Annotated in this window: 48 protein-coding genes, 1 other RNA gene and 2 other annotated features (1 of these 51 running past the window's edge); of the genes, 47 read left to right on the top strand and 2 right to left on the bottom strand. The window is 37.9% G+C overall.

Features of this window, described 5'->3' with window-relative positions:
- The 37 genes from LQE94_RS08665 to ftsZ form a co-directional block, all read left to right on the top strand.
- On the top strand, positions 1 to 1393 hold the 3' portion of the coding sequence (locus LQE94_RS08665; RefSeq protein WP_240577464.1) for a SpaA isopeptide-forming pilin-related protein. 866 nt of this gene lie to the left of the window's left edge; 1393 of the gene's 2259 nt are visible here — the last part of the coding sequence; its start codon lies off the left edge, out of view; its stop codon occupies positions 1391 to 1393.
- A gap of 29 nt (positions 1394 to 1422) precedes the next feature.
- Entirely contained in the window at positions 1423 to 3303 is a 1881-nt protein-coding gene (locus LQE94_RS08660) for an isopeptide-forming domain-containing fimbrial protein (RefSeq protein WP_276312719.1), read from the top strand.
- A gap of 3 nt (positions 3304 to 3306) precedes the next feature.
- The gene (locus LQE94_RS08655) at positions 3307 to 4173 is read left to right on the top strand and encodes a class C sortase (protein ID WP_240577463.1); all 867 of its coding nucleotides are present in this window, start codon (positions 3307 to 3309) and stop codon (positions 4171 to 4173) included.
- Positions 4170 to 4814 carry a hypothetical protein gene (locus LQE94_RS08650; RefSeq protein WP_240577462.1) on the top strand — a complete coding sequence of 215 codons (645 nt, stop codon included), beginning with the start codon at positions 4170 to 4172 and terminating at the stop codon, positions 4812 to 4814. Before LQE94_RS08655 ends, LQE94_RS08650 begins: the two co-directional genes overlap by 4 nt.
- Positions 4804 to 5472 (top strand): class B sortase, encoded by a 669-nt coding sequence (locus LQE94_RS08645; RefSeq protein ID WP_240577461.1) that lies wholly within the window; start codon positions 4804 to 4806, stop codon positions 5470 to 5472. The genes LQE94_RS08650 and LQE94_RS08645 overlap by 11 nt, the downstream gene beginning before the upstream one ends.
- A gap of 83 nt (positions 5473 to 5555) precedes the next feature.
- Complete coding sequence (locus LQE94_RS08640) at positions 5556 to 6713, top strand: M20 family metallopeptidase (protein ID WP_240577460.1); 1158 nt, start codon at positions 5556 to 5558, stop codon at positions 6711 to 6713.
- A 71-nt stretch (positions 6714 to 6784) separates the two neighbouring features.
- On the top strand, positions 6785 to 7552 hold the full coding sequence (locus LQE94_RS08635) for an ABC transporter ATP-binding protein (protein WP_240577459.1): 768 nt from the start codon (positions 6785 to 6787) through the stop codon (positions 7550 to 7552).
- Positions 7545 to 8348 (top strand): ABC transporter permease, encoded by an 804-nt coding sequence (locus tag LQE94_RS08630; RefSeq protein WP_186865653.1) that lies wholly within the window; start codon positions 7545 to 7547, stop codon positions 8346 to 8348. The genes LQE94_RS08635 and LQE94_RS08630 overlap by 8 nt, the downstream gene beginning before the upstream one ends.
- 131 nt (positions 8349 to 8479) lie before the next feature.
- Positions 8480 to 9157 (top strand): epoxyqueuosine reductase QueH, encoded by a 678-nt coding sequence (locus LQE94_RS08625; RefSeq protein WP_118737085.1) that lies wholly within the window; start codon positions 8480 to 8482, stop codon positions 9155 to 9157.
- Between the two features lie 206 nt (positions 9158 to 9363).
- A complete protein-coding gene (gene argH, locus LQE94_RS08620) occupies positions 9364 to 10743 on the top strand; it encodes an argininosuccinate lyase (protein ID WP_240577458.1) in 1380 nt (459 codons plus the stop codon).
- Positions 10744 to 10793: 50 nt separating this feature from the next.
- Positions 10794 to 11879 carry an aspartate-semialdehyde dehydrogenase gene (gene asd, locus LQE94_RS08615; protein WP_186865152.1) on the top strand — a complete coding sequence of 362 codons (1086 nt, stop codon included), beginning with the start codon at positions 10794 to 10796 and terminating at the stop codon, positions 11877 to 11879.
- A gap of 96 nt (positions 11880 to 11975) precedes the next feature.
- Positions 11976 to 13250 (top strand): 3-isopropylmalate dehydratase large subunit, encoded by a 1275-nt coding sequence (gene leuC / locus LQE94_RS08610; RefSeq protein WP_118737086.1) that lies wholly within the window; start codon positions 11976 to 11978, stop codon positions 13248 to 13250.
- The gene (locus LQE94_RS08605; protein ID WP_022076348.1) at positions 13250 to 13738 is read left to right on the top strand and encodes a 3-isopropylmalate dehydratase small subunit; all 489 of its coding nucleotides are present in this window, start codon (positions 13250 to 13252) and stop codon (positions 13736 to 13738) included. The genes leuC and LQE94_RS08605 overlap by 1 nt, the downstream gene beginning before the upstream one ends.
- 17 nt (positions 13739 to 13755) lie before the next feature.
- Complete coding sequence (thrC, locus tag LQE94_RS08600) at positions 13756 to 15249, top strand: threonine synthase (protein WP_240577457.1); 1494 nt, start codon at positions 13756 to 13758, stop codon at positions 15247 to 15249.
- Positions 15250 to 15252: 3 nt separating this feature from the next.
- Positions 15253 to 15597, top strand: coding sequence for a hypothetical protein (locus LQE94_RS08595; protein ID WP_118737088.1), 345 nt, complete (start codon positions 15253 to 15255; stop codon positions 15595 to 15597).
- A gap of 86 nt (positions 15598 to 15683) precedes the next feature.
- Positions 15684 to 15863, top strand: a non-coding RNA gene (ssrS, locus tag LQE94_RS08590) — 6S RNA.
- A gap of 139 nt (positions 15864 to 16002) precedes the next feature.
- Positions 16003 to 16292, top strand: a binding site (T-box leader).
- Between the two features lie 79 nt (positions 16293 to 16371).
- Positions 16372 to 18024 (top strand): 2-isopropylmalate synthase, encoded by a 1653-nt coding sequence (locus tag LQE94_RS08585; protein WP_022076351.1) that lies wholly within the window; start codon positions 16372 to 16374, stop codon positions 18022 to 18024.
- Positions 18025 to 18270: 246 nt separating this feature from the next.
- Positions 18271 to 19152: a YihY/virulence factor BrkB family protein gene (locus LQE94_RS08580; RefSeq protein ID WP_240577456.1), complete on the top strand. Its 882-nt coding sequence runs from the start codon at positions 18271 to 18273 to the stop codon at positions 19150 to 19152.
- Positions 19153 to 19206: 54 nt separating this feature from the next.
- Positions 19207 to 19440 (top strand) — a binding site (T-box leader).
- A 38-nt stretch (positions 19441 to 19478) separates the two neighbouring features.
- Positions 19479 to 20498, top strand: a complete 1020-nt coding sequence (gene pheS, locus LQE94_RS08575; RefSeq protein ID WP_022076353.1) for a phenylalanine--tRNA ligase subunit alpha — start codon at positions 19479 to 19481, stop codon at positions 20496 to 20498.
- Positions 20499 to 20593: 95 nt separating this feature from the next.
- The gene (gene pheT / locus LQE94_RS08570; protein ID WP_240577455.1) at positions 20594 to 23014 is read left to right on the top strand and encodes a phenylalanine--tRNA ligase subunit beta; all 2421 of its coding nucleotides are present in this window, start codon (positions 20594 to 20596) and stop codon (positions 23012 to 23014) included.
- Between the two features lie 20 nt (positions 23015 to 23034).
- Positions 23035 to 24060, top strand: a complete 1026-nt coding sequence (gene queA / locus LQE94_RS08565) for a tRNA preQ1(34) S-adenosylmethionine ribosyltransferase-isomerase QueA (RefSeq protein ID WP_240577454.1) — start codon at positions 23035 to 23037, stop codon at positions 24058 to 24060.
- A gap of 79 nt (positions 24061 to 24139) precedes the next feature.
- A complete protein-coding gene (locus tag LQE94_RS08560) occupies positions 24140 to 25201 on the top strand; it encodes a cobalt-precorrin 5A hydrolase (RefSeq protein ID WP_240577453.1) in 1062 nt (353 codons plus the stop codon).
- Positions 25202 to 25219: 18 nt separating this feature from the next.
- Positions 25220 to 26020: a precorrin-6A reductase gene (gene cobK / locus LQE94_RS08555; RefSeq protein ID WP_022076357.1), complete on the top strand. Its 801-nt coding sequence runs from the start codon at positions 25220 to 25222 to the stop codon at positions 26018 to 26020.
- 149 nt (positions 26021 to 26169) lie between these two features.
- Positions 26170 to 28050, top strand: coding sequence for an asparagine synthase (glutamine-hydrolyzing) (asnB, locus tag LQE94_RS08550; protein WP_240577452.1), 1881 nt, complete (start codon positions 26170 to 26172; stop codon positions 28048 to 28050).
- A gap of 24 nt (positions 28051 to 28074) precedes the next feature.
- A complete protein-coding gene (locus LQE94_RS08545) occupies positions 28075 to 29259 on the top strand; it encodes an FtsW/RodA/SpoVE family cell cycle protein (RefSeq protein WP_240577451.1) in 1185 nt (394 codons plus the stop codon).
- Between the two features lie 169 nt (positions 29260 to 29428).
- A complete protein-coding gene (locus tag LQE94_RS08540) occupies positions 29429 to 30268 on the top strand; it encodes a DegV family protein (protein ID WP_240577450.1) in 840 nt (279 codons plus the stop codon).
- Positions 30269 to 30288: 20 nt separating this feature from the next.
- On the top strand, positions 30289 to 30525 hold the full coding sequence (locus LQE94_RS08535) for a hypothetical protein (RefSeq protein ID WP_022076361.1): 237 nt from the start codon (positions 30289 to 30291) through the stop codon (positions 30523 to 30525).
- A gap of 235 nt (positions 30526 to 30760) precedes the next feature.
- Positions 30761 to 31198: a division/cell wall cluster transcriptional repressor MraZ gene (gene mraZ / locus LQE94_RS08530; RefSeq protein ID WP_022076362.1), complete on the top strand. Its 438-nt coding sequence runs from the start codon at positions 30761 to 30763 to the stop codon at positions 31196 to 31198.
- Between the two features lie 92 nt (positions 31199 to 31290).
- Positions 31291 to 32226 carry a 16S rRNA (cytosine(1402)-N(4))-methyltransferase RsmH gene (gene rsmH / locus LQE94_RS08525; protein WP_022076363.1) on the top strand — a complete coding sequence of 312 codons (936 nt, stop codon included), beginning with the start codon at positions 31291 to 31293 and terminating at the stop codon, positions 32224 to 32226.
- A gap of 74 nt (positions 32227 to 32300) precedes the next feature.
- Entirely contained in the window at positions 32301 to 32840 is a 540-nt protein-coding gene (locus LQE94_RS08520; protein ID WP_240577449.1) for a hypothetical protein, read from the top strand.
- 9 nt (positions 32841 to 32849) lie between these two features.
- Positions 32850 to 34895, top strand: coding sequence for a peptidoglycan D,D-transpeptidase FtsI family protein (locus LQE94_RS08515; protein WP_240577448.1), 2046 nt, complete (start codon positions 32850 to 32852; stop codon positions 34893 to 34895).
- Positions 34896 to 34984: 89 nt separating this feature from the next.
- The gene (locus LQE94_RS08510) at positions 34985 to 36709 is read left to right on the top strand and encodes a peptidoglycan D,D-transpeptidase FtsI family protein (protein ID WP_240577447.1); all 1725 of its coding nucleotides are present in this window, start codon (positions 34985 to 34987) and stop codon (positions 36707 to 36709) included.
- 122 nt (positions 36710 to 36831) lie between these two features.
- Positions 36832 to 37788 carry a phospho-N-acetylmuramoyl-pentapeptide-transferase gene (mraY, locus tag LQE94_RS08505; protein ID WP_022076367.1) on the top strand — a complete coding sequence of 319 codons (957 nt, stop codon included), beginning with the start codon at positions 36832 to 36834 and terminating at the stop codon, positions 37786 to 37788.
- Between the two features lie 2 nt (positions 37789 to 37790).
- On the top strand, positions 37791 to 39173 hold the full coding sequence (gene murD, locus LQE94_RS08500; RefSeq protein ID WP_240577446.1) for a UDP-N-acetylmuramoyl-L-alanine--D-glutamate ligase: 1383 nt from the start codon (positions 37791 to 37793) through the stop codon (positions 39171 to 39173).
- A 13-nt stretch (positions 39174 to 39186) separates the two neighbouring features.
- Positions 39187 to 40272 (top strand): FtsW/RodA/SpoVE family cell cycle protein, encoded by a 1086-nt coding sequence (locus LQE94_RS08495; protein WP_240577445.1) that lies wholly within the window; start codon positions 39187 to 39189, stop codon positions 40270 to 40272.
- 59 nt (positions 40273 to 40331) lie between these two features.
- Positions 40332 to 41243, top strand: coding sequence for a cell division protein FtsQ/DivIB (locus tag LQE94_RS08490; protein WP_186865142.1), 912 nt, complete (start codon positions 40332 to 40334; stop codon positions 41241 to 41243).
- A gap of 164 nt (positions 41244 to 41407) precedes the next feature.
- Complete coding sequence (ftsZ, locus tag LQE94_RS08485) at positions 41408 to 42580, top strand: cell division protein FtsZ (protein WP_022076371.1); 1173 nt, start codon at positions 41408 to 41410, stop codon at positions 42578 to 42580.
- 255 nt (positions 42581 to 42835) lie between these two features.
- Here ftsZ and pckA read toward each other — a convergent pair whose 3' ends face one another.
- Positions 42836 to 44440: a phosphoenolpyruvate carboxykinase (ATP) gene (gene pckA, locus LQE94_RS08480; protein ID WP_240577444.1), complete on the bottom strand. Its 1605-nt coding sequence runs from the start codon at positions 44438 to 44440 to the stop codon at positions 42836 to 42838.
- Positions 44441 to 44660: 220 nt separating this feature from the next.
- On the opposite strand from pckA, the gene LQE94_RS08475 reads away from it, so the two are divergent.
- The 7 genes from LQE94_RS08475 to LQE94_RS08445 all read left to right on the top strand — a co-directional run bounded on the left by LQE94_RS08475 (position 44661) and on the right by LQE94_RS08445 (position 51636).
- Positions 44661 to 45527 carry a sigma-E processing peptidase SpoIIGA gene (locus tag LQE94_RS08475; RefSeq protein ID WP_240577443.1) on the top strand — a complete coding sequence of 289 codons (867 nt, stop codon included), beginning with the start codon at positions 44661 to 44663 and terminating at the stop codon, positions 45525 to 45527.
- A complete protein-coding gene (gene sigE, locus LQE94_RS08470; RefSeq protein WP_240577442.1) occupies positions 45493 to 46233 on the top strand; it encodes an RNA polymerase sporulation sigma factor SigE in 741 nt (246 codons plus the stop codon). The genes LQE94_RS08475 and sigE overlap by 35 nt, the downstream gene beginning before the upstream one ends.
- A 108-nt stretch (positions 46234 to 46341) precedes the next feature.
- Positions 46342 to 47952 (top strand): MBL fold metallo-hydrolase RNA specificity domain-containing protein, encoded by a 1611-nt coding sequence (locus LQE94_RS08465; RefSeq protein ID WP_022076375.1) that lies wholly within the window; start codon positions 46342 to 46344, stop codon positions 47950 to 47952.
- 223 nt (positions 47953 to 48175) lie between these two features.
- The gene (locus tag LQE94_RS08460) at positions 48176 to 49714 is read left to right on the top strand and encodes a sodium/proline symporter (RefSeq protein ID WP_186865138.1); all 1539 of its coding nucleotides are present in this window, start codon (positions 48176 to 48178) and stop codon (positions 49712 to 49714) included.
- A 115-nt stretch (positions 49715 to 49829) separates the two neighbouring features.
- On the top strand, positions 49830 to 50612 hold the full coding sequence (gene sigG / locus LQE94_RS08455; RefSeq protein ID WP_022076377.1) for an RNA polymerase sporulation sigma factor SigG: 783 nt from the start codon (positions 49830 to 49832) through the stop codon (positions 50610 to 50612).
- Between the two features lie 90 nt (positions 50613 to 50702).
- A complete protein-coding gene (locus tag LQE94_RS08450) occupies positions 50703 to 51359 on the top strand; it encodes an HAD family hydrolase (RefSeq protein ID WP_186865650.1) in 657 nt (218 codons plus the stop codon).
- 13 nt (positions 51360 to 51372) lie between these two features.
- Complete coding sequence (locus LQE94_RS08445) at positions 51373 to 51636, top strand: hypothetical protein (protein WP_022076379.1); 264 nt, start codon at positions 51373 to 51375, stop codon at positions 51634 to 51636.
- A gap of 81 nt (positions 51637 to 51717) precedes the next feature.
- Here LQE94_RS08445 and LQE94_RS08440 read toward each other — a convergent pair whose 3' ends face one another.
- Positions 51718 to 52152: an FMN-binding protein gene (locus LQE94_RS08440; RefSeq protein WP_022076380.1), complete on the bottom strand. Its 435-nt coding sequence runs from the start codon at positions 52150 to 52152 to the stop codon at positions 51718 to 51720.
- Positions 52153 to 52323: 171 nt separating this feature from the next.
- Between LQE94_RS08440 and pth the strand changes: the two genes are divergently transcribed.
- From pth to LQE94_RS08425, 3 genes are all read left to right on the top strand, one after another.
- Complete coding sequence (pth, locus tag LQE94_RS08435) at positions 52324 to 52902, top strand: aminoacyl-tRNA hydrolase (RefSeq protein ID WP_022076381.1); 579 nt, start codon at positions 52324 to 52326, stop codon at positions 52900 to 52902.
- A gap of 2 nt (positions 52903 to 52904) precedes the next feature.
- On the top strand, positions 52905 to 56258 hold the full coding sequence (gene mfd / locus LQE94_RS08430; protein ID WP_240577441.1) for a transcription-repair coupling factor: 3354 nt from the start codon (positions 52905 to 52907) through the stop codon (positions 56256 to 56258).
- An 84-nt stretch (positions 56259 to 56342) separates the two neighbouring features.
- On the top strand, positions 56343 to 57419 hold the full coding sequence (locus LQE94_RS08425; protein WP_240577440.1) for a peptidyl-prolyl cis-trans isomerase: 1077 nt from the start codon (positions 56343 to 56345) through the stop codon (positions 57417 to 57419).
- Positions 57420 to 57671: the final 252 nt, after the last annotated feature.

Below are 57671 nucleotides of genomic sequence, written 5' to 3'. Positions count from 1 at the left end.
AGATAAAGATGGAAATTCAAATGTAGCACAACTGGATGCAAATACATATTGGGTGAAAGAAATTAAAGTGCCTATAGGGTATGCCTGGAATCATACAGTATACAATGTGACAATTCGTTCTGGAGAAACAGCAGTTGTTAAAGTATCGGACGCACCAACGATGAATCCAGTTGAAATTTTATTGAAAAAGGTGGATGCAGAGACTTGGCAAAATGTACCACAAGGCCATGGGACTTTCGAAGGAGCATTGTTTGATGTGAAGTTTTATGCTGGAAATTATGAATCGGACCCTCAACAACAGGGGATTAAACCTGTTCGTTCGTGGGTGATAAGGACGGATTCAGAAGGTGTTGGAAAATTAAGAAATGAATATCGAGAATCAGGAGATGAATTTTACACAATGGACAATGGTGAAATTGCATTTCCATTAGGAACGGTTGTAATACAGGAAATTGCTGCTCCGGAAGGATATCAGATAAATCCAGAAGTAATTGTACGGAAAATAACAAGTGAGAATAAAGGAGAAGAAATCGTAGACAGTTATCAGAATGCTCAGATTCCGGAACAGGTTCTAATATTGGATATCGTTAAGGTTCAAAAGGAAACAATGACACCAATAGCCGGGGCAAAATTTATTCATACAATGCCTGATGGAAGCAGAGAAGAAGTAATGACGGATGGACAAGGAAAGGCTGCACTAAAAGGATTGATTCGTGGTGAACATATGGTAGAAGAATCTTTTGTACCAGATGGTTATACAAGGAATCCGGGAAAAATCAGATTTCAAATTTCAGGAAATAATCAAATTGAATTGAAGGAAAATACTTCGACAGTACAAAGTGGAAAAATACAGTTTGAGAAGACAGTAAGGGGAGCTGCATTACGGGTAGAAGACGCTTGTGCTCCATATAAGCTTTTGATAGATAAGAAAAATGAAGATGGTAAAAAGTTAAAAGATGCTGAATTCACTTTGTATCAGGATAAAGAATGTAAAAAGAAAATTACATGTAGTAAAACCAATGAAAATGGAGAAGCAAAGTTTGAAGGACTTGCAGTAGGAGAAACATATTTTATAAAGGAGACAAAGGCTCCACAAGGATACAGAATTCCGGTGAATTTAGATGGAAGTGATAAAATATACGAAATATCAGTAGCAAGTAATCCGATGGAAAATATATTTACCTGTCAGATTGATCAGAAAATATATCAGTTGGAGGATAGTAAAAGCATTATATCAGGAACAAAAGCGGAGCGAATTGTAACAATTGAAGTTGTAAATTATAAAGGAAATAAATTGCCTAAAACAGGAAGTGATTGGAATCTTTTGATTTTGACTGCAGGTATCGCATGTGTGTTAGGAGCGATATGGTGGAAGACTCCTTATAAAAAATAAGATAAACAAGAAAGTGAGATAAAAAAATTATGAAGATGAGTAGAAATATTGTACTAGGAATGGCAGGAGTGATGTTATTAAGCGGGATGGCACCCGTGATACCTGGGACTGCATTACAAGAACTGGTACCAATTGTAAAGGCTGAGGATAAAAGTCCAATTTACACTCAGGGTGGGGTTGCAGTTCTAGGAAACAGAGAAGCAGTGATTACGATAAAAGGAAATGAAGGGCAGAATCTGGTTGGAAAAAAATTCCGTATATATCAGTTGTTTTTAGCAGAGAACGCCAGAGATGGAGAATCGGTTAACTATACATGGAATCCTAATTGCGAGGCAGCACTGAAGAATGTGACAGCAAAAGCATTGACAAAAAAGGGAAAGAAAACAACCCCGGAACAGGTGACAGAGTATATGGCGATCGATTATATACAGTCATTAAATGCAAATCAAGTAGAGGGAGCGAAGGCAGAACAAAAAGAAGAAGGAACCTACAGTGAATTTCGATATTTTGTTGAAGAGTTAAGAGATGAATTAGAGAAGCTTTCGGTAAATTCAGATTGCGTAGAAGTAAGAGGGGTGAGACCGGATAATGTTATTCAAATCAGAGGAATGGCATATGGGTATTATATTATTGATGAGGTGACAGAAGTGAGTAATACATCTTCAGCAAGTTCATTATGCATGGTTAATACAGCAAATCCGACAGCAAGCATATCAATTAAATCAGATTATCCGGTAATTGCTAAACAAATACAGGAAGATGAGGCAAACGAAAATATAAAAGATCCAAACCGATGGAATGACATTGGGGATTTTGAAATCGGTCAATTTATACCATATCGATATGAATCTAATATTTCTAATATGAATGGTTATCGTACATACTATTATGCATGGCATGACAGAATGGATGATGCATTATCATTTCTTAAAGACACTGTAAAAATCACAATCTCAGGAAATATTTCCGATACCCAGAAAAAAGAATATACATTAAAAGAATCTGAATATCTGCTCAACACGATGCCGAGTAATGGCGACACATTTCAAATTTCAATACCAGATATAAAAAGTATTGTAGATAGAGAATTTCCAAGATTTAATTCTGGACAGGAAAATATTTATGATCAAAAAGTTACTCTGAGTTATAAGGCGATATTAAATGACAGGGCAGTACAGAAAATAGGAAGACCGGGAATTGAAAATGATGTCCGTTTAGAATTTTCAAATAATCCGGATTCGAACGATGGAGGAAGCAGCAGAGGATTTACACCATGGGATACCGTTGTATGTTTTACATATAAATTGCAGGTGCAAAAAGTGAATAATTATCAGAAAACATTGGCAGGTGCAAAATTCCGTTTATATAGTGATGAAGCTTGTCAAAATGAAGTGTATGTAAGAAAGGAAAAAGATGGGTACGCAGTTGTAAATCGAGATGCAGTCGGAGGAACGGATCATGTCGGTGGAAATAAATTTGAACGTGCTGTCGAGATGGTTTCACCGGAAAATGGACAATTTGAAATTTACGGTCTGGATTCTGGAACGTATTACCTAAAAGAAACAAAGGCACCTGCAGGCTATCGATTGTTAAAGAATCCGGTTAAACTTGAGATAAAGGCAATATTTACAGATGATAGAGATCATTATGTGAAGGGAAGCGGAGCAAATGATACAGTATTAAAAAATCTAAATGTGACGGCTAAAGTAGATTCATTTTACAGTGGTATTATGCATAGTGAAGAGAAGGAATTGAAAACAAATGCCGAAGAAGGAACAATTAATCTGACAGTAATAAACCAGGTTGGAAGTAAGCTTCCGGTTACAGGAACACCAGTTGTTCTGATTATGGTCTTAAGTGGAAGTATTTTAATGACAGTTGCAGTATTGAGCAGCAAACGAAAACGATAAGATATGTTGAAGACAAACAGACAATCAGAAAAGAAAGGAAAAAAGTTTCGAAACTTACTGTTTTGGGCTGGTTTTTTAATCTGTATATTTCCGGTTATCAGTAATATAGTTGAGCGGCAGCGTCAGGCAGATGCTGTCGCAACATATCGACAGACAATGGAAAAAGAGGATGAAAAAGAAATAGAAGAGAAGTGGAGACAGGCAAATGAATATAATGAAATGTTGTTTCAGGCAAAGGGGGGAATTGTAGAGGAAACGGAAGAGAAGAAATATGAAGAGTTACTAAATATTCATGGGACAGATATTATGGGAAGTCTTGAAATTCCTAAAATCCAAGTAGAACTTCCAATATATCACGGAACTGCAGATGAAGTTTTATCTAATGGAATCGGACATCTGGAAGGTACAAGTCTTCCGATAGGAGGAGAAAATACGCATAGCGTATTGACGGGGCACAGAGGACTTCCAAGTTCGAAATTACTGGTTCGTCTTGATGAAATGAAGATCGGAGATTTATTTTTTATACATACATACAAAGAAATGATGGCTTATAAGGTAGAAGACATTATGGTTGTAAAACCAGAAGATACTGCATGGATGGAGATAAAAGGTGAAAAAGATCTGGTATCGCTTGTTACGTGTACGCCTTTTGGAATAAACAGTCATAGATTGATTGTTACAGGACACAGGGTGGATTACAAAGAAAAAGAATATATAAAAATTAAACCACAGCTTCCTTCTGTACGGGAAATCATAGTTACAGTATTTCCCATCCTATTTGTGGTCAGTATAGTAGTAATAGAAATTAAAAATAGAATACAGACATATCGAAGACAGAGGAGAAGAAAGAGGAGGGAGAAGAACAGATGAAACACAAAAGAAAAATATTATGGGCAGGAATTGTGATGCTGTTTGCAGTATTTCAGTCATTTCCGGTATTGGCGGCATTTGAGCAGGAGCAGACAGGGATGATACAGATGACATTGCCGGAAGATTGGAAAAATATGAAAAGAGAAGGGATTGTTTTTGGATGTACAAAAATCGGAGAGATTGAAAATGGAGAGTATAAAATACTTCCAATTTATGATTTGGCAGGAATTGATTTAAATAACATAAAAACATCTTTAGAGTTGGATCGTGTATCCAAACGTCTGGAAGAATTTGGAGTAGAGCCGGAACAAAGAATCCAAACAGATGCAACAGGAAAAGTTGTGTTTGAGCAATTAGAAGAAGGAATTTATTTTATACAGGCAGAAAAAAGCAATGAATATGATTTGATTACTCCGATGCTCGTAGCATTGCCAAGTTGGGATGAAACAGAAGGAAAAATATCTTATGAAATAAAGGTGTCGCCAAAGCATGTACCGATGGGAAAGGTCGGAAAGGATATGGCACCGCAGACAGGATTGGAAACAAGCGCATGGAAATGGGCTATAGTAGGAATGTGTTTTATCTTGGCGGGAACTATCGTAGCTGTTGAATGGAGAAAAGAAAGGAAAAATGAGGAATAAAATTACAATGAGTATAATCGGTATTTTATTTGTCGGCGGTCTTTTGTTTTTTAGCATTGCGGTGAAGGAATATCAGCCGTATATAGAAGAGATGATAAAAAAAGAAGAGATTGTTCAAAATGTAATTGATACAGAATTACCGGAAAGTCCTATGAGGAGAAGTGTAGATTTTGCAGCATTGAAAAAAATCAACAAAGATATTGTGGGATGGCTGTATATTCCTCAGATTGAAGTGGATGCGCCGGTTTTAAAAGGGGAAAATGATACAATATATTTGACGAGAAATTTCGAAGGAGAATATAGTCCGCTTGGTTCTATTTTTACATGGGCATATACAGACGATATGTTGACAGATAAACACATCTGTCTGTTTGGACATAATACCGCATCCGGGCAGATGTTTGGAAGATTAAACGAATTTCAGAATAGTGTTTTTGCAGAAGCCAATCGTGAATTATATTTGTATACTCCTTCCAAAACAAAAAAACTTCAAATAGAAAATGTATTTGTTTGTGAAAGTACGAATGATATTTTCCAAAAACAGTGGAATGGACCAGAAGGTCAAATCGTGACATTGGCAACTTGTATCGGATACGAGGTGACACCGGAAAGGTTGGTAGTAAATTGCATGGTGATAGATGAGCGAGCAGCATTTTGATAAAACCTCTTGCCTTTTATTATTTAAGATTCTATAGTTATCTTATAAACATAAAAATAGGGCGTTCAATGGGAGGAAGTAAAATGAAACAGATTCAGGCAGTTCAATTAACAAAAGAACTTGTTCAGATTGAAAGTACAGATCCGGGAACATATGAGAGAAAAATCAAGGATTATCTGAAAGAACTATTGAAATTACCGGGAGTAGAATTAAAAGAAGAGGAAGTGTTGCCGGGCAGATTTAATTTATGTGCAGAGCTTTTAGGAACAGATCAAACATTACCGGCTCTTATATTTATTTGCCATATGGATACTGTGGTTGTAGGAGATGGGTGGACATTGCCACCATTTCGTGCACTAGAACAGGATAATAAAATTTATGGCAGAGGTGCATGTGATATGAAATCCGGTCTTGCATGTTGTACGACGGCATTTATACATGCGGCTACAATAGCACAGCAGAAACATAAAAAACCTAAACGTACATTAAAATTAATCTGTACAGTAGATGAAGAAGATTTTATGAGAGGATCGGAACAATGTATCAAATCAGGATGGGTAAGCAAAGATGACTGGGTTGTTGATGCAGAGCCGACAAATGGAATGATTCAGGTGGCACATAAGGGGCGTACTTGGTACGAGGTGGATGTGCAGGGACATACAGCACATGCAAGTACACCATGGAAGGGAGCAGATGCCATTGCAGCTATGGCGGAGATTATACATACATTCCATAAAGAGATGGAACAGGTTCCGACACATCCAGATCTTGGAAAATCGACAGTGACATTTGGACAGATTCAAGGCGGATATCGACCATATGTTGTGCCGGATGCATGCAAATTGTGGATTGATCTGAGACTGGTTCCGCCGACAAATACGCAGAAAACTACAGAGCTTTTAGAAAAAGCAATTGAGAGAGCAAAAGAAATCGTACATGGAATATCAGTCACATATACCATTACGGGAGATCGTCCTTACATAGAAAAAGATGATAATTCGCCGATGCTTGAAGCATTAAAAAAATCTTGTCTGGTTGTTACAAAACAAGAGCCTGAGGTTGCACCATTTCCGGGATATACAGATACAGCTGTGATAGCAGGAAAATTAGGCAATCATAATTGTATGTCCTATGGTCCGGGAAATCTTGAATGTGCACATCAGCCGGATGAATGGGTGGATATTGATGATATCATCCGTTGTGAACGGGTATATAAACATCTCAGTGAAACAATTTTTTAAACAAAGGAGTTTCTTTCACTGATTTTAGGTTCTGTCATACACTATTAATATAGAAAAAATGGAGTGGCTGAATGGAACCGATTTTAGAAATGCAACACATCACATATTCATATCACACAACGGAAGGGGAGACAAAAGCTTTAGAGGATGTTTCTTTCAGTGTTTCAGAAGGAGAATTTATTGCGATTGTCGGTCCTTCCGGTTGTGGAAAATCAACACTTCTATCTATTATTTGTGGAATCCTAAAGCCTGAAAAAGGGCTTATCAAAATGAATGGAAAAAATCTCAAACAAAGTACAACAAATATCGGCTATATGTTACAGCACGATCATTTGTTTGAATGGCGTACAGTTTATCATAATGTCTTATTAGGGTTGGAAGTTCAGCATATGTTGTCTGCAAAGACAAGGAAGAAAGCACTGGAATTATTAGAACAATATGGTCTGCAGCAATTTAAAAATTCCAGACCTTCTCAATTGTCTGGTGGTATGCGTCAAAGGGTGGCACTTATAAGAACATTGGTTCTGGAACCAGAATTACTTTTGCTGGATGAACCATTTTCAGCACTCGATTACCAGACTCGTCTTACAGTGGGAAACGATATCGGTCAGATTCTTAAACATGAACATAAAACAGCGATTCTTGTTACACATGATTTGTCAGAAGCAGTCAGTCTGGCAGATCGGGTTTTGATCTTAACGCCACGTCCGGCTACAATTTCTAAAATCGTTGATATTTCCTTTGAATTGGAAAATGATACACCGATGCATCGAAGAAATGCATCAGAATTTAAGAATTATTTCAATTTAATATGGAAGGAATTAAATGGTTATGAATGAATTATCTGATGGACAGAAAACTTATTTAAAACAGCAGAATAAACATAGATGGATTGTACGAGTGTCAAGAATTGCAATTTTGCTGATATTTTTATTTTTGTGGGAAATTTCGGCAACAACTGGTCTGATAGATTCATTTATATTCAGCAGCCCTTCTAAAGTAATCTGTTGTTTTTGGAATATGATATTAAGTGGTTTTATTTTTGTGCATTTGTGGACGACATTTTATGAAACGTTAGTCAGTTTTTTGCTGGTAACATTAATCAGTATCTGCATAGCAGTATTACTATGGTACAGCAAAAAAATATCAGAAATATTAGATCCTTACTTTGTAGTTTTAAACAGTCTTCCAAAGTCAGCTTTAGCGCCACTGTTGATTGTGTGGCTGGGCGCAAACACGACAACGATTATTATAGCAGGAATGTCGGTTGCGATATTTGGAAGTGTTTTGAGTTTATATACAACGTTTGAGTCTGTAGACCAGGGAAAATTATGGCTTATCTATACACTGCATGGAAGTAAAAGGCAGGCTTTGACAAAGGTTGTACTTCCGTCATCAATTCCTGCAATTATCAGTAATATGAAGGTGAATATCGGACTGTGTCTGGTCGGTGTGATCATTGGAGAATTTCTTGCAGCGAGAAGTGGAATTGGATATTTGATTATTTATTCGAGCCAGGTATTTAAAATGGATTGGCTGTTAATGAGCATTTGTATTTTATGTGTTTTTTCTATGTTATTATACGCATTGATCAATGCGGTGGAAAATTGGTATCAGAATCGACTCAAGAGATAAAGAAAAATAATATGAAGAGTATATGAAAAAAGTATAAAAGCTGGATGATACAATTGCGAACTGTGTATAATTGAGATAGTATATAAGATAGAAAAGAATAATAGAAAACGAAAAGATGAGGAATAAAAAACGTGAGTGTATGGAATTGGAAAGTGAGCAATAAAGCAGGGCAGAAAGTAAATTATCAGAAAGAATTAGATAAATTAATTCTGGAATTAAAAAAAGAAGAAAAAGTGCCACGGCTTCTTCTTCACAGCTGCTGTGCACCATGCAGCAGTTATGTTTTAGAATATTTGTCGCAATATTTTGAGGTTACAGTATTTTATTATAATCCGAATATATATCCAGAAAGTGAATATACGAAGAGAGTGCTGGAACAGCAAAAACTGATATCAGAAATGCGTTTTAAACATCCGGTTACATTTATTGCGGGAAATTATGATTCAGAAAAATTCTATAATATGGCACGTGGGCTGGAGAATGTAAAAGAAGGTGGCGAAAGATGTTTCAAATGTTATGAATTAAGATTGAGGGAAGCTGCTAAAATTGCAAAGAATGGGGAATATGATTTTTTTACGACGACATTGAGTATCAGCCCTTTAAAAAATGCCCAGAAATTAAACGAGATAGGGATGCTTTTAGCTGAAGAATATGGAATAGAGTATCTGCTGTCGGATTTTAAAAAGAAAAATGGATATAAACGTTCGGTTGAATTGTCTGAGCAATATGGATTGTACAGACAGGATTATTGTGGCTGTGTATTTTCGATGAAAGAACGAAAAGAAGCGGAAAATAAAAACAAAAAATAAAGTGCAATTTCTTTATGTTGTCAGAATAAAAAACAGAGTGAAATCTATTTTTTGGTGCTCTCACAGAAAAAAAGATAGACATTAACACTTTAGTATGTTAAACTAATGTGCAAAAGTAACGCTCTGAAGATATAGAAAGTCTGAATATGACTGGAGTTTATTCTTACAGAACAAAGTAATACAATAAAGAAGAGAGGAAATTGGCTATGGCACAATTATGGGGTGGCCGTTTTACAAAAGAAACGGATCAGCTGGTATACAATTTTAATGCATCCATTTCCTTTGATAAGAAGTTTTATGAGCAAGATATCCGGGGAAGTATTGCACATGTGACAATGCTTGCAAAACAGGGAATCCTGACAGAAGATGAGAAGAAACAGATTATCGAAGGATTAAACGGAATCAAACAAGATGTCGAGAATGGGACATTAGAGATTACGGACAAATATGAAGATATTCATAGTTTTGTGGAAGCAAATTTAATTGACAGAATTGGAGATGCAGGGAAGAAGCTGCATACCGGGCGAAGTAGAAATGATCAGGTTGCACTCGACATGAAGTTATATACCCGAGATGAGATTCTGGAATTGGATAAGCTGTTAAAGGATATATTGGAAGTGCTCTTAAAAATTATGAAAGAGAATACGGAAACCTATATGCCTGGATTTACCCACCTTCAGAAAGCACAGCCAATCACACTGGCACATCATATGGGAGCATATTTTGAAATGTTTAAAAGAGATCGCTCCCGGATGAAAGATATTTACGCAAGAATGAATTATTGTCCATTAGGTTCAGGGGCACTGGCAGGAACTACGTATCCATTAGATCGTGAATATACTGCAACGTTGCTTGGTTTTGAAGGACCGACACTTAATAGTATGGATTCTGTCGCAGATCGTGATTATTTAATTGAACTTTTGTCTGCAATGTCGACTGTGATGATGCATTTGAGTAGATTTTCGGAAGAAGTGATTATTTGGAATTCAAATGAATATCAGTTTGTAGATATTGATGATGCATACAGTACAGGAAGCAGTATTATGCCTCAGAAAAAGAATCCGGATATTGCAGAGCTGGTTCGTGGTAAGACAGGAAGAGTATATGGAGCATTGATGTCTATGTTGACAACGATGAAAGGAATTCCACTGGCATATAATAAAGATATGCAGGAAGACAAAGAATTTGTTTTTGATGCGATTGACACAACCAAAGGATGTCTGGCATTATTTACCGGAATGCTTCGCACGATGAAATTCAATAAAACAAGAATGGAAAACAGTGCTAAGAATGGTTTTACAAACGCGACAGATGCAGCAGATTATCTTGTTAACCATGGAGTTCCATTCCGGGATGCACATGGTATTGTAGGTCAACTGGTGTTATATTGTATTGATAAGAATATTGCACTCGATGATATGTCATTGGAAGAGTTCAAAGCGATTTCACCGGTATTTGAAGAAGACATTTATGAAGCAATCAGTATGAAAACCTGTGTTGAGATGAGAAATACGATAGGAGCACCTGGAAAAGCTGCAATGGAAAAAGTGATTGCAAAGGAAGAAGCATATTTGATTGCAGAATAATCATAATACAGTTAAATCATAGAAGAGTTAGATAAAGGAGAAGATGTATAATGGAACAGAAGTTAAAAGTCGGTATCTTAGGAGCAACAGGAATGGTAGGACAGAGATTTATTTCTCTTCTTGAAAATCACCCATGGTTTGAGGTAGTAACAGTAGCAGCAAGCCCACGTTCAGCAGGAAAGACATATGAAGATGCTGTTGGAGACAGATGGAAAATGGATACTCCGATGCCGGAAGCAGTAAAAAAACTGGTTGTATTGAATGTAAATGAAGTAGAAAAAGTTGCATCTACAGTAGATTTTGTGTTTAGTGCAGTAGATATGACAAAAGAAGAAATCAAGGCAATTGAAGAGGCTTATGCTAAAACAGAAACTCCGGTTGTTTCAAACAATAGTGCACATCGCTGGACACCAGATGTACCAATGGTAGTGCCTGAGATCAATGCAGAGCATTTTGAGGTGATTGCAGATCAGAAAAAACGTCTTGGAACAACTCGTGGATTTATTGCAGTAAAACCAAACTGTTCTATTCAGAGTTACGCACCTTGTCTGGCAGCATGGAAAGAATTTGGACCAAAAGAAGTTGTTGCTACAACATACCAGGCAATTTCAGGAGCAGGAAAGACATTTAAGGATTGGCCGGAAATGGTTGGAAATATTATTCCATTTATCGGAGGAGAAGAAGAGAAGAGTGAGCAGGAGCCACTTCGTGTACTTGGAAGAGTAGAGAATGGACAGATCGTGAAAGCCGAGCTTCCAAAGATTACATGTCAGTGTATCCGAGTACCTGTTTTAAATGGACATACAGCAGCTGTATTTATCAATTTTGAAAAGAAACCTACAAAAGAACAGCTTATCGAAAAGCTTGTGAATTTCAAAGGATTTCCACAGGAAGCAAACCTTCCAAGTGCTCCAAAGCAGTTTATCCAGTACTTAGAAGAAGATAATCGTCCACAGGTTACACAGGATGTAAATTATGAAAATGGAATGGGCGTATCAATTGGTCGACTCAGAGAAGACAGCATGTTTGATTATAAATTCGTTGGACTGTCTCATAACACAGTAAGAGGTGCAGCAGGTGGTGCTGTCCTTTGTGCAGAAGCTTTGACAGCAAAGGGGTATATTCAGGCAAAATAATTACAAAAGAACCTTCGGGCAATATCTGTCCGAAGGTATTAACAAATATAAAGAAACAGATAAAAGAAAATATTGGGCATAAAGGAGGTTGTCACGATGGGAATGACAATGACACAGAAGATCCTGGCAGCACATGCAGGGTTGGACTCTGTAGAGGCAGGACAGCTGATCATGGCAAAATTAGATGTAGTGATGGCAAATGATATCACCGGACCTATGGCTCTGCCAATCGTAAAACAGATGTCAGATCATGTGTTTGATAAGGATAAGGTTGTATTTGTACCGGATCATTTTACACCAAACAAAGATATTAAATCAGCAGAAAATTCAAAAGCAATCCGAGAGTTTGCGAAAGAACAGGGATTGAAATGGTATTTTGAACAAGGAAAATCTGGTGTTGAACATGCAATCCTTCCTGAGGCTGGTGTAGTGGCTGCCGGAGAATGTATTATTGGTGCGGATTCTCATACATGTACATACGGAGCATTAGGAGCATTTTCTACAGGTGTGGGTACAACAGATATTGCTACAGGTATGGCAACAGGTGAATTGTGGTTCAAGGTACCAGGGGCAATCAAATTTGTATTAACAGGAAAACCAGGACCATATGTAAGTGGTAAAGATATTATTATTCATATTATCGGTAAAATCGGTGTTGATGGAGCTTTATATAAATCAATGGAATTCGTAGGTGATGGGATTGAGAATCTCTCTATGGATGACAGATTTACAATGGCGAACATGGCAATTGAAGCAGGTGCTAAAAATGGTATCTTTATTGTAGACGATAAGACAGAAGAGTATTTGAAAGAGCATACAAAGAAAGAGTATACAGTGTATACGGCAGATGAAGATGCACAATATGAGCAGGTCGTTGAAATCAACCTTGCAGAAGTGCGTCCGACTGTAGCGTTTCCTCATTTACCTGGAAATGCCAAGACAATTGATGAGATTGAAGCAATGGAGCCGATTAAGATTGATCAGGTAGTGATCGGATCTTGTACAAATGGACGTATGGAAGATATGAGAAAAGCAGCAGCAATTCTGAAAGGACACACTGTTCATCCGGATGTACGTGTAATGGTAATTCCTGCTACACAGAAGATTTATAAGCAATGTATTAAAGAAGGTCTTCTTGATATTTTTGTAGATGCAGGATGTGCTGTGAATACGCCAAGCTGCGGACCTTGTATGGGAGGTCATATGGGAGTTATGGCAGCAGGAGAGAAATGTGTTTCAACAACAAATCGTAATTTTGTAGGTAGAATGGGACATGTTGATTCATTGATTTATCTGGCATCACCGGAAGTTGCAGCAGCAAGTGCAATTGCAGGATGCATCGCTAATCCAGAGAAAGTAGGTGACAAATAATGAAAGCAAAAGGACATGTATTTAAGTATGGGGATAACGTGGATACAGATGTTATTATTCCAGCAAGATATTTGAATTCATTTGACGCACAGGAACTGGCAAGCCATGCAATGGTAGATATCGATCCGGATTTTGTAAAAAAAGTACAGCCGGGAGATTTGATCGTAGCAAATAAAAACTTTGGCTGCGGATCATCCAGAGAGCATGCTCCACTTTGTTTAAAAACAGCAGGTGTAAGCTGTGTTATTGCAGAGACATTTGCAAGAATTTTCTATCGTAATGCAATTAACATTGGTCTTCCAATCATCGAATGTCCGGAAGCAGCAAGAGGAATCGATGCCGGAGATGAAGTAGAAGTAGATTTTGACAGTGGAAAAATTTATAACCGTACAAAAGGAACAGAATTTCAGGGACAGGCTTTCCCAGAGTTTATGCAGAAATTAATCGCAGCGGGCGGACTTGTAAACTATACAAATAGTAGAAAATAATATGTGAGGATGAAAAGATGAACTTATTATATAAGAGTACACGAAACGCAGATAAGACAGTAACAGCTTCTCAGGCAATTTTAAAAGGTCTTGCAGAAGATGGCGGTTTATTTGTGCCAACAGAACTGCCAAAATTAGATGTGACAATGAATGAATTGAAAACGATGTCTTATCAGGAGACAGCGTATGCTGTTATGAAACAGTTCTTAACAGATTTTACAGAAGAAGAATTGAAACATTGTATTAATAGTGCATACGATTCCAAATTCGATACAGAAGTAATTGCTCCACTTGTAAAAGTAGGTGATACATATCACTTGGAATTGTTCCACGGAGCAACCATTGCATTTAAAGATATGGCATTATCTATCCTGCCACATTTGTTGACAACAGCTGCAAAGAAAAATAATGTCACAAAAGATATTGTGATTTTAACAGCTACTTCAGGTGATACTGGAAAAGCTGCTCTTGCCGGATTTGCAGATGTACCGGGAACTAAAATTATTGTTTTTTATCCAAAGAACGGTGTAAGTAAAGTACAGGAATTACAGATGGTGACACAGAAAGGGGATAATACTTCGGTTGTTGCAATTCATGGTAATTTTGACAATGCTCAGAGTGGCGTGAAAGCACTTTTTGAGGATAAAGAGTTAGAAAAAGAACTCTCAGATGCAGGATATCAGTTCTCATCAGCGAATTCAATCAATATCGGACGTCTGGTTCCGCAGGTTGTTTATTACGTATATGCTTATGCAAAACTACTTGAAAATGAAGAAATTGAAAATGGCGAAGAAATTAATGTTACAGTTCCAACAGGAAACTTTGGAAATATTCTTGCTGCTTATTATGCAAAACAGATGGGAGTTCCGATTGCAAAATTAATCTGTGCTTCTAATGAAAATAAAGTTTTGTTTGATTTCTTTAAAACAGGAAAATATGATAGAAACAGAGAGTTTGTTTTGACTTCATCACCATCGATGGATATTTTGATTTCAAGCAATCTGGAAAGATTGATTTATACAATTGCAGGACAGGATGCTAAGAAAAACAGTGAGTTGATGGAAGCTTTGAAAAAAGATGGTGTATATGAAATTACTCCTGAGATGAAAGAAAAATTATCTGATTTCGAAGGTGGATATTCTACAGAAGAAGAAACAAAAGAGACAATTGGTGGAACTTATAAGTCTACAGGATATGTGATGGATACACATACTGCTGTTGCAGCACATGTAAGCAGGGCATATCGTGATGCAAGCAAGGATCAGAAAAAGATGTTGGTTGCATCAACAGCAAGCCCTTATAAATTTGCAAGAAGTGTAATGACAGCAATTGATGAGAAATATGATGAATTAGAAGAATTTGCATTGATCGACGAACTTGAGAAGGTTTCAGGAGTAGCGATTCCGAATGCAATTGAAGAAATTCGCAACGCACAGATTAGACATACAAAAGAGTGCGATGTAGATAAAATGAAAGAGACCGTAAAAGAAATTCTCGGTGTAGAGGAGTAAAAAATGAATGACGTATTTGGATTTGTAAGTCTAATCGTATTAGGATGTGGTATATATACATTATATGCATATATTAAAATGAAAAAAACAGGTGAGATCAATGAGATCCTTCTGTTAGGAAATGCTTATGTTGCAAAAAAATGTAAAAATAAAAAAGCATTTCTGGAAAAGGCACTTCCGTCAGTACTTGTGTTTGGTATAGTTACAACAATATATGGTGTAATTGATATGATCAATTCATTTGTCAAACCAGTCGGAATAGTGGATACAATTGCAAATATTTTATTCTTGATCGTACTTGTTGGTTTTTTGGTTTATACTACAAAATTAAAAAAACAGTATTTTTAATCTGATGTGGTTATAATTTGCAACAATTTCCAATATCTTGATGTTGTAAAAAGTATGTAAATGAGTTATAATACTCTCAGAGAAAAAATCACCTGAGATGTTCGATAACCTTGTTGTTTTGAACCTACATTACTTTAAACGGGACTCTCAAATCTCTGTAATATGTCAGGCCATCATTATGCAGTGGAAGACAGAAAAGCAGATGCGGACGCCCACCTAGCAGAAGCTAGGAGTCAGAAGACAGGGAACGGCATTTTGGGGATATACGAAAGAAGAGGCAGTCAGTAATGGCTGCCTTTTTGTATGATAGGAAAGACTAAAAACATACATAAAAAATATGCATAAAAATTCAGGAAAAACATTGACAAGATTACCAGATGATGGTACTCTTTTCCTATGTAATAGAAAAAAGCTATGAAGAGGATTATTACATTTATATCTGAATTCAGAGAGCTGCTGGTTGGTGAGAAGCAGTTGAAAGAATAGATGGAACTGGCCTCGGAGCGGCTGCCCCAAATTCTGGCAGACAGGTTCAGAAGAGTAGACGCAGACGGAACCCAACCGTTATCTAGGGTAGATATATCGTTTTGTATATGAGTATACAAAGCCTGTATCTGATAAGTGTATGAAGTAACATTCATAAATAAGAGTGGTACCGCGTAGGACTTGATAAATAGCAGTCTTTCGTCTCTTGCAAAGATATTTTGCGAGACGGAGGACTTTTTCTTTTGCATAAAAAATATAATGGTATGTAAAACGAGGAGGAAATGAATCATGATGAATCACAATAAGTACAAAAGACAGTATTATATGCCGCCAACAAAGTGTCTGGATTGGACAGAAAAAGAATATATTGATAAAGCTCCAATCTGGTGTAGCGTGGATTTACGAGATGGCAATCAGGCATTGGTGATTCCAATGAGTCTTGAACAGAAAGTAGAATTCTTCAAATTACTCGTAAAGATTGGATTTAAAGAAATTGAAGTCGGATTTCCGGCAGCGTCTGAAACAGAATATGAATTCTGCCGTACTTTGATTGAGCAGAATCTGATCCCGGATGATGTAACCATTCAGGTGTTGACACAGGCAAGAGAACATATTATCAAGAAAACATTTGAGGCAATCAAAGGTGCAAAAAAAGCAATTGTTCATGTATACAATTCAACATCTTATGCACAAAGAGAGCAGGTATTCCGCAAGTCAAAAGAAGAAGTAAAACAGATTGCAATCGATGGAGCAGCATTATTAAAAAGACTGGCAGATGAAGCAGGACAGGATCTTTATTTTGAGTATAGTCCAGAGAGCTTTACAGGTACAGAGATGGATTATGCAGTAGAAGTATGTAACGCAGTGCTGGATGTATGGCAGCCGACACCGGAAAGGAAAGCAATCATCAATATTCCGGTAACGGTACAATTATCTTTGCCACATGTTTACGCAAGCCAGGTGGAATACATGTCAAAGAATTTGAAATACCGAGAGAATGTAATTCTTTCACAGCATGCACATAACGACAGAGGGTGCGGGGTTGCAGATACAGAGCTTGGACTTTTAGCAGGGGCAGACCGTGTGGAAGGTACATTGTTTGGAAATGGTGAGCGTACAGGTAATGTGGATATTATTACAGTTGCAATGAATATGTATGCACAGGGTGTTGATCCGAAACTTGACTTTTCTGATATGCCGGGAATCGTAGAAAAGTACGAAGAATATACAGGCATGACAGTAGGAGAAAGAAGTCCTTATAGTGGAGCATTGGTGTTTGCTGCATTTTCTGGTTCACATCAAGATGCAATCGCAAAAGGAATGAAATGGATTGACGAAAAAGATCCAAATCATTGGACAGTTCCGTATCTTCCAATCAATCCTACTGATGTCGGAAGAAGCTATGATGCAGATGTTATACGAATCAACAGTCAGTCAGGTAAAGGTGGAGTTGGTTATATTTTGGAAACTCGATTTGGACTTAATCTTCCGCCAAAGATGCGTGAGGCAATGAGTTATGCAACGAAGAGTGTTTCTGACCACAAGCATGCTGAACTGCAGCCAGAAGAAATCTTTGAATTATTTAAAGAAAAATTTGAAAATATTACATCACCATACAGCATCAACGAAGTACATTTCCAACAGAAAGATGGAATTACAACTCAGGTTACTTCTACATATGAAGGAAAAACAATTACAACAGAAGCAACAGGAAATGGTCGATTGGATGCAGTAAGTAATGCTTTAAAGAAAGCTTATAATTTAGATTTCTCATTGGTAACTTACCAGGAACATGCTCTGGAACAAAGCTCAAGTTCACAGGCAATTGCTTATGTGGGAATCCAGACTCCAAGTGGCAAGCTTGCATGGGGAGCCGGAGTAGATCCAGATATTATCCATGCATCGATTGACGCATTGATTACAGCAATCAATAACCGATAAACAAAATTTCAGTTCTATAATTAAATGAATATAGCAAAAGCGGGTTTGGTCATCGTTGACTGAGCCCGCTTTTTAAGGCGTAAAATCTGTCAGAAAGCTACAGAATAGTCCATGAAATGATATACTTGAATATTTTGATTGGGTATGCTATTCTATTAAAACTGAATGCGGTGTGGATTAAAAATACATAGCTGCGAGGAGAGTTAGAGTTGTTACAATAAAATGTAATGATAGATGAGGAAGTATATGAAAGAAAAGTTTAATCGAATAAAAGGATATGCGTTTCGTGTTATGGATGTGGTGAGCTCGCATCATACAGGAGCCTATGCTGCTCAGGCAGCTTATTTTTTCGTCTTATCCATGATTCCAATCATATTATTATTGTTAACGATGGTACAATTTACCTCATTAACAAAGGATTATATTATGAATGCTGTACTGCAGGCATTTCCAACGACAGTAGAAGGGTTGATTGAATCTATAGTGGATCAGGTGTACAGCCAGTCTGGCACAATCATTCCAATCACAGTTCTAGTGGCGTTATGGTCGGCAGGGAGAGGAGTACTGTCGATTACAAATGGACTGAATTGCGTATATGAAAGCAGAGAAACACGTAATTATGTATATTTGCGAATCAGAGCATCATTGTATACAGTGATATTTTTGGTGGCAATTATTTTGTCACTTGTTTTATCTGTATTTGGTAATCGGATTGCAATTATGTTAAATCAACATTTTCCGGTGTTAGTCAGATTAATCGATACGGTTATTCGAAGCAGAACTCTGATTACATTATGTATTCTTACATTATTCTGGGATACAGTATATAAATATTTGCCGAACAGAAAGAATATAGGGAAAACAACAATGAAGAAACAACTCCCAGGAGCAATATTTACAGCGTGTGCGTGGCAAGTGATTTCGTTTGTATTCTCTATTTATCTTGATATATTTACCGGATTTACAACAATGTATGGAAGCCTTACGATGATTATTTTAATTATGCTCTGGCTTTATATGTGTATGTATGTCATTTTGCTTGGAGGAGAAGTAAATGCCCTGTTACAAAGGGCAATTAAGATGTTTGCACATGAGAAAGAAGAGGAATCATCAGAAAATCAAACTTGACAAACAGTATGAATATGATAAAATATAGGGGTAATTTTGAAAAATAAAATGAACATAAAAGCGAAGACCGTGTACAGTAGAGAGCTATCTTCTATCAGAGAGAGAGAATCATCGGCTGAAAATTTTCTTAAGTTCAGATAGTAATTGAATTTCCCACGTTAGCTGTGTTTTTGAAAAAATAAAGTAGAGAACACCGTAAGTTGTACGTTACACAAACAGAGTGTCCAAAAGTTATAACTTTGGGAAACAGGGTGGTACCGCGAGTATAATATAAGCTTCGTCCCTTTTTGGGGATGGAGCTTTTTTCATTTGAAAGGAGAAAAATGATGAAAGAAAGATTGGAACAGATCAGAAAAGAAGCAATTGAAGCAATTCAGGCTTCTGATGCTCCAGAAAAATTAAATGATGTGCGTGTTAAATTCCTTGGAAAAAAAGGTGAATTAACAGCTGTATTGAAAGGTATGAAGGATGTTGCTCCAGAAGAACGTCCAAAGGTTGGTCAGCTTGTTAATGAGACAAGAGCTGCAATTGAGCAGATTATGGAAGAGACAAAAACAAAGATGGAAAAAGCAATCCGCGAGGAAAAACTGAAAGCAGAAGTAATCGATGTTACACTTCCATCTAAGAAAAATAGTGTAGGACATAGACATCCAAACACAATTGCATTGGAAGAAGTAGAAAGAATCTTCGTAGGAATGGGATATGAAGTAGTTGAAGGACCAGAAGTAGAGTACGATCTGTACAATTTTGAAAAATTGAATATTCCGGCAGATCATCCTGCAAAAGATGAACAGGATACATTCTATATTAATAAAGATATCGTACTTCGTACACAGACATCTCCGGTACAGGCACGAGTGATGGAACAGGGAAAACTTCCAATCCGTATGATTGCACCGGGAAGAGTATTCCGTTCTGATGAAGTAGATGCAACACACTCTCCATCCTTCCATCAGATTGAAGGTCTTGTAATCGATAAAAATGTTTCATTTGCAGATTTAAAAGGTACTTTGGAAGTATTTGCAAAAGAATTATTCGGACCAGATACAAAGACAAAATTCCGTCCACATCATTTCCCATTTACAGAGCCAAGTGCAGAGGTGGATGTGAGCTGTTTTAAATGCGGTGGAAAAGGATGCCGTTTCTGTAAAGGATCCGGATGGATTGAGATTCTCGGATGCGGAATGGTTCATCCACACGTACTGGAAATGTGCGGAATTGATCCGGAAGAATACAATGGATTTGCTTTCGGTGTAGGTCTGGAACGTATCGCATTATTGAAATACGAGATTGATGACATGAGATTATTATATGAAAATGATATTCGTTTCTTGAAACAATTCTAGTGAGCAGGTAAAACAAACATAAATAAAGAGGAAAATTGTTTTTGGCGAACAGAACAATAAGCGAATAATGAAATAATAAAAAGGAGATTTAAAACATGAATACTTCATTATCATGGATTAAAGCGTATGTGCCAGATTTGGATGTCACAGCGCAGGAATATACAGACGCAATGACTTTATCAGGAACAAAGGTAGAGGGATTTGAAAAATTAGATGCAGATCTGGATAAGATTGTTGTAGGTCAGATTGATAAGATTGAAAAGCATCCAGATGCAGATAAACTGATAATCTGCCAGGTAAATGTAGGAACAGAGCAGGTTCAGATTGTAACAGGTGCCCATAATGTATTTGAAGGTGCAAAGGTACCGGTAGTTCTTGATGGAGGACGCGTTGCAGGAGGTCACGAGCCTGGACAAAGAGTAGAGGGCGGAATTAAGATTAAAAAAGGAAAACTCCGTGGAGTAGAAAGCTTCGGTATGATGTGTTCCATTGAGGAGCTTGGTTCTACAAAAGATATGTATCCGGAAGCTCCGGAAAATGGTATTTATATTTTCAAAGATGATGTAGAAGTTGGGGCAGATGCAGTAGAAGTACTTGGACTTCATGATGTTGTATTTGAGTACGAAATCACATCAAATCGTGTAGATTGCTACAGTGTTGTTGGTATCGCAAGAGAAGCAGCAGCGACATTTAATAAAGAATTTAAACCACCAGTTGTAACAGAGACAGGCAATCAGGAAGATGTTAATGATTATGTAAAAGTGACTGTAGAAAATACAGAGCTTTGTTCACGCTATTGTGCAAGAGTTGTAAAAAATATCAAAATCGGACCATCTCCAGAATGGATGCAGAGAAGACTTGCATCAGTTGGAATCCGTCCGATTAACAACCTTGTAGATATCACAAACTATGTGATGGAAGAGTATGGTCAGCCGATGCATGCATATGATCTTGATACACTTGCAGGTCATGAGATTGTTGTTAAAAATGCAGAAGACGGACAGAAGTTTGTTACATTAGACGGACAGGAGCGTCAGATGGATAAAGATGTTCTTATGATTTGCGATGGCGAGAAGGCAGTAGGTATTGCAGGTATCATGGGTGGAGAAAACTCAATGATCACAGATGATGTAAAGACAATGCTTTTCGAAGCGGCATGTTTTGATGGAGTAAACATTCGTAAATCAAGTAAGAGAGTCGGACTTCGTACAGATGCTTCAGGAAAATTTGAAAAAGGACTGGATCCAAACAATGCAAAAGCGGCAATTGACCGTGCATGTCAGTTGATTGAAGAACTGGGCGCAGGAGAAGTTGTAGGCGGAACAGTTGACGTATACAGTAAGAAGAAAGAACCTGTTCGTGTACCATTTGATGAAAATAGAATCAACAGAATGTTAGGAACAGACATTTCAAAAGAAGATATGCTGGCATATTTTGCGAAGATTGATTTGGAATATGATGCAGATACAAACGAAGTGATCGCACCTACATTCCGTCATGATTTATTCCGTCTTGCAGACCTTGCAGAAGAAGTGGCAAGATTTTATGGATATGATAACATTCCTACAACACTTCCAAATGGAGAGGCAACAACAGGTAAGCTGACATTTAAACTGAGAGTAGAACAGGTCGCAAGAGATATTGCAGAATTCTGTGGATTTAGCCAGGGAATGTCATATTCATTTGAAAGTCCGAAAGTGTTTGATAAATTATTACTTCCGGCAGATTCACCATTGCGTCAGGCAATCGAGATTATGAATCCACTTGGTGAAGATTATAGCATTATGAGAACAACATCTCTTAATGGAATGTTAACTTCACTTGCTACAAACTATAACAGAAGAAATAAAAATGTACGTCTGTATGAGCTTGGAAATGTTTATATTCCAGAAAAGCTTCCACTTACAGAACTCCCGGATGAAAGAATGCAGTTTACTCTTGGTATGTATGGGGATGGAGATTTCTTCAATATGAAAGGTGTTGTAGAAGAGTTCTTTGAGAAGATTGGAATGAAGGGACGTGAAAGCTACGATCCAAATGCAGGAAAATCTTATCTGCATCCAGGAAGACAGGCAAATATCTTGTATGATGGAAAAGTGGTTGGATATTTGGGAGAAGTTCACCCGGATGTTGCTGATATTTATGGAATCGGAGAAAGAGCATATGTCGCAGTGATTGATATGCCAGTTGTTCTGGAATATGCAACATTTGACAGAAAATATACAGGTATTGCAAAATATCCTGCGGTTTCCCGTGATTTGAGTATGGTAGTACCAAAAGAAATCCTGGTTGGACAGATTGAAGATATTATTGCAAAAAAAGGCGGAAATTATCTGGAAAGCTTTGCTTTGTTTGACCTGTATGAGGGAGCTCAGATTAAAGAAGGATTTAAGTCTGTTGCATATTCAATTGTATTCCGTGCAAAAGATAAGACTTTGGAAGAGGCTGATATTACAGCAGCGATGAACAAGATCTTAAAAGCATTGGAAGAAATGGGAATTGAACTTCGTAAATAAGAAAGAGAAGGGACAAGTCATTGAAAACAAGTGATTTTTATTATGATCTGCCAGAGGAACTGATTGCTCAGGATCCTCTGGAGGATCGTTCTAGTTCTCGCCTGCTTATATTAGATAAAGAAACAGGTAAGACAGAGCATCATATATTTAAAGAAATTATTGATTATCTGAATCCGGGAGATTGTCTCGTGATTAATGATACAAAGGTAATTCCGGCGAGACTGATCGGTGAAAAGATTGGTACAGGAGCAAAGATAGAAGTACTCTTATTAAAACGTAAAGAAAAAGACGTTTGGGAGACACTTGTAAAACCTGGCAAAAAGATGAAAGTCGGAGCACAGGTGAGCTTTGGTAACGGATTGCTGATTGGAGAAGTTATCGAAGTGGTAGAGGAAGGAAACCGACTGATAAAATTCCATTATGAAGGAATTTTTGAAGAGGTTCTGGATCAGCTTGGCGAGATGCCGCTGCCACCATATATCACACATCAGTTACAGGATCGTAATCGTTATAATACTGTATACGCAAAAAACGAGGGGTCTGCTGCAGCTCCGACTGCAGGATTGCATTTCACATCAGAGCTTCTGGATGCAATTCAGGAAAAGGGTGTTGATATTGCACGTGTGACTTTACACGTTGGGCTTGGAACATTCCGTCCGGTAAAAGTAGAAGATGTCACAGAACATCATATGCATTCTGAATTTTATCAGGTAGATGAAGAAGCAGCTGAGAAAATTAATCGTGCCAAAGATGGAGCGGGGCGCGTTATTTGCGTAGGAACAACAAGCTGTCGTACGATTGAGTCAGCAGCAGATGAAACCGGTCATTTGAAGCCATGCAGTGGATGGACAGAAATATTTATTTATCCGGGATATAAATTTAAAATGTTAGATTGCCTGATCACAAATTTCCATCTTCCAGAATCAACATTGATTATGTTAGTGTCTGCACTTGCCGGAAAAGAACATGTGATGGCAGCTTATGAAGAAGCAGTAAAAGAAAGATATCGCTTTTTCTCGTTCGGGGATGCGATGTTTATAAAGTAAGTAAAATATAGAATGATTACAATAAACCCTCCTTTTGCATATGGTATGCAAAAGGAGGATTTTCAGAATATATACAGAGATGAATAAGAAAATTAACGTATTAAGTTTTACAAAAAAAGGAAGTCAAAAAAATAAAGAGCTGTGTAGCTATTTAACAGAACAAGAGTATGATTGCATTGGATATACGATAAAACGTTTTTCCGTAGAGTGTGATTTAGAACCCATGCCAGAATATTTGTCTTTATGGATTGGGAAAAAATGGGGGAAAGAAGATTTTATTTTTATTGGTGCAATAGGGATTGCAGTGCGTTTAATCGCTCCGTGGGTGAAAGATAAATATTCAGATTCTGCAGTATTGGTGATGGATGAAAAAGCTCAATATTGCATACCAGTCCTATCTGGTCATGTCGGAGGGGGAATAGAGCTTGCGCACATGATAGAAAACTGTATGGGTGCAATGCCGGTTATTACGACAGCGACAGATGTACAGAAGAAATTTGCAGTAGATGTGTTTGCAAAGAAAAACAGACTGCAAATTACAGACAGAAAACTGGCAAAAGAAATTTCGGCAGCTGTTTTGGAAGAAAAAAAGATAGGATTTTACAGTGAACTTGGTTACAAAGGGAAAGTGCCGAAAGAAGTCGTGTGTTGTGAATCAGAAAGAGAATTGGATAAATTTGAATATGGAATTATTGTGACAGCTCAAAAAAAAGAAGAAAATCAAAAATCGAACAGATTATATTTGCTTGCGAAAACATATGTTATAGGTCTGGGGTGTAGAAAAAACATATCTTATATAAAATTAGAAAAAGGTCTTCAGTTAGCATTAGCACAAGTTCAAATAGATTTGGCTGAAATTTTAGCATTTGCAAGTATTGATCTAAAGAAAGAAGAACCGGCGATAAAAAAACTGTCGGAGAACTATCAAATTCCATTTTTGACATATTCGGCAGAAAAGCTGAAAAAAGTAGAGTGTGTTAGTAGTAGTTCAGAATTTGTGGCATCGGTTACCGGTGTGGATAATGTATGTGAGAGAGCTGCAAAATATTGTTGCCCGGATGGAAGGATGATATTAGATAAACTGAAATTGGATGGTATGACGGTAGCTATTGTACAGAAAAAGATGGAAGTTTTATTTTAAGAAAGAACAGGTTTTGGCGTGGATAAGAACGATAAAGAAGAATTGGAAATGTGCAGGATTTTGATATTTTCCGGGACAACAGAAGGAAATCAAATCGCAAAAGCAGTGTGCAGACTGCCGGCAAAGGTTTATGTCAGCGTTGCAACTGAGTATGGAAAAGTGTGTGCAGAAGAACAGTCCGAAGCTGAGATTATAGCAGGGAGAATGGATCGTGAAGAAATTCAAGAATTTTTAAATCTATATAAGATAGATATTGTGATCGATGCAACCCATCCATTTGCAAGAGTGGTGACAGAAAATATACAGAAAGCATGCGAAAATGGAAAAATAAAATATATCCGTTGTGTCAGAGAAGCGGAAAATGAAGCATTTGAAAATGAAAATTGTGTCTGGGCAGAGAATGTCGATAAAGCAGTTTCTTATTTGCAGGAGACGAAAGGAAACATATTAATTACGACAGGTGGAAAAGAACTTCAAAAATATACTCAGCTTAAGGATTATCAAGACAGATGTTATGCGCGTGTGCTTTCAACAAAAAATTCTATGACAGATGCGGCTAAACTAGGATTTGAAGGCAGACATTTAATCGCTATGCAGGGACCATTTTCAACAGAAATGAATATTGCCTTGCTTCATTATACAGAAGCAGCATATCTGGTGACAAAAGAATCGGGAAAAGCAGGTGGCTTTGATGAAAAGATTGAAGCAGCGCAAAAAACAGGCACAAAATTAGTTATTATACAAAGACCGATAGAAAATGGGTTGAGTGTGGAACAGACAATTTCCTATTGCATGGAGAAAATGTATCCTTTTTCATGAAAAGTTTTGTGAAAAGAAATGAAGATAAGGACATAAAAAGAAAAAAGTTGTTTTTAGATAGAAAAAAAGCTATAATAAGGAACGAATTATATGTAAAAATAATAAGAACAACGAGCAAACAGGATACAACAAAAGGAGACAAAGACTATATGTGTGGATTTGCAGGATTTGTAGGAGAGGTTGAAAATCGTGAAGAGGTTCTGGAAAATATGATGAATACGATTATTCACAGAGGACCGGACAGCGAAGGAAAATATGTGGATGAAGATGCGGCGCTGGGGTTTCGACGTCTGAGTATTATCGACCTTTCTGAAGTTGGCGACCAGCCATTATATAACGAAGACAGAAGTAAGGTACTTGTATTTAATGGGGAAATCTACAATTATCAGGAACTGAGAAAAGAATTAGTGGAAGCAGGACATGTATTTGTGTCGAATACAGATTCCGAGACATTGATACATGGCTATGAAGAATGGGGAGAAAGCCTGGTAGAACGTCTGAGAGGTATGTATGCGTTTGTAATCTGGGATACAAAAACAAAAAAACTATTTGGGGCAAGAGATATTTTTGGGATTAAACCAATGTATTATGCACAGATGAATGGAACATTGATGTTTGGTTCAGAAATTAAATCTTTTATGGAGCATCCGAAATTTGATAAGATTTTTAATGAAGATGCACTTGGAAATTACTTGTCATTTCAGTTTGTTCCGACAAATGAGACATTTTTTAAAGGTGTTTTCTGCTTACAGCCGGGACATTACTTTACTTATGAAAATGAAAAGATGGAGATTACACGTTATTTTGAACCGGATTTTACAGGAGATACGACAAAATCATTTGAAGAAATCGTAGATGATATTGAAGCAGTGATGAAAGAATCTGTAGAGATGCATAAGATCAGTGATGTAGAAGTTGCTTCCTATCTTTCGAGTGGTGTAGACTCCAGTTATTTAACCTATTTAGGTCAGGTTGACCGTACATTTACAGTTGGTTTTGATGAAGGAAAATACAGCGAGATCCAGGATGCAAAAGAATTTGCTGCAAGTATTAATATGCAAAACGATGCAAAAGTAATCAGTCCGGAAGAATATTGGGATAAATTATCTGATATTCAGTATTATATGGATGAGCCGGTAGCAGATCCGGCAGCAATTGCATTATATTTCTTGAGTGAGGAAGCTTCGAAAAAAGTAAAGGTTGTGCTTTCGGGAGAAGGGTCAGACGAGCTGTTTGGTGGTTATAATATTTATTGTGAACCATTGGAACATACGAGCTTTAATAAGATTCCAATGCCGATTCGAAGAGCGCTTGGCAAATTTGCAGAATACTGCCTGCCTAGAGGAACAAAGGGAAGAGGCTTTTTAATGCGTCATGGAAAAACCTTAGAAGAGCGTTATTTTGCAAATGCAACGAATATTTTTACGGAACGTGAAGCAAATAAAATTTTAAAGAAGGGCTGTGAACCTCAGATTCAAAAAGTGACAAAACCATTGTATGAACGTGTACAGGGAAAAGATCCGGTGACAAAAATGCAGTATGTTGATATGCATCTTTGGCTGGTTCATGATATTTTGATGAAAGGTGATAAGATGGGAATGGCAAATTCTCTGGAGGTTCGTGTTCCGTTTTTGGATAAAAAAGTACTGGAGCTTGCAGAAACATTGCCATTAGATTATAAAGTACGTGCACCAAAGACTAAAGTAGCACTGCGAGGAGCAGCTGAAAAAGTGATTCGCAGTAAGACAGCAGAAAAGAAAAAACTGGGATTCCCAATTCCAACGCGTGTTTGGCTAAAAGAGGACAAGTATTATAACCGAGTAAAAGAGATGTTTCAGTCAGAAGCAGCAAACAAATTCTTTAATACAGAACTTCTGATCAAAATGTTAGATGACCATAAGAATGGAAAGAATAAAAATGAAAAAACAGACAATAGCAGAAAAATCTGGACAGTTTATATTTTCCTTGTATGGTATGACAGATATTTTGAACATGGCAAACCGGTTCATCCGGAAATGGCAGCAAGATGATTTGAATAAACAGGGGATGTTGATATGGAGAATGGAACTGTAAGACCAAATAAGAAAAGCTTTCAATGGTCTAAATTATTTGTTCAGAATCCGCAATATTTTGACTATGATTTATTAATGATTCTGGTTTTCTTAATGTGTTTTGGACTGGTGATGCTTTATAGTACAAGTGCATATAGTGCAAATGCGGATTTTGGAAATGATATGTTCTATTTTTCAAAGCAGGCAATTATAAGTGCGGTTAGTTTTGCGTTTATGTTGTTTGTATCAAAACTAGACTATCATGTGTATGGTGCTTTTTCCTGGCAGATTTATTATATTTCCTTGTTTTTGATGCTGCTGGTAAAAACACCGCTTGGAGTAGAAGCATATGGATCAAGAAGATGGCTTCAGCTTCCCGGCAAGATGACATTACAGCCATCAGAAATTGCCAAAATTGCAGTTATTTTGTTAATCCCTTATGAAATCTGCAGGCTGGGTCCTAAGATTCAGTCAAAGAAAGGGATTGAACGAGTTTGTGCAGTTGGAGCAGTTGCAGCAGGTGGTGTAATGGTTCTGACAGATAACTTAAGTACAGCGATTATTGTTGCGGGGATTACCGGGATATTAATCTTTGTTGCACATCCTAAGATAAAACCATTTTTGCAGCTGATTGCTGCAGGAGCTGTAGTTGTTGTAGTTGGACTTTCATATCTTTCGGTAAATATTTCAAGTAGTGAAAACTTCCGTCTGCGACGAATAATCACCTGGCTTGATCCGGAAAATCATGCAGATGAAGGTGGATTTCAAGTAATGCAGGGATTGTATGCAATTGGATCCGGTGGATTTTTTGGGAAAGGTCTTGGAAATAGTACGCAAAAGCTGGGGGTAATTCCTGAAGTGCAAAATGATATGATTCTGACAATTGTATGCGAGGAGCTGGGCGTGTTCGGCGTAATTGTCGTTCTCGTACTGTTTGGACTACTTTTATATCGCTTGATGTTTATTGCAAAGAATGCGCCGGATCTCTATGGCTCATTAATTGCAAGTGGAATCTTTGCACATATTTCGCTTCAGGTTATTTTAAATATTGCCGTAGTGACCAATATGATGCCGACAACGGGAGTTACATTACCGTTTATCAGTTATGGAGGTACGTCGATTTTGTTTCTTATGACAGAGATGGGAATTGCACTTGGAATATCTCGTAAAATTAAATTGAAGCAATAAGGTTACTGTTCACAGTTACTGTGAACAGTAACGCAATAAGATGGGTTTCCCAAAATGGAATGAAAAAGCTCTTTTCAATCACTCAAAAGTATGATATATTATAATGTAGTATTAAAAACTACATGTGATAGAAATTTATCACACACAGTGTGATTTGGGAGGAACTACAATGAGTTATAGAGTGATTGTTGACAGTTGCGGAGAACTGACAGATGAGATGAAACAGAGCGGAATGTTCGTATCAGCCGCATTGACTATGCAGGTGGGAGAATATCATATTATAGATGATGAGACATTTGATCAGGCAGATTTTTTAAAGAAAGTTGCTGAATGTCCGGAAAGTCCAAAGTCTTCTTGTCCTTCACCGGAGCAATATCTGGCGAAGTATAATTGTGATGCAGATCATATTTATGTAGTTACATTATCGGCAGAGCTCAGTGGTTCTTATAACAGTGCTCAGTTAGGAAGAAATTTGTACTTTGAAGAGTATGGAGAAAAAGACATCTATGTATTTAATTCTTGTTCAGCATCCATAGGTGAGACATTGATTGCATTAAAGATTCAGGAGTGCGAAGAGGCCGGAATGGATTTTCAGACAGTGATCGATACAGTAGAAGCTTATATAGAAGGGCAGCATACTTATTTTGTACTGGAGAATCTGGATACACTTCGTAAGAATGGAAGATTAACAGGAATCAAAGCACTGGTTGCAGGCGCATTGAACATAAAACCGGTTATGGGATCAACACCGGAAGGTACGATTTGTCAGAAAGCGCAGGCTCGTGGAATGAAGAAAGCATTAGTTAAGATGGCAGATTATGTTGAACAGGAAACAGAGAATGCAAGAGAAAAAGTGCTGGCAATTTCACATTGTAATTGTGAACAGAGAGCAAAAGATTTTGAAAAAATATTATTAGAGAAGATGGCAGTAAAGAAGAGCATCATCGTGGATACAGCCGGAATAAGTTCTATGTATGCAAATGATGGTGGTATTATCGTTGCGATTTAATAGATGAAAGGAAGGTTTATATGAGTCAGGAGAAAGTAGATCGATATAAACAGGAAAAAGCAAATAGAAAAAAGAATATCCGCAAACAGAGAGTTATGGGTGTTGTAAGAACCTGTGTATTGTCGCTGGCAGGCTTGGCATTAGTCGGATGGTTAGGATATTCTGCATATGATACATATGAGTCAAAGCAGGAAAGAGAAGTTGCTTCAGTTAATTATGATGCGATTAACAGTTATTTATCAACAATTTCTCAGTAAGATAAGAAGTAAAGAAGAGACAGAGAAGAAAAAAATCTTTTCTGTCTCTTTTTTTATTGCCGTGTATACGACAAAAAGGTCCAGTGGATTTTTTTAGTTCTAATTTTTTTCACAAAATAAGGGGTTGAAAAAGGGTGGGAAGTGGTTTACAATGGTTCTAAGTGGTAGGAAGTGGTGAATTGTGGAATAAAGTGGGAGAAAAGTGGAGCCCATAAATTCTAAAAAGGAGTTCTTAATGTTACTAGGAGAGTTTAATCACAGCATAGATGAAAAAGGCCGATTGATTATACCAGCCAAGTTACGTGAAGATTTGGGCGATAGCTTTGTAATCTGCAATGGACTGGAAGGCTGTTTATTTGTGTACTCTCAAGATGAGTGGAACAAATTTGTAGCAGAACTGGAAACCTTACCACGGATGAATAAGGATGCCAGAATATTCAAGAGATATTTCTTTGGAAGTGCTTCAGAGGGCAGTTTCGATAAACAAGGGAGAGTTTTAGTACCGCCGTCACTCAGAAAAGCAGCACATCTTGAAAAGGACGTTGTTCTTGTGGGAGTTCAAGATCGTGTAGAAATCTGGGATAAAGGACTTTGGGAAGAACGCAGTATGGTCAGCGAAGAAGATTTGGATGCAATTGCAGAACGAATGGAAGCAATTGGAATCAGGATATAATGAGTAGTAGTGAGTCAGGAGCGTGTTTGCACGGTTATGACGAACGGCGATCATAAGAGCTGGTAATATAATGCGAAAAGATGGAGGAAGATATGGCATTTAAACACAAATCAGTATTACTTGAAGAAACAGTAGATGGTCTGGCAATTAAACCAGACGGAATCTATGTAGACGGAACGTTAGGCGGAGGTGGACATGCATTTGAAGTTTGCAGTCGTCTGAACGAACAGGGGAGATTTATAGGTATAGATCAAGATGCAGCAGCAATAGAAGCTGCAAGCGAAAGATTACGTGACTTTGGGGAGAAGGTTACAATAATAAGAAGCAATTATTGTGAGATGAAGTCACGGCTTCATGAAATTGGTGTAGATAAAGTTGATGGTATTGTGATCGATCTGGGAGTATCGTCATATCAGCTGGATACTGCAGAAAGAGGATTTTCTTATCGAGTAGATGCTCCGTTAGATATGCGAATGGATCAAAGACAGCAACTGACAGCACGAGAAATCGTGAATACGTATAGCGAAGCAGATCTTTTCAGGGTGATTCGTGACTATGGAGAGGACAAGTTTGCGAAAAATATTGCAAAACATATCGTAATAGAGCGTCAAAAAGCACCGATTGAGACAACGGGACAGCTTAACGAGATTATTCGTCATGCAATCCCAATGAAATTTCAAAAGACAGCAGGACACCCATCAAAGAGAACATTTCAGGCAATTCGTATTGAGTTGAACAGAGAATTGGATGTTTTAAGGGAATCGCTTGATGATATGATCGAGATGCTTAATCCTGGTGGAAGAATATGCATTATCACATTTCATTCTTTGGAAGACAGAATTGTGAAAAGTGCATTTCGAAAAAATGAAAATCCTTGCATATGTCCATCGCATTTTCCGGTATGTGTATGTGGAAATGTTTCAAAAGGAAAGGTCATTACAAGGAAACCAATTCTTCCAAGTGAAGAAGAATTAGAGTATAACAGCCGTTCTAAAAGTGCAAAGTTACGTATTTTTGAGCGCTGTTAGCAAAATAAAGGGAGTATATCAAATAGAATTTCATCAGGAGGGGAGAGCCTGGTGAAAGAGAAAGGCAAAAAGCAATGGCAGATATAGGACGTATGAAGACGTATAGTAAAGCAGAATATTATGCTGGACAGCACAGAAGAATGTATGTCTATGGAAGTGCAGCTTTGCAGCCGGAAACAGTGCCAAAGCAGATAGAAAAGCCGAAAAAGCAGAGTGCGAAAGCTAGTCGTCAGGTGCGTAAAAATCGAAAACGTGCACAGAGTATAAGTCCTGTATATGCTGTCTTTCTGACAGGAGCAGCAATTTTTGCAGTATGTATCAGTGTTATGTTTTTGCAGTTGCAGGCAGAGGTTGTAAGTCGTTCGGAAAACATTACGGCATTACAAGAAGAACTTTCAAATCTGACAGAAGAAAATGATACAGCTTACCGAAGTGCAGAAGATGCTGTGAATCTGGAAGAGGTTCGCAATAAAGCAATCAACGAATTTGGAATGGTATATGCAGCCCAGGGGAGCGTGGTGGAATATACAGGTCCAGAGAGTGACAGTGTAACGCAGTATAGTGATATACCAAAAGATGGTGTATTAGCAAAATCAAAAGATGTGTCAGAATAAGGTAAGAAGATGGCAGTCAAAAAGAATAAAAAAAACAATTATCAATTTTTAACAAGAAAATTTCCAAAAAGAATGCAAAAGAAGCTGGTAATGCTATTTATGGCAGTTATACTGGCTTTTGTTGTTCTTATAGCAAAAATTACATATATCAATGCTTCCAAAGGAAGCAAATTTACAAAAATTGTTTTGGATCAGCAGACATATGACAGCAGGGTAATTCCATATAAACGAGGAGATATTGTCGATCGAAACGGAACTAAGATTGCGACAAGCGAGAGAGTATATAATGTAATACTCGATGTTTATGTTATGACTTCCAAAGAAGAATACATCAATCCTACAAAGAAAGTATTGTCGGATTGTTTTGGGATAAATGAAGGGGATGTAGATCAAATCATTTCTGATAACCCGGATAGCAGATACCAGATACTTGCAGAAAATATAACTTATGAAAAAGCACAGAAATTTAGGGCAATTGAGGAAGATACAGAAAACTATCCAAATGTAAAAGGAATCTGGCTTGAGGATGATTATAAGCGTAATTATCCATATGCTACATTGGCGAGTGATGTGATTGGATTTGCTACAGTAGATAATATTGGAGCACTGGGGATTGAAAGTGCATATAATGATGTTTTAAATGGATTGAATGGAAGAGAGTATGGCTATTTTTCTGATAATGCATCATTAGAGAGAACTGTAAAAGATGCAAAAAATGGAAACACGGTTGTTTCGACGATTGATGTGACATTACAGAGCATTGTAGAGCAGTGTATTAAAGAATTTAATGAAGAACATACCGGTGAAGAACGGGAAGATGAGCTGGGAAGTAAGAATACAGCAGTGATGATCATGAATCCAAATACCGGAGAAATTCTTGCAGAGGCTTCTTATCCTAATTTTGATTTAAATAAGCCAAGGGATTTGTCTGCTATTTATTCGACGGAAGACTGGAATGCAAAAACAGAGGATGAGCAGTTTGAGGCAATGAATGAATTGTGGCGTAATTTTTGCGTTAGTGATGCATTTGAACCAGGCTCGACGATCAAACCATTTACAGTGGCAACAGGTCTGGATACAGGAGCAATCAAAGGGGATGAAACCTATGTGTGTGGAGGATATCTGCATGTGGGAGACTGGGATATCCGATGTCATCTTACTTCAGGACATGGAACAGAGACAGTTGCGGATGCTATAGCAAATTCCTGTAACGTTGCACTGATGGAAATTGCCGAATCGATAGGTGTTGAAGACTTTATTCGATATCAGCATATTTTCGGCTTTGGGGAATATACCGGAATTGATCTTCCGGGAGAAGCTTCGACAGCAGGATTATTATTTACCAAAGATACAATGGGGGATACGGATCTTGCGACCAGTTCATTTGGACAGAGTTTTAATGTTACAATGACGCAGGTGATAACAGCATTCTCATCTCTGGTAAATGGCGGTAATTACTATGAGCCACATATTGTAAAACAAATCCAGGATGAAAATGGAAAAGTTATAGAAACAAAGAATCCGGTTTTGCTTCGAAAAACTATTTCAGAGCAAACGTCAGAACAGGTAAAGACGTATTTGAAAGCTGTTATGGATTATGGTACAGGTAAAACAGCAGCAATGGAAGGATACAATATTGGGGCAAAGACAGGTACTGCGGAGAAGCTTCCGCGTAATAATGGAAAGTATGTATTATCCTTTATCGGATGTGCCCCACTCGATAATCCGGAAGTAGTAGTGTATGTGGTAATCGATGAGCCAAATACTGCGGCACAGGATGACAGTTCACTTGTGCTTGGGCTGGCAAAAAAAATCATGTCACAAGCATTTCCGTATTTAAACGTTACCACTGTGGAAGGATATGATCCTGTTGCGGTACAGGAAACAGAGGATTCATCGGATACATCAAATAGCAATGAGGAAACAGGGGATTATGATTATACAGATTATGATGCATCATATACAGACACCTATAGCAATTGGGATGGGGCATATGTAGATGATACATATACACCGGATTTCACAGACTGGACTTCGGACTATTATACAGAATAAAATAGATTCGTTCATGAGATGTGAACGAAGAAGCATAACCTTACAGAAGACATAATATTTTATATAAACTGTCTTTTGTAAGGTTTTTTATGAAAAATCGTACTTATAATAAGAAAAAAATAATGATTGTTTTTTTCGCTGCTGTTATTATGATCATAGCATTGCTTGGACGAATGATTTTTTTGATGATATTTGATGCAGAATATTATCAGAAAAGGGCAAAAGAATTACATGAAAGAGAACGTAAGATCAAAGCGGCCAGAGGAGAGATTTTAGACCGGAACGGGGTGGTTCTTGCAACAAATAAAACAGTTTGTACAATATCGGTGATACATAATCAGATAAAAAATAAGGAACAGACAATACAAATGCTTTCAAAAGAGTTGGGGCTGGAAGAAGCATATGTACGGAAGAGAGTAGAGAAAATTTCTTCTATGGAAAAAATAAAAACAAATGTAGAAAAAGAGGTTGGAGACAGAATACGCAATCTGGATTTAGACGGAGTGAAAGTGGATGAGGATTTTAAACGTTATTATCCATATGGAGAACTGGCATCGCAAGTACTGGGGTTCACAGGCGGTGATAATCAGGGGATTATCGGACTTGAAGTGAAATATGAAGAATATCTAAAAGGAGTTAATGGGACAATTCTTACAATGACAGATGCAAGGGGAATAGAGCTGGAAGGAGTGGCAGAAGACCGTATGGAGCCGAAACCGGGAAATACATTAGAGATTACGATGGATTATAATATACAATCCTACTGTGAGCAGGCGGCAAAGAGAGTAATGGAAGAAAAAGAATCTGATGCGGTGGCAATTATTTTGATGGATCCTCAAAATGGAGAGATTTATGCGATGGCAAATGTTCCGGAATTTAATTTGAATGACCCGTTTACATTGTCTTCAAAGATTGATACAAGTGAGCTTACAGATGAAAAAAAGCAAGATTTATTAAATCAGATGTGGAGAAATCGGTGTATTAATGATACCTATGAGCCTGGCTCAACTTTTAAGGTAATTACTTCAGCAGCATGTCTGGAAGAAGGTGTTGTAACAGTAAATGATACCTTTTCGTGTCCGGGGTACAAAATAGTAGAGGATAGAAAAATCAGATGCCACAAAGTAGGAGGACATGGTCTGGAAACATTTACACAAGGAATTCAAAATTCATGTAATCCGGTATTTATGGAAATAGGTTTGCGATTAGGTGCTGATAAATTTTATGATTATTTTCAAAAGTTTGGGCTGTTAAAGTTGACAAATGTAGATTTGCCGGGAGAAGCAGGAACGATCATGCATAAAAAAGAAGATATTGGATTAGTAGAACTGGCGACGATGACATTCGGACAATCATTTCAAATCACACCGATACAACTACTTACAACAATAAGTTCAATTATAAATGGTGGAACCCGTATTACGCCTCATTTTGGAAAGAAAGTTTATAATTCAGATGGAAAGGAAATAAAAACACTGACATATCAAAAGCAAAAGGAAATCGTATCAAAAGAAACTTCAGAAACTATGAAAATGCTGCTGGAAAGTGTTGTTTCAGAGGGGTCCGGACATAATGCATATTTGGAAGGATATCGCATAGGAGGAAAGACTGCGACTTCACAGACGCTTCCGCGAAGTGCAAATAAATATATCTCTTCATTTGTCGGATTTGCCCCGGCAAATGATCCGAAAGTGATCGGAATGGTGATCATATATGATCCAAAGGGAATCTATTATGGAGGTACAATTGCAGCTCCGGTACTAAGAGATATTTATGATAATGTTCTTCCGTATTTGGAAAAACAGGAAAAATAAAATGTCGTCCATATTCTGGTGAGGTTGAAAATCCACAGACTATGAGTTATACTGTATAAGATATAGCGAGAGTTACAAAAGAGAAACTTCTCGCTGAACCAAAGAGATGAAGAGGTGTGAGTATGGCAAATCATGTAGTAATTCCAGTGTTAATATCATTCGCATTAAGTGTGATTATGGGACCATTTGTAATCCCGTTTTTGCGAAGATTAAAGATGGGGCAGACAGAACGTGTTGACGGAGTTCAGTCGCATTTGAAAAAAGCAGGAACGCCGACGATGGGTGGCGTTATGATATTAGGAAGTGTAGTGATCACTTCACTGTTCTATGTAAAAGATTATCCGAAGATTATTCCGGTATTGTTTTTGACAGTTGGCTTCGGTCTGATTGGTTTTCTTGATGATTATTTAAAAGTGGTTATGAAACGTTCAGATGGATTATTTCCGAAGCAGAAGATGGCATTGCAGATTGTAGTGACAGCGATATTTGCTTATTATGTAGTAAGGATTGCGAAGATTCCACTTACAATGCTGATTCCATTTTCAGGTGGAAAATATCTGGATATTGGATGGCTTGCAGTTCCGCTTTTATTTATTGCGGTAATCGGAACTGTAAACGGAACAAACTTTACAGATGGGCTGGATGGATTAGCATCTAGTGTAACTGTATTAGTTGCAACATTTTTTACAGTTGTTGCAGTTGGAACAAAGAGTGGAATTGAACCGATTACTTGTGCGGTAGTAGGTGCTTTACTTGGATTTTTATTGTTTAACGTATATCCGGCAAGCGTATTTATGGGAGATACAGGTTCGCTTGCATTGGGAGGATTTGTGGCAGGTGCTGCATATATGATGCAGATGCCGTTGTTTATTATTATTGTTGGTTTAATCTATCTGGTGGAAGTGGCTTCTGTCATTATTCAGGTCACATATTTTAAAAAGACAGGTGGAAAACGAATTTTTAAAATGGCTCCGATACATCATCATTTTGAATTGTGTGGATGGTCAGAGACAAGAGTTGTTGCTGTATTTTCTATTATTACAGCAATATTATGTTTGATTGCACTTATGGGGGTATAAAGATGGACATAAGAGATAAAAATGTATTGGTATTTGGTTCTGGAATTAGTGGGATAGCAGCAAGTCGTCTGCTTTTGAGAGAAGGAGCTGATGTAATTTTATATGATGGAAATGAGAAGCTTGATGCAGAAACAATCAAAGAAAATATTTTACATGATGAAGAGCACGGAGTAACTTTGTCCGGCGATGTAAAGGTTATATTAGGGGAACTCTCCAAAGAGGTGATGGAAAGTCTTGTGCTTACTGTGATGAGTCCGGGAGTGCCGACAGATCTTGAAGTTGTGAACCAGATGAGAGAAATGGGTATTCCAATATGGGGCGAGATTGAACTTGCTTACGTATATGGAAAAGGTGAGGTTCTTGCAATCACAGGAACAAATGGAAAGACAACTACAACTACATTACTTGGGGAGATTATGAAGAAATATCAGGAACATGTATATGTAGTAGGAAATATTGGAAATCCATATACAGAAGTAGCGCTGGATATGACAGAGGATTCTGTGGCAGTAGCAGAGATGAGTAGTTTTCAGCTGGAAACAATACATACATTTCGTCCAAAGGTCAGCGCAATATTGAATATTACTCCGGATCATTTAAATCGTCATCATACAATGGAAGCTTATATTGAAGTAAAGAAGAACATTTGCAGAAACCAGACAGCAGATGATGTGTGTGTATTGAATTATGAGGATGAAGTGACAAGAAAATTCGGGGAAGAGATTAAAGCGAAGGTTCTATATTTCAGTAGTCAGCGTATATTAGATAGAGGTATTTATCTTGATGAGGGTGATATTGTATATAGTTATGATACAGATGTTGCAGTAACAATCTGTAATGTGAAGGAACTTCAGCTTCTGGGAACACATAATTATGAAAATATTATGGCAGCAGCTGCGATGGCAATCGCATATGGTGTGCCTGTAGACCTGGTTCGAGAGGTGATTAAGTCTTTCAAAGGTGTAGCTCATCGAATTGAGTTTGTAGCAGAGAAAAATGGTGTAGCTTATTATAATGATTCCAAAGGAACAAACCCGGATGCAGCAATCAAAGGAATTCAGGCAATGAATCGTCCAACGCTTCTGATCGGGGGCGGATATGACAAAGACTCGTCGTACGATGAGTGGATCAATGCTTTTGACGGAAAAGTGAAAAAGCTTGTATTACTTGGTGCAACAAGAGAAAAGATTGATGCAACAGCAAAGAAATTAGGCTTTACAGATACAATTCTTGTAGATACGTTTGAAGAAGCGGTGGCAACATGCGTGAAATATGCAGAGCCGGGAGATGCGGTTCTCTTATCACCGGCATGTGCAAGCTGGGGAATGTTTAAATGTTATGAAGAACGAGGCGATAAATTCAAAGAGCTGGTAAATGAATTATAAGGAGTGAAGTTCCTTGAAACGCCCGGAGAAGAGAGCGAATCTAGATTATGTGCTGTTGATCGTTTTGGTCATGTTGATTGGAGCAGGGCTTGTATTGTTATACAGTACGAGTGCTTATAACGGACAGAATAAGTTTCAAGATGCATATTATTATGTTAAAAAACAAGGTGCTGCTACAGTCTTAGGTGTGATTGGAATGTTAATTGTAGCAAAGATTGATTATCATAAGTGGATTCCATTTGCAAATCTGGGATATCTGGTATCAATTATATTGTCAGTATTAGTGATGCTTGTGGGAGAAGAATATAACGGGTCCAAAAGATGGCTTTCTTTGGGCCCGCTTTCTTTTCAACCATCGGAATTTTCGAAGGTAGCGATTATTTTATTTCTGGCATGTCTGATCTCAGGACAAAAGAAGTGTGTAGATAATTGGCGTTCAATGCTGTGTCTGATGCTTCCGGTACTTCCGGTTACAGCATTGGTAGGAGCAAGTAATTTAAGTACAGCGATTATTATATTAGGTATTGGCGTAGTACTTATTTTTGTTGCAAGTCCAAAGTATATACAATTTATTTGGATGGGGATTCTCGGAATCGGATTTATGGCAATATTTCTGGCACTGGAAAGCTATCGACTGGAAAGGCTGGCAATATGGAGAAATCCGGAGCAATACGAAAAAGGATATCAAACATTACAAGGACTTTATGCGATTGGTTCAGGCGGGTTGTTTGGAAGAGGAATTGGTCAAAGCGTTCAAAAGCTTGGATTCTTGCCGGAAGCACAAAATGACATGATATTTTCGATTATATGTGAAGAGCTGGGGTTATTTGGAGCTGGTATGATTATTATTTTATTTCTCATTTTAATCTGGCGCTTTTTCATTATTGCGATAAATGCAAAAGATTTGCTTGGAGCATTAATCGTTACCGGAGCGATGGCACATATGATGATACAGGTAATCTTAAATATTGCGGTTGTGACCAACAGCATTCCAAATACGGGAATCACGCTTCCCTTTATCAGTTATGGAGGTACATCAGTTTTATTTCTATTACTGGAAATGGGTCTTGTGTTGAGTGTATCAAATCTGGTAAGATAGCAATAGACATGATTACTGTGACTGGCAGTATCAAATGAAAACGAAGGAGGCGGCTGCCGATGACACAGCAGCGAAACAGAAAGACAGACAGAGGGAGAAGCCGGACTACAGCGAAGCATTATTCGCGTGACGATATTATATACCTTGCTGGTTCTGAGGATCTGCATGATCGTGAGATACGTTCACAAAATAATAAAAACAATAAAAAACAATCAAAGAAGCATAAAAAGAACAGAAGAAATGTAAGTGGAAAAGTATTTTTGTATTTATTTATAATTATCATTATTTGTGCAGGTCTTGTTTATCTGGAGACCTTGATCTTCCAATTAAAGCAGATCCGGGTGACGGGAAATGTTTACACAACCCAGCAGGAAGTAGAAGAGTGGGTAAAGCAAAATCCGTATTCAGGAAATACATTGTATGATTTGTGGTATTTTAACAGGGAAAACTGCACACAATTACCATCTGTTGAGAAGGTAAAAGTAAGCCTTATTTCACCGAGGAAGATTAATGTGGCGGTGACAGAAAAGACGATGACAGGAAGGATTGATCTTGGAAGTGGTTATCTGTATTTTGATAAGGATGGAATCGCTTCATTAAAAAGCGAGGAACTGATCGAAGGAACTGCTATGATCGAGGGAATACAGATTGAAGAAAGCAAGGTGAAACTTGGAAAGAAAATACCGGTGGATGATAAAGATGTGTTTAAGCAACTTTCAGAACTTATAGCACTGTTACAAGAGAATGAACTGACAGCAGATAAAATCATATGTTCAGGAAGTGAACTCACAGTTGTTTTTGGCAACGTAAGAGTTTCTCTGGGAAGTGCTTCCTATGAGGATAAGATTCCACAGATTTCGCCGATATTGCAAAAATTGTCTGAGCAGTATGAAAATCAGTCGGGAGAATTGCATTTGGAGAGTTATCAGACATCAGATACATCAATCCGGTTTGTGCCGGACACACAATAAAAAATGAAATTTGCGATGTTGAGCAAAAAAAACATAAAATACAAAAAAATCTATTGATTATTTACTGAAAAAAATATATTATATAATTATTGGATTATAGCGTTCAATTTCAAATGGGATGTATAATAATAAAGATTAATAAGACGACAAAGGAGGAACTACTCTTGTTAGAAATTAAAACTAATGAATCAGAGGCAGCTGCAAAGATAATTGTTATTGGCGTTGGTGGAGGCGGTAACAATGCCGTTAACCGAATGATCGATGAACAGATCGCAGGTGTAGAATTTATTGCAATTAATACAGATAAACAGGCACTTCAGTTATGTAAAGCACCAACATTGATGCAGATTGGTGAGAAACTGACAAAAGGTCTTGGAGCAGGAGCTCAGCCGGAAGTTGGAGAGAAAGCAGCAGAAGAAAGTGCAGAAGAGATTTCAGCAGCATTGAAAGGTGCTGACATGGTATTCGTTACTTGTGGAATGGGTGGCGGTACCGGAACAGGAGCAACACCTGTAGTTGCACGTATTGCAAAAGAACAGGGTGCATTGACAGTTGGTGTTGTTACAAAGCCTTTCCGTTTCGAGTCAAGAACACGTATGCAGAATGCATTGGCAGGAATTGACAAATTGAAAGAGAATGTTGACACATTAATCGTAATTCCAAATGATAAACTGTTGGAAGTAGTAGATAGAAGAACTACAATGCCGGAAGCACTGAAGAAGGCAGATGAAGTATTACAGCAGGGTATTCAGGGAATCACAGATTTGATCAACGTACCATCACTTATCAACCTTGACTTTGCCGATGTACAGACAGTTATGAAAGACAAAGGTATTGCTCACATCGGTATCGGTGAGGGACGTGGAGATGACAAGGCTCTTGAGGCAGTGAAACAGGCTGTTGCAAGTCCATTGCTTGAGACAACAATTCAGGGTGCATCTCACGTTATTATCAATGTATCTGGTGATATTACACTTATGGATGCATCTGATGCAGCAGAGTATGTTCAGGAGCTTGCCGGAGAGAATGCAAACATTATCTTTGGTGCTACTTATGATGATTCAAGATCTGATGAAGCTACAATCACAGTTATTGCAACTGGTTTACATAATGTAGGTGGAAGCTCATCAAAATTGAAAGCAAGATTAGAAGGACAGCAGAAAGTAGGGTCTATCCTTCCTTCAGGAGATGGGGCAAACAGAACAGTACCTTCATATGATGGAAGAACAACAGCAAGACCAATGGGTGGTACAGCACCATCTATGCAGCAGTCAAGACCTGTTACAAGCGGGGTAAAAGAGCAGTCTATTAAGATTCCGGATTTCTTTAAGAAATAAATAGATAGAGAATAAGTAATATGAAAGAAGAGTATCGAATATCGGTGCTCTTCTTTTTTAGTTGCCATGCAGAAAAGAATGTGCTTTGCACATTCTTGCGCCTGCGGCGGTCGCTTGCGACACCTAGATTGTACGCTGCAGTGTGCATCCTTAGCGGAGCAATTTTTATATATTAGGAAAGCACTTTCCTAATATATAAAAAGAGTGTGTGAAAACCTGGTTTTCACACACTCTTTTAAATTATCAACTAAAATCTTACAGCTGTGGACCTGCAGAAACAAGTGCTTTACCAGCTTCATTTCCTTCGTATTTAGCGAAGTTTTTGACAAATCTCTGTGCAAGATCTTTTGCTTTTTCTTCCCATTCAGAAGCATCAGCGTATGTGTCACGAGGATCAAGGATACCTGTGTCAACACCCTCGAGTTCTGTAGGAACTTCAAAGTTGAAGTATGGGATTGTCTTTGTAGGAGCGTTGTTGATTGCTCCGTTCAGGATAGCATCGATGATACCACGTGTATCTTTAATAGAGATACGTTTTCCTGTTCCATTCCATCCTGTATTTACGAGGTAAGCTTTAGCTCCACTCTTCTCCATCTTCTTAACAAGCTCTTCTGCATATTTTGTTGGGTGCAGTTCAAGGAATGCCTGTCCGAAGCAAGCTGAGAATGTAGGTGTTGGCTCTGTGATTCCACGCTCTGTTCCAGCAAGTTTTGCTGTAAATCCAGACAAGAAGTAGTACTGTGTCTGATCTTCTGTAAGGATAGATACTGGAGGAAGTACTCCAAATGCATCTGCTGATAAGAAGATAACATTTTTAGCTACTGGTGCAGAAGAAACTGGACGTACAATATTTTTAATGTGGTTGATAGGGTAAGAAACACGTGTGTTTTCTGTTACGCTCTTATCATTAAAATCAATCTTTCCGTTCTCATCCAGTGTAACGTTCTCAAGAAGAGCGTCACGAACGATTGCATTGTAGATATCTGGCTCAGATTCTTTGTCAAGGTTGATAACTTTTGCGTAGCATCCACCCTCAAAGTTGAATACACCATTATCATCCCAACCATGCTCGTCATCACCGATCAGGAGACGTTTAGGATCTGTAGAAAGTGTTGTTTTACCTGTTCCTGAAAGACCGAAGAAGATTGCTGTGTTTTCTCCGTTCATATCTGTGTTTGCAGAACAGTGCATAGAAGCGATTCCTTTTAATGGAAGGAAGTAGTTCATCATAGAGAACATACCTTTCTTCATCTCTCCGCCATACCATGTGTTAACGATAACCTGTTCTTTGCTTGTGATATTGAACATAACAGCTGTCTCAGAGTTCAGTCCTAATTCTTTGTAGTTCTCTACTTTTGCTTTAGAAGCGTTGTAAACAACGAAATCTGGCTCAAAGTTCTCGAGTTCTTCCTCTGTAGGCTGGATGAACATGTTTGTTACAAAGTGTGCCTGCCATGCAACTTCAACGATGAAACGGATAGCCATACGAGTATCCTTGTTAGCTCCGCAGAATGCATCGACAACAAAAAGTCTCTTATTAGAAAGCTCTTTAATTGCGATATCTTTTACAGCTTTCCAAGACTCTTCTGTAGCTGGGTGGTTATCATTTTTATATTCGTCAGATGTCCACCATACAGTATCTTTAGAGTTCTCGTCCATAACGATGAATTTGTCTTTAGGTGAACGACCTGTATATACACCAGTCATAACGTTCACTGCACCAAGTTCACTTTCCTGACCAACTTCAAAGCCTTCTAATCCAGGTTTTGTCTCTTCTTCAAATAACATTTCATATGAAGGATTGTAAACAACCTCAGTAGTTCCTGTAATGCCGTATTTAGTTAAATCAATTTTTGCCATCTTACATATACCTCTTTCTTTGTAGTAATACTGTACGTCCATCTAAGATTAGACGATACCATATTCTTTTCTAATTATACATAATATGGGGATAAAATCAATAAAAATCCTATTAAATGTTAGAAAATTGTCGAAGATTCTTTGATAGCGGATGCCAGATTTTGACAAAATCTGAGAGGAGTAGTTTCTATAATGAGCTTGTAGGAAATGAGGAGGGGATATGTACTATGAATTATACATAGATTTATTTTTTTTAGAAAATTTTATGATGGATTCCATTTTACTATTGTTTGTGCGTAGTGTGTTTGGTAAAAAGTCATTTACGATAAGAACATTTACAGCAGGAATTATTTCCGCTGTATTTTCCTGTGTGGTTATTGCAATAAGAATGCCGGAAGCGGTTAAGTGTTTTTTCAATTATTGTATTATCCCGGTCATTATGATCTGGGCAGGAGTAAAAATTTCAAATGTATTGCAGTTGTTCGAGGGCCTGTTGCTATTGTATTTTACGGCAATATGCTTAGGAGGAATCATGCAACTGTTCCGACCATACCTTGGAATTGTAAGTGTGGTATATGGTGGTGCGTTGGTGGGATTCTTTATTTTAAAAATGAGCTGGAATTTGCTTACAAGAGCTGGAAATCTTCAAAAGCGGTGCTGTCGGGTTGTCTTATACGATGAAACAAAAAAATGGGATATTCGTGCAATGATTGACACAGGAAATATGCTTCAAGATCCGGTAGGACAAAAACCGGTTCATATTATTTCAAAGAAAATGGCAGAAAAAATATATGGGGCAAAAATGGTTGAAGAATTAATGGAGTATTCACTTTCTAAAGAGAATGAAGAAAAATGGATGCAAAAGAAACTGCATTTTATTTCATGTCAGACCATTCAAGGAACACATTTATTGCCGGTTATAACAATGGATAAAATGGAAATCAGACAAAAATCAGTAATAGAAATACAGATGCCGCAGATTGGTATTGGCGTTATGCAAGAAACAGACTATCAGATGATTGTAAATGCGCAGAGTATAGGAGGAGCTAAATATGGTTGCAGAGACAATAAATACACAACAGTTTAAGATAAATGTAATATCTAATTTTCAAAATATATTTTTTCATCCGAGAAAAGAAATTCATTACATAGGTGGAACGGATGTACTTCCGGCACCATTAGATGCAAACGAAGAACAAAAAATGATAGAAGCACTTGAGACAAATGAGCAGGAGAAAGCAAAAAAGAGTCTGATTGAACATAATCTGCGTCTCGTTGTTTATATTGCAAAGAAATTTGATAATACAGGGGTTGGGGTGGAAGATCTGATCTCCATTGGAACAATCGGGTTGATTAAAGCAATCAACACATTTAATCCAACAAAGAAAATTAAGCTGGCGACGTATGCGTCACGCTGTATTGAAAATGAAATTTTGATGTATCTTAGGAGAAATAATAAAACAAAACTGGAAGTGTCAATTGATGAGCCATTGAATGTAGACTGGGATGGAAACGAGTTGCTGTTGTCCGATATATTAGGAACAGAAGAAGATACAATTTATAAAGATTTGGAAAATGAAGCGGAAAGAAAGTTGTTAATCCATGCAATTAGCAAATTATCAAACAGAGAACGGATGATCATCCGGATGAGATATGGGCTGGACAATCCGTCCGGGAAGGAAAAAACACAAAAGGAAGTTGCAGATTTTCTTGGAATTTCACAATCTTATATTTCAAGATTGGAGAAAAAAATCATGCTTCGTCTAAGAAGAGAAATTGTTCGATATCAATAATAAAAAGTAAGAAAATATATAGCGAAAAATATATAAAAACAGGAAATGTTTAGCTTTACCACTTTGTTTTCCGGTGATACAATAAAAATAAAAAGGTCGGTGAATAGTATGAAATTGACGTTTATAGGTGCTGCACATGAGGTTACCGGTAGTTGTCATTTCTTGCAGGTGGCAGGAAAGAATATACTGGTTGACTGTGGTATGGAACAGGGACCCGATTTATATGAAAATCCTGGTTTACCGATTCCGGAGAATGAAGTGGATTATGTGTTGCTGACACACGCACATATTGACCATTCAGGTATGCTTCCAAAACTTGTGAAGAATGGATTTAAAGGACAGATATTTGCAACTTATGCGACAGCTGACTTATGTAACATTATGCTTCGTGATAGTGCACATATTCAGGAATTCGAAGCAGAATGGCGCAATCGTAAGGGAAGACGTGCAGGTAAACCGGTATACGAGCCGATATACACAATGGAAGATGCGATCAATGCAATTGATTTATTAGTTCCATGTGAATATGGACAGCGTATTCGGATTTGTGACGGAGTTGAGATTCGATTTACAGATGTAGGGCATCTGCTGGGCTCTGCAAGTATTGAGGTGTGGCTTACAGAAGGGGATGTGAGCAAGAAGATTGTATTTTCCGGCGATGTGGGTAATCTGGACCAGCCGATTATCAAAGACCCAACATATACTGCTACAGCAGATTATGTAGTTGTTGAATCCACGTATGGCAATCGGGTGCACAGTACGGAAAAGATAGATTACGTGGGAGATTTTACTCAGATTTTAAAAGAAACCTTTGACCGGGGTGGAAATGTAGTTATTCCTTCTTTTGCGGTTGGAAGAACGCAGGAGCTGTTATATTTTATCCGTGAGATCAAAGAAAAAAATATGCTTCCGGAATATGCGAATTTTGAAGTGTATCTGGATAGCCCTCTGGCAATTGAGGCAACGAAAGTATTTTCGAAGAATAAAATGGAATGTTTCGATGAGGATGCCATGAAGCTTGTGAATGCAGGGATTAACCCGTTGGTATTTCCGGGACTAAAGATTATGACAACAAGTGATGATTCTAAGATGATAAATTTTATCGAAAAACCAAAGGTGATTATTTCAGCTTCTGGAATGTGCGATGCAGGACGTATCCGTCATCATTTGAAACATAATCTATGGCGTGAAGAGTGTACCATTTTGTTTGTCGGATATCAGGCAGTCGGAACATTAGGACGCAGATTGATCGAAGGCGAAAAAAATGTAAAGCTTTTCGGAGAACCAATCGAGGTGCGTGCACATATTGAAAGTCTGCATGGAGTCAGTGGGCATGCAGATATGAATGGGTTGTTAAAATGGATTGAAGGATTCCAAGCTCCGCTACAGCATGTATTTGTAGTACATGGGGAAGATACTGTTACTGAAGAATTTGCCAAGACAGTAGAAGAAAAATTTGGCTACCCGGCATTTGCACCATACCCGCAGGGCTGTGTTGATCTTGCAACAGGTGAGATTGAGAAGGAAGGAGTAAGAATTCCGATAAAAGCAAAGAAAGCTTCACAGAAGAGGGCTGATGCAGCCTTTGAAAGATTGCTGGCAGCAGCGAAGCGATTGCTTGATATTGTATATAAGAATGAAGGATTGGCAAACAAAGAAAAAGCGAAATTCGAATCTCAGATTCAAAATCTGGCAGATAAATGGGATAGATTAGAGTAATATAATAATCAAATAATTTTTGCACAAACTTAGAAACAAAAATACAAAAAAAGGTCTGTAAGGGCCTTTTTTTGATGCAGAATAGATGAAAATTGCAGGGACTCTTATTTAATCTTGCAAAAACATATACATTCGTGGTATGATTCTATGAAAAGAACACTTTAGGACGCTACCACGTCAAAGAAGCGGGCTTAGAAGAAATAAGGAAAAGTGAGGAATAAATATGAATAGTAATGTGTGGGGAATTTCTGCGATTATTGTATGCTATCTTGTAGGGATGGTCGCAATTGGAATTTATTTTATGAAGAAAAACAGTTCCACCGGAGATTATTATCTCGGGGGCAGACAATTAGGTCCGATTGTGACAGCAATGAGTGCAGAAGCATCGGATATGAGCAGCTGGCTCTTGATGGGGCTGCCGGGAGTTGCTTATCTGACAGGGACGGCAGATGCGGCGTGGACGGCAATCGGACTTGCAATTGGAACCTATTTGAACTGGCTCATTGTAGCAAAGCGGCTGAGACGGTATTCGGTCGTTGCAGGAAATGCGATTACAATTCCACAATTTTTTAAGAATCGTTATCATGATAAAAGTGGAATTCTTGCAGGATTGTCAGCAATATTTATTGTTATCTTTTTTATTCCGTATACAGCATCCGGTTTTGCGGCATGCGGAAAACTTTTTTCTACCTTGTTCGGAGTTCCTTATTTTGGAGCAATGCTGGTCAGCGCAATTGTAATTGTGGCATATACAGCATTAGGAGGATTCTCAGCAGCAAGTACAACAGATTTGATTCAGAGTATTGTTATGTCGGTGGCCTTGATCAGCGTTGTGTTATTTGGTATTAAGACATTGGGCGGCATGGATGTGATCGCATCACAGACTGCTTCCATGCAGGGATATTTATCTCTTACAAGTGTATATAATGAGGGTACAGCGGTCCCTTATGGTTCGATTAAAATCGCATCTACGCTTGCATGGGGACTAGGATATTTTGGAATGCCGCATGTACTTTTGCGTTTTATGGCAATCAGTGATGAGAATAAAATAAAACTTTCCAGAAGAATTGCAACAATTTGGGTAGTGATTTCTATGGCAGTTGCAGTATTTATCGGAATTATGGGATATACTTTAAGCAGACAGGGATATATTGATGTGCTTACAGGAGCAGATTCTGAAAAAGTAATTATTACCATTGCAACATTGATGAGCAAGAGTGGTGTACTTGGAATTGTACTTGCGGGACTGATCATGTCAGGGATTCTGGCATGTACGATGTCGACAGCCGATTCACAGCTGCTTGCGGCATCATCAAGTGTATCGGAAGATTTGTTAAAGGGAATATTGAAAAAAGAAGTTAGTGAGAAGACCTCTCTTATAATCGCAAGAGTAACCGTACTTTTGATTGCGGTCATGGGAGTACTTATGGCACTGAATCCGGAAAGCTCAGTTTTTGCAATCGTTTCCTTTGCATGGGCAGGTTTTGGCGCAGTGTTTGGACCGGTAGTATTGCTTGCACTGTTCTGGAAACGTTCCAACCGACAGGGAGCCATTGTCAGCATGTTTGCAGGCGGTGTTATGATTTTCGTATGGAAATATCTTGTACGCCCGATGGGCGGGGCGTGGGATATTTACGAACTGCTCCCGGCTTTTCTGGTTGCGATGGTTTTAAATATTATTGTGAGTCTTATGACTGCACCGCCGGAAAAAGAGATTGTTGATGAATTTGAAAAAGCAGCAGATAATAGTTATAATTTGTAGAAATGTCAAGGACTAAAACTTTTTTTATTTTATTAGAGTCAGAATAACAAGGAGACAATGTGAGAAAAATTTTACTAGATTTAAATTTTTGAAATCTTGTAGGAGGATTCAAACTATGGCTCTGAATAAAGTTGAAATATGTGGTGTAAATACAGCGAAGCTTCCTCTCCTGTCGGAACAGGAGAAGGAAGCTTTGTTTGTTCGTATTAAACAAGGAGATAAGGACGCTAGAGAAGAATATATAAAGGGAAATCTCAGACTGGTTTTAAGTGTAATCAAGCGATTTTCGTCAAGTAATGAAAATGCTGATGATCTGTTTCAGGTTGGATGCGTGGGACTGATGAAGGCAGTGGATAATTTTGAACCGGATCGCCTGGTGAAATTTTCGACATATGCAGTGCCGATGATCATAGGAGAAGTCAGACGTTATTTGAGAGATAATAATTCAATCAGGGTGAGTCGGTCACTTAGGGATACGGCATACAGAGCAATATATGCAAAAGAGGCATATGTGAAAATGAATATGAAAGAACCGACAGTAGAAGAAATTGCACAGGAGATTGGTATTTCAAAAGAAGATATCGTGTTTGCAATGGATGCAATTCAAAGTCCGATGAGTTTGTATGAGCCGATTTATAGCGATGGAGGTGATACGTTATATGTTATGGATCAGGTGAGCGATAAAAAGAATAAGGAAGAAAACTGGGTAGAAGAATTGTCTTTGGAAGCGGCGATGAATCGGTTGGGAGAAAGAGAACGTCATATTATACAGATGCGGTTTTTTGAAGGAAAAACACAGGTAGAAGTGGCACAGGAGATTCAAATTTCACAGGCACAAGTAAGCAGATTGGAGAAAAATGCGTTGCTTATAATGAGACAATATTTAACCGGAAAATAAAAGATAGAAAAAAAGTAGAGTTAGATATTGAAATTTTTGAGACTTCATACTATGATAATCGTAGACTACAGGAAAGGGTATGAAGTAACCATGTATAAAGCATGTATATTTGATTTGGATGGAACATTGACAAACACATTAGACTCTCTTGTGTATTCGACAAACGAGACATTAAAAGAGATGAAGCTTCCGCAGATTTCAGAAGAACAGTGTCGACTGTTTGTCGGGAATGGAGCAAGGGTGCAGATGGAAAAAGCACTGGGGAGTTCAGGATCAGAGAACCTTGACAGAATTGAAGAAGCAATGCAGATATATGGACGTATATTTGATGCGAATTGCACATATCATGTAGTACCTTATGAAGGAATCACAGAGATGCTGGAGTCGATGAAGAATCGAGGGTTGAAACTTGCAGTTTTGTCAAATAAGCCACATAAGCAGGCGGTTCATGTTGTGGAGACTATTTTTGGCAAAGAGACATTTCAATGGATTCAAGGGCAGATAGACACAGTTCCGAGAAAACCAGATCCTACGGCTGTACTTCAGATTGCAGAGAAATTAGGAGCAACACCAGAAGAGACACTATATATTGGTGATTCAGAAGTGGATGTAGCTACAGGTAAGAATGCACAGATGCATACCGTAGGAGTGACATGGGGATTTCGTGGCAAAGAGGTTTTAGAAGATGCCGGGGCGGAATTGATTGTAGATTCGCCAGAAGAAATCATGAACATGATAGAGGATTAGGGAGGTTTGAAATATGAACGAATACAGTGAAGAGTGCTTATTAACTTTCTTAGAAAATCAGTCTCAGTTATTTGATGAGCCAGTTGCGGAATCAATGGAAGAGGCAGAAGCTTTTTTAGAAGATTGTATGGCAGTAGTCGTGGATTCGCTCGATGAGGTAAAAGAGTACTTCGAAGAGAACGGAGCAGATGTAGAAACTATGAGCATGGATGAATTAGAAGAGGCTTCGGAAGTATTTCCATTACCAAACGGTCAGTATTTGATTGTAGAAGGTTAGTATAGTAGAACCATTCAGACTAAGTTTAGAAATATTTTATATGAAAAAAATGAATAGAAAGAACCGCAAAAAAGCTGCAGCCTAATGGACTGCGGCTTTTTCAATGGCTTCATTAATTGCATCCAGGAGGATTTGTGAGGTATATGGTGTTTCAGATGAAAGAGTAATATTGTCGGTTGACTGGGTTTTACAAACCTGATCTGCTATATTTTCAATAGCTGGTTGCAGCAGAGGAAACATGGCGGCTGTACTTTCATCCAGATTTGACAGTCGGATTGCTTTAATCTGTGATTCATCTACAGTTACTTCTACTTCCAGATTCGTGTTATTTAAAGTGAGGGAAGATGTATAAATTCCGGGAGTATAGAGCCTGGCTGAGGCTGTAGGTGTAGACGAGTGTCCAAAGCGAAACATGATGACCAGTAAAATGATTAAAAGTATTCCTAAGGCTGCAAAGATAAGTGTATATACGATTTCTTTCATGTGAAGAACTACGATTTTAGTTTTAGACCCCATGTAAAATAAACCTCCAATGCATTTTTTATCATTGTATGAAAGAAAAGAAGAAAATATGTTAGTGCCTTATGAAGCATGAAAAAGGTAATATTGAAAGATGCAGATGACAAGTCAGAGGTTTTCGGATAGAATAGGGATGTGAAAGAATAGAACGAAAGGTGAGTTAATAGAATGTTTATTATAGTAGGATTGGGTAATCCATCAAAAGAATATGAAGGAACAAGACATAATGCAGGATTTGAGGTTATAGACCGAATTGCTGATAAATATAATATTTCCGTAGATACAAAAAAACACCGTGCACTGATTGGAAAAGGAATCATAGGAGGTCAGAAAGTAATCCTTGCGAAACCACAGACTTTTATGAATCTTAGTGGTGAGAGTGTGAGAAGTTTGTTGGATTACTATAAGGTAGATGAAGAACAGGAATTTATCGTGATTTACGATGATATCAGTCTGGATAACGGACAGATCCGTATTCGTGCCAAAGGAAGTGCAGGAGGACATAACGGGATTAAGAATATTATAGCGCATCTTGGTGGACAGGTATTTCCAAGAGTAAAAGTCGGAGTTGGAGAAAAACCATCAAAATATGATCTGGCAGATTATGTGCTTGGACATTTTTCAAAAGAAGAGCAGGTGCTTATGGATGAAGGCTATGCTCATGCAGTACATGCAGTTGAGATGATTCTGGAAGGCGATATTTCTGCTGCAATGAATGAATATAATCGGAAAAAGAAGGAAGAGTAAACGTGAATGCATTGTTGTCACCGCTAAAGGAACTGGCGGATTATGAAGAAATTATAAAAAATAGAAATAAAGAATCCGGTACTATACAGATTACGGGATGTGTAAATTCTCAGAAAACACATTTGATGTATGCGCTCAGTAAAGGCGTGAAATATAATCTTGTTGTATTTTCAAATGATGAAAAAGCTAAACAGGCGTATGAAGAATATAAATTTCTTGATGAAAACACATATTATTATCCGGCCCGTGATTTGTTGTTTTATCATGCAGACATCAAAGGAAAATATTTGCAGAGCCAGCGAATGGAAGTTATCAGGGCAATACTGGAATGTGACAAGAGTGCATCAATTACTGTAATCACAACGATGGATGCATTTCTTGATGGGGTGATCGGGCCAAAAGAGATAGAAACACAAAAACTTACATTGTCATCCGGGGATGTTCTTGAGTTTGGTAAGGTGCAGGAACAACTTGTGAAAATGGGATATGAGAGGGAAACGCAGATTGAAAGTCAGGGGCAGTTTGCTGTCCGTGGCGGAATTTTGGATGTATTTCCATTGACAGATGAATTGCCGGTAAGAATTGAACTGTGGGGAGATGAGATTGACTCTATTCGGACATTTGATGTAGAAAGTCAGCGCTCAATTGAAAATTTAGAAAAGGTAACGATTTATCCGACAGGAGAATTGATAACGGATGAGACAAAAAGCGTTTCTTTTTTGGAGTATTTTAACAGAAAAGAAAGTCTGTTGTTATTAGATGAGCCAATCCGGCTTCTGGAACAGGCAAAAGAGACAGAATCAGAATATCAAAAAAGCAGAGAAAACCGACAAGAAGCAGGTATGGAGGAGTCTGCGGACGAACTTTTGGTATTTGCGGTAGAAGAGATAATTGAGAAGATGAATCAGTATTCATCGGTTGCATTTACTACGTTAGAATCAAAGTGTGGCACATTTCATGTGAGACGGACATATTCGCTCCAGACAAAAGGGGTCAATCCATATAATAACAGTTTTGAAATGCTGACACTTGATCTAAAACGATTAAAACGAAATGGCTACAGAGTGATTTTGTTATCAGGCTCAAGAACGAGAGCACGAAGACTGGCAGAAGATCTTCGGGATTATGAGCTGAGCAGTTATTACAGTGAAACATTGGAAAAAGAGGTGCAGCCGGGCGAGATACTTGTGACTTACGGACATGTAACGGAAGGATATGAATATCCGATGTTAAAGTTTGTGGTTATTGCAGAAAGTGATATTTTTGGCAGAAAAAAGAAAAAGCGCAAGAAAAAACATAGTTATGAAGGACAGAAAATTCGGGATTTTACAGAATTAAAAGTGGGTGATTATGTTGTTCATGAAAATCATGGCCTTGGTGTATATGAGGGGATCGAGAAGATACAAGTTGATAAAGTAACGAAGGACTATATGAAGATTCGCTATGCGGGAGACAGTGCACTGTATATTCTTGCAACGCAGCTGGATATGATTCAGAAGTACGCAGGTGCAGATGCAAAAAAACCTAAATTAAATAAACTCGGAACAGCGCAGTGGCAGAAAACCAAAAGCCAGGTTCGAAGTGCAGTGAAGCTGGTAGCGAAAGATCTGGTGGAATTGTATGCAGCACGTCAGCAGGCAGATGGATATGTCTACGAACCGGATACGGTATGGCAGAAAGAATTTGAAGAAATGTTTCCATTTGAAGAAACTGAAGACCAGCTGCAGGCGATAGAAGATACGAAACATGATATGGAGAGCCATAAAATCATGGACAGGTTGATCTGTGGGGATGTCGGATTTGGCAAAACAGAGATTGCTATACGCGCGGCATTCAAAGCAGTCCAGGAAGGAAAACAGGTGGTATATCTTGTGCCTACAACAATACTGGCACAGCAGCATTATAATAATTTTGTACAACGTATGAAAGAATTTCCGGTACGTGTTGATCTATTGTGCAGGTTTAGAACCAGTACAGAACAGAAAAAAACAATAGAAGATCTGAAAAAAGGGCTGGTAGATATTGTAATTGGAACACATCGTGTGTTGTCAAAGGATGTACAATATAAAGATTTGGGGCTTTTGATCATTGACGAAGAACAACGTTTTGGAGTGACACATAAAGAAAAAATAAAAAAATTGCGTGAAAATATTGATGTATTGACGCTGACAGCAACACCGATCCCGAGGACACTTCATATGAGTTTGATCGGAATACGTGATATGAGCGTGTTAGAAGAGGCTCCGATGGATCGTATGCCGATTCAGACTTATGTAATGGAATATAATGATGAGATGGTAAGAGAAGCCATCGAACGCGAGCTTGCCAGAAATGGACAAGTATATTATGTATATAATCGTGTCAGTGATATTGCGGATGTGGCAGATAAAGTACAAAAATTGGTTCCGGATGCGAATGTAATGTTTGCACATGGGCAAATGAATGAACGTCAATTAGAAGATATTATGTATGACTTTATCAATGGTGAGATTGATGTGTTGATTTCAACAACGATCATAGAGACCGGTCTGGATATTTCAAATGCGAATACCATGATCATCCATGATGCTGACCGGCTTGGACTATCTCAGTTGTATCAGCTGAGAGGAAGAGTTGGAAGATCCAATCGAATGGCATATGCATTTTTGTTATATAGAAGAGATAAATTGTTAAAAGAAGTGGCAGAAAAGCGATTGGCAGCAATCCGGGAATTTACAGAACTTGGTTCAGGATTTAAGATTGCAATGCGTGATCTTGAAATACGTGGTGCAGGAAACCTGCTTGGTGCAGAGCAGCATGGACATATGGAAGCGGTTGGCTATGATTTATATTGCAAGATGCTTAATGAAGCGGTTAAGCAGGAAAAAGGTGAGATGGACGAAGATATTTTCAATACAACGATAGATCTGAATGTGGATGCCTATATTCCGGATAGTTATATTTCAAATGAATTTCAGAAGCTGGATATTTACAAACGAATCGCAAGTATTGAAAATGAAGAAGAGATGGATGATATGCTTGAAGAGCTGATTGATCGTTTTGGAGATGTTCCGAGAAAGGTGCAGCAGCTATTGCATATTGCGCTGCTTAAAGCACTCGCACATTCTGTTTATGTGACAGCAGTAGAACAGAAAACTGATACAATTAAGATTGTAATGTATGAAAAAGCAAAGGTGGATCCCAAGAAGATACCGGGCTTGTTGAAAATGTATCATGGGAATTTGGTGTTAAAGGCAGAGACAACGCCATATTTTCTCTATCAGAAAAAGGGAAAGAATAAAAGGGAAAAAAGCGAAGATGTTCTTGAACTTGTGAAAAAGCTGTTAAATGATATAAAAACCTTGTTAGAAATATAAAAACAGATTATAATGATTGAAGTTGACCGGCTCAGTTTGAGCGTGGCGGAAGAGAAGAAAGCTTCTTTTTAGAATGCGGAGAAAATGAAGGGAGAACGGACAGAAAATATGAATCAGTGGAAAAAAAGAGTGACTGCTCTGGGACTGGCAGGTATGTTAGCTGTTACTGGTCTGACAGGATGCGGCTCTATGAATAATGATGACGTTGTTGCAACAGTAGGAGAAAGCGAAATAAAATTAGGTGTGGCAAATTTCTATGCGAGAATGCAGCAGGCACAGTATGAAACTTATTATGCAGGTATGATGGGAACGACAGGTGAAGAACTGTGGGCAAAGGAAACAGATGGTAAGACATATGAGCAGTCAGTTAAAAGTGATATGATTAAGTCATTGGAGAATATGTATATTTTGGAGCAGCATGCTTCAGAGTATGATGTGGTACTTAGCGAGGATGAAAAGAAAGCAATCGATAAGGCGGCAGAGGAATTTGATGAGAATAATGCACTTGAAGACAAAGAGGCAGTCTCAGGGTATAATAAGTATGTCAAGAAAGTTCTGGAGCTTTTAACAATTCAGAGTAAGATGGAAGATGCGATGACAGCGGATGTGGACACAGAGGTGTCAGATGATGAGGCAGCTCAGAAAGCTATGAAATATGTATTTTATAGTTATACAAAGGATGAGAACGATTCGACATCAACAATGAGTGAGACAGAAAAGACAGAAGTGAAGAAAAAGGCAACAGATTTTGCGGAAAAATTGAAGAATAGTGATACAAAGGATATTGATGCCGCAGCGAATGAAGCTGGCATGGAAGTACAGACTGCTACATTTGATTCAGAATCTACTTCTCCGAATGCAGATTTAGTGAAGGCAGCAGATGCTCTTACAGCAGAAGGCGACGTAACAGATGCGATTGAGACGGATTCTGGTATATATGTTGCAAAAGTGACAAGCTTTCTGGATCGTACTGCAACAGACGCAAAGAAGCAGTCAATTGTAGAAGAGAGAAAGAAGGATCAATATGATGATCTTTTGAAAAAATGGAGAAAGAAAACAGATATTAATCTGAATAAACGTGTATGGAAGAAAGTGGATTTCCAGAAACAGGGTGTGACAGTAAAAGATACATCAGGTAATACAGAAGAGAGTGCAGAGTAAATGAAACATAAAAAGAGGATGAAAGCAAAAAATGCTTTCATCCTCTTTTTATGTTTAAATCAGGCAAAGAAGACAAATGCTTGTGCAAAATGTAACTTGCTTGATTTAAGATATTAAATGTATTCCAGTCTTTGAGACTATGAAGAAAAGTCTGTAAATTAGATTCTTCTATGATAATGATGGGCGAAAGGCTTGAAAAATCAGCTTTTCGCCCTTTGTTTATATATAACAGTTACTAAAACGCATGTCAAG

This window comes from Mediterraneibacter sp. NSJ-151, assembly GCF_022487435.1.
Taxonomy (GTDB): Bacteria; Bacillota; Clostridia; order Lachnospirales; family Lachnospiraceae; genus Schaedlerella; species Schaedlerella hominis.
The sequence above is the reverse complement of the archived record's forward strand: the minus strand, read 5'-3'. Positions and strand labels throughout refer to the sequence as shown.

Coding starts and splice junctions, on each gene's coding strand:
- LQE94_RS08595 (WP_118737088.1), top strand. CDS start 15,253: ATGAATGACGTATTTGGATTTGTAAGTCTAATCGTATTAGGATGTGGT.
- LQE94_RS08560 (WP_240577453.1), top strand. CDS start 24,140: ATGAATAAGAAAATTAACGTATTAAGTTTTACAAAAAAAGGAAGTCAA.
- LQE94_RS08535 (WP_022076361.1), top strand. CDS start 30,289: ATGAGTCAGGAGAAAGTAGATCGATATAAACAGGAAAAAGCAAATAGA.
- sigG (WP_022076377.1), top strand. CDS start 49,830: ATGGCTCTGAATAAAGTTGAAATATGTGGTGTAAATACAGCGAAGCTT.
- LQE94_RS08515 (WP_240577448.1), top strand. CDS start 32,850: ATGGCAGTCAAAAAGAATAAAAAAAACAATTATCAATTTTTAACAAGA.
- pheS (WP_022076353.1), top strand. CDS start 19,479: ATGAAAGAAAGATTGGAACAGATCAGAAAAGAAGCAATTGAAGCAATT.
- LQE94_RS08510 (WP_240577447.1), top strand. CDS start 34,985: ATGAAAAATCGTACTTATAATAAGAAAAAAATAATGATTGTTTTTTTC.
- LQE94_RS08450 (WP_186865650.1), top strand. CDS start 50,703: ATGTATAAAGCATGTATATTTGATTTGGATGGAACATTGACAAACACA.
- asnB (WP_240577452.1), top strand. CDS start 26,170: ATGTGTGGATTTGCAGGATTTGTAGGAGAGGTTGAAAATCGTGAAGAG.
- LQE94_RS08645 (WP_240577461.1), top strand. CDS start 4,804: ATGAGGAATAAAATTACAATGAGTATAATCGGTATTTTATTTGTCGGC.
- asd (WP_186865152.1), top strand. CDS start 10,794: ATGGAACAGAAGTTAAAAGTCGGTATCTTAGGAGCAACAGGAATGGTA.
- LQE94_RS08520 (WP_240577449.1), top strand. CDS start 32,301: ATGGCAGATATAGGACGTATGAAGACGTATAGTAAAGCAGAATATTAT.
- LQE94_RS08545 (WP_240577451.1), top strand. CDS start 28,075: ATGGAGAATGGAACTGTAAGACCAAATAAGAAAAGCTTTCAATGGTCT.
- murD (WP_240577446.1), top strand. CDS start 37,791: ATGGACATAAGAGATAAAAATGTATTGGTATTTGGTTCTGGAATTAGT.
- LQE94_RS08660 (WP_276312719.1), top strand. CDS start 1,423: ATGAAGATGAGTAGAAATATTGTACTAGGAATGGCAGGAGTGATGTTA.
- LQE94_RS08460 (WP_186865138.1), top strand. CDS start 48,176: ATGAATAGTAATGTGTGGGGAATTTCTGCGATTATTGTATGCTATCTT.
- LQE94_RS08465 (WP_022076375.1), top strand. CDS start 46,342: ATGAAATTGACGTTTATAGGTGCTGCACATGAGGTTACCGGTAGTTGT.
- LQE94_RS08635 (WP_240577459.1), top strand. CDS start 6,785: ATGGAACCGATTTTAGAAATGCAACACATCACATATTCATATCACACA.
- LQE94_RS08440 (WP_022076380.1), bottom strand. CDS start 52,152: ATGGGGTCTAAAACTAAAATCGTAGTTCTTCACATGAAAGAAATCGTA.
- LQE94_RS08605 (WP_022076348.1), top strand. CDS start 13,250: ATGAAAGCAAAAGGACATGTATTTAAGTATGGGGATAACGTGGATACA.
- thrC (WP_240577457.1), top strand. CDS start 13,756: ATGAACTTATTATATAAGAGTACACGAAACGCAGATAAGACAGTAACA.
- sigE (WP_240577442.1), top strand. CDS start 45,493: ATGGTTGCAGAGACAATAAATACACAACAGTTTAAGATAAATGTAATA.
- LQE94_RS08655 (WP_240577463.1), top strand. CDS start 3,307: ATGTTGAAGACAAACAGACAATCAGAAAAGAAAGGAAAAAAGTTTCGA.
- rsmH (WP_022076363.1), top strand. CDS start 31,291: ATGGCATTTAAACACAAATCAGTATTACTTGAAGAAACAGTAGATGGT.
- mraY (WP_022076367.1), top strand. CDS start 36,832: ATGGCAAATCATGTAGTAATTCCAGTGTTAATATCATTCGCATTAAGT.
- pckA (WP_240577444.1), bottom strand. CDS start 44,440: ATGGCAAAAATTGATTTAACTAAATACGGCATTACAGGAACTACTGAG.
- LQE94_RS08585 (WP_022076351.1), top strand. CDS start 16,372: ATGATGAATCACAATAAGTACAAAAGACAGTATTATATGCCGCCAACA.
- LQE94_RS08580 (WP_240577456.1), top strand. CDS start 18,271: ATGAAAGAAAAGTTTAATCGAATAAAAGGATATGCGTTTCGTGTTATG.
- pth (WP_022076381.1), top strand. CDS start 52,324: ATGTTTATTATAGTAGGATTGGGTAATCCATCAAAAGAATATGAAGGA.
- mraZ (WP_022076362.1), top strand. CDS start 30,761: ATGTTACTAGGAGAGTTTAATCACAGCATAGATGAAAAAGGCCGATTG.
- LQE94_RS08640 (WP_240577460.1), top strand. CDS start 5,556: ATGAAACAGATTCAGGCAGTTCAATTAACAAAAGAACTTGTTCAGATT.
- LQE94_RS08475 (WP_240577443.1), top strand. CDS start 44,661: ATGTACTATGAATTATACATAGATTTATTTTTTTTAGAAAATTTTATG.
- pheT (WP_240577455.1), top strand. CDS start 20,594: ATGAATACTTCATTATCATGGATTAAAGCGTATGTGCCAGATTTGGAT.
- leuC (WP_118737086.1), top strand. CDS start 11,976: ATGGGAATGACAATGACACAGAAGATCCTGGCAGCACATGCAGGGTTG.
- argH (WP_240577458.1), top strand. CDS start 9,364: ATGGCACAATTATGGGGTGGCCGTTTTACAAAAGAAACGGATCAGCTG.
- LQE94_RS08630 (WP_186865653.1), top strand. CDS start 7,545: ATGAATGAATTATCTGATGGACAGAAAACTTATTTAAAACAGCAGAAT.
- LQE94_RS08445 (WP_022076379.1), top strand. CDS start 51,373: ATGAACGAATACAGTGAAGAGTGCTTATTAACTTTCTTAGAAAATCAG.
- LQE94_RS08425 (WP_240577440.1), top strand. CDS start 56,343: ATGAAGGGAGAACGGACAGAAAATATGAATCAGTGGAAAAAAAGAGTG.
- LQE94_RS08650 (WP_240577462.1), top strand. CDS start 4,170: ATGAAACACAAAAGAAAAATATTATGGGCAGGAATTGTGATGCTGTTT.
- LQE94_RS08540 (WP_240577450.1), top strand. CDS start 29,429: ATGAGTTATAGAGTGATTGTTGACAGTTGCGGAGAACTGACAGATGAG.
- LQE94_RS08490 (WP_186865142.1), top strand. CDS start 40,332: ATGACACAGCAGCGAAACAGAAAGACAGACAGAGGGAGAAGCCGGACT.